A 57,671-nucleotide genomic window follows, 5' to 3' on the forward strand; every position below is an offset into this window, starting at 1 on the left:
AACAACTATAGTTGAAGTAACAGCCAGGGAAATACTTGACTCCCGGGGGAATCCCACAGTTGAAGTGGACGTACTGTTGGAAGATGGTACCCTGGGGCGGGCCGCGGTGCCGTCCGGGGCGTCAACCGGGGCTTATGAAGCGGTGGAATTGAGGGATGATGACGCCGCCAGGTATAAGGGCAAAGGCGTAACCAAGGCCGTGGATAATGTAAACAAAATAATTGCTGAGGAAATCATCGGCTTTGACGCTATTGATCAGGTTGGTATTGATCTGACCATGATTGACCTTGACGGTACTCCCAACAAGGGTAAGCTGGGCGCCAACGCGATTTTGGGCGTGTCTATGGCTGCCGCCCGCGCTGCCGCAAGGGCTCTTGAATTGCCTTTGTACCGCTATCTGGGCGGTACCGGAAGCAGGCTGCTGCCGGTGCCGATGATGAACATTTTAAATGGCGGAAAACATGCCGACAACAATGTGGATATCCAGGAATTTATGGTTATGCCGGTGGGGGCCGGGGACTTTGCCGGGGCGCTGCGCATGGGCGCGGAAGTTTTTCACACCTTAAAAGGAGTATTAAAGAAAAAGGGTATGAGCACCTCTGTTGGTGATGAAGGCGGGTTTGCTCCCAATTTGGGTTCCAATGAAGAGGCACTGGCTGTAATCGTTGAGGCTATTGAAAAAGCGGGCTACCGGCCGGGTGAAGACGTGGCGCTGGCCATTGACGCGGCTGCCACGGAATTCTATAAAGATGGCAAGTATCAATTGGAAGGTGAGGGGCTGTCCTACTCCTCCCGGGAGATGATTGAATTTTACGCCCGCCTGGCGGATAAATATCCTATTATTTCTATAGAGGACGGTTTGTCCGAGGATGATTGGGATGGCTGGAAGCTTTTGACTGATAAGATTGGCGGCAGGGTGCAGATTGTTGGCGACGATCTTTTTGTGACCAACACCGAGAGACTGTCCCGGGGCATTGAATCCGGGGTGGCCAACTCCATATTGATTAAACTGAATCAGATTGGGACCGTGACCGAGACCCTGGAGGCAATTGAAATGGCCCGGCAGGCCGGTTATACCGCAGTGGTTTCCCACCGTTCAGGTGAAACGGAAGACGCCTTTATTGCCGACCTGGTGGTTGCGGTAAATGCCGGGCAAATCAAGACCGGGGCTCCCTCCCGCACCGACCGGGTGGCCAAGTATAACCAGCTGTTGCGGATTGAGGAGGAGTTGGCCGGAACTGCGCTATTTAAAGGGCGCAGAGTGTTTTATAACCTGGGTTGTTGATTCATCGTCGTTCGATAAAGACATGCTTGCTTTCTCCTTTCGGGTGTATTAAAATGTCATTAATTGATAAGGAGGAATAAGTGGTGGTTGTACAAGTGATACTTACCGTTTTGCACGTTATTCTGTGTATTGGACTAATTGCTATTATCCTGCTGCAATCAGGAAAAAGCGCAGGTTTGTCGGGAGCCATTGCCGGCGGCGCTGAAACGTTCTTTGGCAAGAAAAAAGGTTTGGATGAGTTTTTGGGTAAGATAACCGTGTATGTGGCGGTTGCTTTTGCCGTTACATCGGTGGTGCTGGTGATAATAACAGGTTAATAAAAATTCCGGGCCAGCCCGGATTTTTTATTCGCCAAAATATAATAGATGCATAAATATTTACGCTTAAAGCATAGTATTATTTATGCAATTGTCAATTTTTACTCCCTATGCTATAATTTTTATGGACATGATGGGTTAAAGGAGGTGAGTTTTGCGACCCTGATAGCGTAGACGGAGTATTGAGTTGCTTGTGAAAAAATATTTATTATGGGGAAGAGGAGGGTAAATTTAAGTGGAAAATATGACCTTGGCTTATTATGCCGCTGGGGCAGGCGCTATAGCCTTGATTTTTGCTCTTTTTACCATGTCTCAGGTGCTTAAAGAAAGCATGGGTACCCCCAAAATGAAACAGCTTTCCGAGGCTGTTCAAGAGGGTGCTATGGCGTACATGAACCGTCAGTACAAAACACTTATTCCTTTCGCTATTGTAGTTTTCATTTTACTATGGGCTGCCCAATATTTTGTTCATGTTCCTGAGGGCGGACACTTGCCCGTTGGTCCCGCATCCGCCATTTCGTTCCTGGTTGGTGCTGTCTGCTCCGCTATCGCCGGTTACATCGGCATGAACAGTACTACCAAGTCCAATGCCCGTACTGCTGAAGCTGCACGCAGCTCCGGACTGGGCAAAGCTTTGCAGGTTTCCTTCCGCGCCGGCGCCGTTATGGGTCTGTCCGTGGCCGGTCTGGGCCTGCTGGGTGTTTCCTTGCTTTATATCATTTTCCAGAGCCCGCTGATTATCAACAGCTTTGCTTTCGGTGCTTCCATGATCGCGTTCTTCGCCAGGGTTGGCGGCGGTATCTACACCAAGGCTGCTGACGTAGGCGCCGACCTCGTGGGTAAAGTTGAAGCCGGTATTCCGGAAGACGACCCGCGTAACCCCGCTACCATCGCTGACAACGTTGGTGACAACGTTGGTGACACCGCCGGTATGGGCGCTGACTTGTTTGAATCCTACGGTGCTACCACCATCGCCGGTATGCTTATTGGTAACACTTTATTTGGTTTCCCGGGCGTTATCTTCCCGCTGTTAATAGGCGCCGTTGGTATTATCGCTGCTATTATCGGAACCTTTACCGTGCGCACCGGTGAGGGCGGCAACCCGCAGGCTGCTTTGAACGTAGGTCTGTGGACCACCAACGTGCTTACCGCTGTTGGCACCTGGTTTGTTGCCAAAGCAATTTTCCCGGCCGGACAAAATGTAATCATTAACGGTCAGGATACAGGCGTTGCTTTTGGTAATGTCTCTACAGGTATCTTTATGGCTGTTTTAGCCGGTCTTATCGTTAACGTTGCTGTGGGGTGGCTCACCGAGTATTATACAGCCAACAATAAGCCTCCTGTATTGAAAATTGCCGAAGCTTCCAAATCCGGCCCTGCTACCAACGTAATTCACGGTCTGGCGGTAGGTATGGAATCTACCTTTATTCCTATGCTGGTGTTTGCCGGCGCTATTTATTTCTCCTTCTGGGCTGTATTAACCACTTCTCCTGAAGGTCAGGCCGCTCTGTGGTCCATCTATGGTATTGCCATGGCTGCCATGGGTATGCTCTCCACCGCCGGTATGGTTGTGGCTATGGACTCCTTTGGTCCTGTTGCTGACAACGCCGGTGGTATTGCTGAAATGGCTGAGCTGCCGCCCGAAGTACGTGAGAAAACTGATAAACTGGATGCCGTGGGTAACACCACTGCCGCTATTGCTAAAGGTTTCGCCATTGGTTCCGCTGCTCTTACCGCGCTGGCTCTGTTCAGTGCTTTCGTTGATGGTGTTAAGCACAATCCCAACATGATTGAAGGCCTTCAAGCCACCGGCGGTAACTTTATCGTTAACCTGACCGACCCCATGGTTCTGGTTGGTGTATTTATCGGCGGTGCCGTGCCGTTCCTGATTGGCGCGCGTACCATGCGTGCCGTGGGTGAAGCTGCCTTCGGCATGGTTGAAGAAGTTCGCCGCCAGTTCCGTGAGATCCCCGGCATTATGGAAGGTACCGGTAAGCCTGACTACGCTCGTTGCGTGGACATCGCCACCAGGTCCGCTATCAGCAAGATGATCTTCCCCGGCATTGTAGCCGTTGTTGTTCCTCCCATCGTAGGTTTTGGCCTTGGTGCCATGGCTCTGGCCGGCTTCCTGGGCGGCCTGACCACCACCGGTGTGCTGCTGGCCCTGTTCCTCGCCAACGCCGGCGGTGCCTGGGACAATGCTAAGAAATACATTGAGGGTGGCGCTTTGGGCGGTAAGAAGAGCGAACCGCATAAGGCTGCCGTTATCGGTGACACCGTGGGTGACCCCTGTAAAGACACCTCCGGTCCTGCCATGAACCCGCTGATCAAGGTTGCTGGTACCATTTCCCTGATCCTTGGGCCACTGCTTACAAGACTCTAAAAACACACAAGCAATAAACAACGTAAAAAAAGCCGGGTGGAGCAACTCCACCCGGCTTTTTTACACATGCTTAAATTAACTGGATTTCCATGCTGAGTAGTTTCAAATGGAATATCATTGTCTGCCTAAGTTGGGAAAAAACATGGTTAGCAGCGCGGCGATAAGCAGAAGAGCCAGGGTTATTGTACGCCATATCTGCACGTTTTTACCTTTCTTTTTCATCTTGGCCATAGGGATCATGCTGGCTGCGAAAATAAAGGCCATAACGGCTACAATAAGCTGAATATGCTCCAAAAAATCCCCTCCCGTTGCTTTTTATCTGTTCTGTCTATCTTCGCACAGCATGTAAGACCCCGCCCTCTTAGGTCGGGGATTAACAGGCTGTAAGCTCGAAATAAGTGCGATTAGGGTTCAGATGGGGGCAAAACCCCACCTGAGCCAAGTCTTCTTTATTATAAACGGAACGTTGTGTTGAATCCAGTTAGTTTTAAACCTAAGATGCATATTATTGCCGCACCGGGGCATGATTTTATAATATTAAAGATCTTGGGGGGATAAACAAAATGGATTACAGCGATCCCGATCAGCGTTATAAAAAAGGTATGAATTACAATGAAAAAATAAATTTTTCATATGAATTGGAACGTGAAATTGTTCAAAATAAGGAAGAATTAGCTGAAATTAAGCACGGTTCAAGTGACTCGGACCGTGTCAAAGACCTGGAGGAAAGGATTATTAAAAGGGAGAAACTGCTCCAGCAGGTGCAAAATGATATTCATGGTATAGATTTATAAAGGCTCTGATAGGCTATGAAGGGTTAATAAATAATGGTTAATATAATTTATATAGATTTTAAACAGACCGGCAAATGTTGCCGGTTTTTTTAACTCTTAAAAGTATAATGGCCATTAGCGGCCAGGGGACATACCTCATCAGGTATCCTGGTAACTTGATGATTCAGCTAATTGGTAGGTAACGCTTGCCATATTGGGTTATAATATGTAAAAATAGATTTTGGGGGTGAATTTTCTGCTAAGTGCTATAAAAAGTGGTAATCATATGTGTTTTGGGTGTAGTGAAAGGAACCCCATTGGCCTGAAACTAAAATTTACCATGGACGGGGACAAATGCCGCACTGAATTTGTGGCTGGGGAAGAGCATCAGGGCTGGAACGGTTATATGCACGGGGGGCTGATTGCAGCATTAATGGATGAAACCATGGCCTGGTGGCTTTGGTTTAAAGATATATCAATAATGACGGCAGAAATGACCACAAGATATAGTTTGGGTGTCCCGGTGAATATAAAACTAACGGTAGAGTCATGGTGTGAAGAAGAAAAAAGGGACAGGCTATTTTTCATGGCGGCCAGAATAATTCTCCCCGATGGAAAGGTGCCTGTCACCGCAAAGGCTAAGTTCTTGCGCATAGATCCTGAAAAACTATAAACTTTGGAGGTTTCCAGATGACCAGGGATGAGGCATATCTACTTCTGAAACAGCATATGAAAACTAAAAATTTAATTAAACATTCATTGGCCGTTGAGGCTTGCATGCGGCGGCTGGCCCGTCATTTCGGAGAAGATGAGGAAAAATGGGGGCTGGCCGGGCTGCTGCACGATATTGATTATGATCGGACCAAGGACGCCCCGGACCGCCACAGCATTGAGGGGGCGGAATTGCTTGCAGAAATCGGGCTGCCGGAAGATGTGGTTTATGCTGTTAAAGTACACAATGAGGCGCATGGTTTCCCACGGATATCTTTGATGGACAGGTCTTTGTATTGTATCGACCCCCTAACGGGCTTAATTGTGGCTGCGGCGCTTATCAAGCCTGAGAAAAAATTAGCGGCTATAGATGTTGAATTTTTGTTTAAAAAGTTTGGGGAAAAATCATTTGCCAGAGGGGCAAACAGGGAGATAATAGCTGCCTGCTCGGAAATTGGTCTTGGCCTGGAAGAATTCCTTGGGCTCGGATTGGATGCCATGCAAGGGATTGCCGTGGAAATGGGCCTCTAAACCATTGACAAAAGCACAGCTAATGTTATAATTACATAGCAAGCAGATTAAGCTAGCAAAAAGCCCTCGCCTTAAACAGGTGGCAGGGCTTTGATTGTCATTTATCTAATTCGGGAGTTGTTTTGATAATGCCGGCCAGGACTATTGCCAACCGCAAGGCCCGCCATGAATATCATATAGAAGAAACTTACGAGGCGGGTATTGCCTTGAAGGGCACGGAGATAAAATCCATCCGGGCCGGCAAGGCCAACCTGCAGGACAGCTTTGCGCGAGTTGAAAACGGTGAATTGGTGCTATATAATATGCATATCAGCCCGTATGAACAAGGTAACCGGTTCAATCACGAGCCCAAGCGTCCACGTAAGCTGCTGATGCACAAGCGCGAGATTATGCGGTTATTTGGACAGACCAGGGAAAAAGGTCTTTCGCTGATTCCTTTGAAGGCTTACTTTAAGGAAAACGGCAAGGTAAAAATTGAGCTTGCCCTGGCCCGGGGCAAAAAGAAATACGATAAACGTGAAGATATCGCTGCCCGTGACGCCAAGCGGGAAATGGACCGGGCCTTGAAGAATAAGAATATGTAAATGTATATTAAGTAAAAATATAATTATGGGGGCGAAATGGTTTCGACGGGGGAAGTTAGTGGCAGGATAAGCGAGCCGGGGTCCCATCAGCCCGTTAAACGATGGACAGTTAATTATAACTGCCAACGATAATAATTACGCTCTAGCTGCTTAATTACAGCTAGCATCCCGCCCGGGCTTGCCTGTGGCCCGGAACCGGGGTGTCAAATTAGCAGGCTTGCTCTTTAGCCAATTCTCGGAGGCTAACGGAGGACACTCATCGAGATAGCGACAGCGGAGCCTGGTTGTGGGCGCCAACGGAGCGAAATCTAAAACACAGCCTACGCTCGTAGAAGGTCTTGTGGCTCTTCTTTCGGACGGTGGGTTCAACTCCCCCCGCCTCCACCAGTTGTTACCACAGACACCTTGAAGAATACATCAATGGTGTCTGGTTTAATTATAATGCGGTCTACTAGTTTCTCGATGGCCTGTTTAACGTTGTTTGGGTTGTCTAAATCCTCCAGGCAGCGGCGATAATAATTCAGGTGGTCAGTAATTGTTTCTAACGAAATTAAATCTTTTTGCTGCTTAACAAGCCATTCCTGGTATCTATACTCCAGGGTGGCTTTTTGTGTTTCCAGGTTTTTTAGTTGATCAGTTAAAACCTTCAGAGAGGCACCGCCAATTGTAATTGCCTCCACAACATTGGCAATCTGCTTGTCCACCCGGGCTATATCCTGTAGCAGATAGTCTCCTTCACCGGATGATTCCAGCTTTTCACTTTGATAAACAGCATATAAATCCTGGGCCAGTTTGGGTATGGCTTGATTATTGAGTACATCGGATTTTAATTTATTCAGCACATATTCTTCGGCTTTATCCTTGTTAATCTTTTCGTTCCGGCACTCTTTGGTACGTTTGGCGTAATTGCACTCATAATAATATAGCTTACGGCGCTCCTGCGATACTCTGGTTTTGTAGCTGGACGAGGTACCGATCATGCGCTTGCCGCACCCACCGCACCAGATAACCCCGGAAAGCAGGTACACTACGTTGGCCCTGTATCTGCCTGCAGCATATTGCCTTTTGTTATGAACCATCTTTTTTTGCACCTTCCAGAATAGTTCATCAGGTACAATGGCTGGAATTGCCCCCGGTATTTCGATTACATCTTCCATTCCTTTGGACTAGTGGTTATTGCGCCTGCCTGTAGCGTTTTTGCTTGTTGAACGGTTAAAGACATAAATGCCGGCATATTTTTTATTCTTCAGGATTTCATGCAGGCTGTTTTTGCCAAAGGGCTTGCCGGCCTTAGTTTTATAATTTGTTTCGTTCAGGGTCGTAATAATGTTGCCGTAACCGTGGCCGGCTGCATACATATTGAAAATGATCCGGACCGCCCGGGCCTCTGTTTCATTGATAATGTATTTCTTATCCGGGCCAACGTTATAGCCAAGCGGCGGGGTGCCGCCGCAGTGCTTGGCCTGCAGGGCAGTTTCGCGCATACCCTTCATTACCTCTCTGGCCAAGTTTTTGGAATAGTACTCAGCGATCCCTTCGATCAGAGATTCAAGCAGCACAGCCTCTGGACTGTCATCGAGGCGCTCTGTCACCGATTCCAGCCTTACCCCGGCTTGTCGCAGCTCCCGCCGGTAAAAAGCGCTGTCGTAACGGTTGCGGGCAAAGCGGTCCAGTTTATGCACCAGCACTAAATCAGCTTTAACTTTAAAGTTTTTTATTTCATCGATCATGCGAAGAAACCCTGGCCGGTTATCGGTCAGGGCGGAGCGGGCCTCATCGGTATAAGTTTGGATAATTGTATAGCCCCGTTTGTCGGCATAATCAGTGCATGCCCTAATCTGGGCTGTGAGTGATTCTTCTCGCTGGTTGTCAGATGAAAAACGAGCATAGATGACGGCCTTCATAGTGCCTCCTACTTAATTAAAGTAAAATATTAACAAATATTAAGATATTAGGTCTATGCTTTGCCTAACATCTTTTGCAGCATGCCCCATTGCACTTCCATCATATTCCTCACTTGCTCCGGTTTAATACCGTAGCTGATAGCATCTTCAATAACCTGGTTCCACTCCTGGTTATGCCCTTCCTTGAGGTAAATAAATTCCCGGTAGGCATTAACCGGCGGCGGGTCTTTCAATACCTTAATCACAACTCCCTGGATTTGGTCCTCTGCCTTTAGCTCAATATCATCATAATTGGGGTTAGCCGCCCGCAAAATAGTCCGGTCATTTTCCTTAATGAAATATTTAAGCGTGGTTTCGTTATGATTGACCAGCGCTGTAACAATCTGGCCGGACTGTGCATTTCTTTCTGGTCCGAGGCCTCCGCTCGTGTACTTCGCTCCACTGCGCCTCCAGTCACTACGCTTGGCCATCGGCATCTCTGGGGTCTAACTTCCAGGTCAGCCGCAAGCCCCGCTTTGTTCCCTTCGGCTTCGTTTCACTACGTACACCAGATCCGGCTTATCGGGGTCATCCTTTAGGGGGCGTGGCCGCACCCTGCCGGGAATTCCTTTGTAGCAACTTCTGGGGTCGTAAATTCCCGGCAGCGTGCTCACCGGACTTTGAGGGTCCATGATATAAACTCCCCACTGTGTTAGTTATTATTTGAGTTTTATCATGTATATCAATACCGGTATGCATTAAACCAGTAGACCGCTGCTGCGGTCTGGCATGTGGGGCGCGGTTGCGCCCTCAATGGAACTGAGACAATTATGTCAGCGAACTGGTCATGTCACACCACAGCTGATGCAGAAGCGTTGATCGCCAGGCATTTAATTAAACTTATCCTCCCTATCAGCAGACGGGCATAATGTACGGTTCTGACTTACAATTTATTGCTAATTAACATGGTATAAGTTAGAATACAGAAAATAATACTGATATAAAAGTAATTGTCTTTAAGGATTGAATATAAACCTAACGTAAGTTTTTAGGCATTGATAAACTTTTCTTTTTAGGAAATATTATAAGGTGGTTTGTTATGCTAACCGACGAATTGCTGGAATTAATTGAAGAGTTAAAGCTGGGTAGAGTAGAAACCCAAAAAATAGAGTGTAAAGAAGCACGCAGAAATATCCCGCGTAGCCTTTCGGAAACATTATCAGCATTTAGTAATACCCACGGCGGTGGAATTATTTTATTGGGAGTGGGGGATGCACCTACCTTTCCTATTTTAGGGGTTGAAAATATTGAGAGTTTACAAACTGCTGTAGCAAATATGTGCGCCCAGGAACTCGACCCTCCAGTACGTCCCCAATTTTCTCTGCACAATATATCAGGGAGATCCTTACTGATAATAGAGGTACCTGAAGCAGGTACCTCGGAAAAACCTATTCATATCAGAGCTCGCGGTATATATCATGGTTCTTTTATACGTCAAGCTGATGGTGACCACCAACTTACTGAATATGAAGTGTTAAAATTGCTGGAAAACAGAGGGCAGCCAAGACATGACATGGAAGTGGTTGATGTAGATTATGATGCGGTTTTAGACAGTAAAGTTTTAGAATCTTTTGTTAATAGGGTAAGAGAACGCTCGCATGGCCCTATTGCTGATGCAGATAATTTTACCATCTTACGATCTACTCATGTTTTAGCTGAAAGAGAAGGTAAATTGGTACCTACTGTATCCGGACTATTAATGTTTGGTAAAGTGCCCCAATTTTTTTTCCCAAACTTACGTGTCGTGTTCCTGGTTTATCCTAATAGTGATCCTAACCAGCCTGGTCCCAACGGAGAACGTTATTTGGTTAATGAACCGGTGGAAGGTAATATTCCGGCTATGTTACACAGAATAATTATATTATTAGGAAGACACTTGCAGAAGAGAACTGTGATTACTGGTTCTATCGAACGCGAAGAATCCTGGGAATACCCCCGGGAAGCATTACGGGAAGCATTGGCAAATGCACTTTTGCACAGGGATTATTCACCACAAGCCAGGGGAAGTCAGATTCAGGTTGCCTTATATCCTGACCGGTTAACTATTTCAAATCCGGGTGGTCTTTTTGGAACAGTTACCCTGGATAATATTGACCAACCTGATGTTCAACAGGCAAGGAATTCGGCTTTAATGCGTATTGCAGAGGATTTAGGAATCGTTGAAAACCGTGGCGGAGGTGTCGGTGCAATAATTTCAGCTATGCGTAAGTATAATTTATCCCTACCATTATTTAAGAACACTTTGAGCCGGTTTGGCTTAACATTTAAGAATCATAATTTGCTTGGGCATGATACCCTTATGTGGCTTGAAACTACTAATATAGGTCATTTAAATAGTAACCAAAGGCTAGCCCTGGTATATGCAAGAAATGAGGGGCGTATAACAAACAGGGAGTATCAACGGCTATGCGGTGTTGATACAATAATTGCCACACGCGAGCTAGGGGAAATGGTTCACGCTGGAGCGCTGAGTATGACGGGAACGCGCCGGTGGGCTTTTTATGAGCTTTCTCCAAAGTTATCAGGGCTCGAGGAAGATATGAAGTTTAAGAATCTTCCTGCTGATTCGAAGTTGATTTGGAAATATATAAAAGATAACCAACCGGTAGCACGGAAAGACATTATAAAAGGTCTCAAAAATACATTCTCTCCTAACCAAATTGATTACAGGCTAGAAAAAATGGTAGAGGCGAAGCTTATAGTTCCGACAAACACTCGGGAAAAGGCTAGTAACAGAAAATATATAATAATATAATAAATTATTTGAGCTTAATGAACTTCGGAAAGACTTCGGAATTTATTTTCCGAAGTTTATATAAAATACTTCCTTTCAAAATAGGCCCTTGAAGGTGGGGCGGAGTTGCCGCCCCGAGGCAAGGGCCGCGACTGCGGCCCTACGCGCGCTACCGCGCGCCCTTCCGCCAGGCTGCGAAAGCTTATTGAACATACTGACGACTACCACAAAACAATAGGGAACTGGTTGTTTAAGGGCGTGGATCGCTATAAAATATTGATAAATGAGGATTTGGGTTGTCTGTGGTTACAGTTGGGTACGGCCCGCCTCCGCCAAAATATGGAAAATATAAAAGTATCTGTATAACACTTGAAAGAAAAAAACAGTTTAAAGTGTGCTTACGTTAATACTGCCCTTGGTGGCAGTTATTTATTTTGTGGGTGGATTTCCTTCGTTATTACTATAGATTGCCATTTTTACGTAAGGGGCATGGAAATTGCCTGTCAGTTATTTTCCCCCAGGGGAACAACCTCACCATCTCCATCGGATTTCTCCAGAAGGTGGCTATGCCCCACACCACATCTTCCCCTCTTATTGGCCTCGCCCTCTTTCGTCTAATGACCTACTGCCTGCACTGTGTCCGGATCTCATGTAATCCTGTTTGATACAGTTTGCCTTGAAAAATGTTGGTTAGTATATGTAACAGTTATCTTAGGGGTTATATTCCTGGTAATAACTACAGCACTGAAAGATATTGGAGGAATAAATGTCTAGTGTGTGGAACAAGTAAAATAATTTAATACCGTATCAATTTCTGTCATAAAAATACGTTCAAAGGCTGCGTGTATTAATTAGTAATTTTAAAATGTTTAAAGAATGCCCAATAAGTATATGACAAACGGATTCTAAATAAAGAGATGATGCTTTATGACTAAGGATGAATTATTAAATCTTATATATGAAGTTCAATCCTTCCAAAGCGAACAAGATAACATAGAAGTTAAATCAGCTGCTAAAGGTGCGCCTAAAATCTATGACAGTCTCTCTTCCTTGAGTAACCGGCCAGGAGGCGGTGTCATAATCTTTGGATTAGATGAGGAAAAGGGTTTTGAGCCAGTAGGGGTTTATAACCTTAATGATTTGAGGAAAAAAGTTGGGGAAGCGGCAGTACAAATGGAGCCTCCTATACGGCTTACTTTCTCCTCCGTAAAATATAAAGACGCTATAATTTTAGCGACTGAGGTGCCGCAATGCCCGGTGGAATTTAAGCCCTGCTATTATAAACCCGCGGGATTGCATGGTGGTTCTTACATAAGAGTTTCTGACGGCGACCGCAAAATGACTGATTATGAAATATATATGTATAAAAGCGGTAGGAGCCAGGCGACGGACGATGTGCAGCCATTTGCAGAGCCAAGCTGGAGGATTTGGACGATAGGGCAATAGAGAGGTATATTAATAAGCTCCAGGAAAAAAGGCCGGGTTCTCGGCTGCTATCCCTACCCCGGGAACAATTACTAAAAACTTTAAATATACTAACCGAATATGAAGGGAAGCTTGTACCGACATTGGCCGGCATGCTGATGTTCGGCACTTTCCCGCAGCAGTTTTTCCCTTCCTTGTTTGTGGCTTTTTTGTTGTATGCAGGAACTAGCCAGGACGAAAAAGGTCCCCGGGGAGAAAGGTTTTTGGATAATCGCAGGTTAGATGGCACCATTCCCGAAATTATTGCCGAAGCCGAAAAGGCGATTGTTTATAACATGCGGCGTAGTACGGTGGTCAGCGGTTTGTGGCGTAATGATATCGATGAGTATCCACGCATAGCCCTAAGAGAGGCTTTAATTAATGCCCTGGGACACAGAGATTATAGCCATTATGCCTTGGGGACGCACATTCAAATTCGTATGTTTACGGACCGGTTGGAGATTGAAAATCAAGGCGGTCTTTATGGCCATTTGTCTGAAGACACTATTGGTATTGAAGCGCCAACAACAAGAAATGCGGCGCTAATGCGTATGATGGAAGATATGGATTTGGTGGAAAACCGTGGATCAGGCATTAGGGCAATGATAGAGTCGGTGCGAGCAGCTCACTTGGCACCGCCTAAATTTACGAACAATCATACTTCCTTTAAAGTAACGTTTTATAATCATACTTTATTGGATAAAGAAACGGTTGAGTGGCTAAACAAATTTAGTTTGATTGATCTAAATGATAACCAACGCTTTGCCCTAGCCTATTTAAAAAGGAACCCTTTTACACCTAAATTAACCAATCGGGATTACCAACGTATTAATAGTGTGGAAAGTGTTCAGGCAACAAGAGAGCTGGGGGACATGGTTAAGCGGGCCGGAGTGCTACTGCAGCACGGAACTCGTGGAGGAGCATATTATACCCTCAGTGACTGGGTTTTGGATAAAAACCAACAATTGCCGACACTTGAACCAACTTTATCGGATAAAGAGGCGGAAATATTGGATTATGTAAAAGCTCATGGTTTTATTACCAATTCTCTATGCCGGGAATTGCTAAAAATTGACGTTAATGCGGCTAACTACCTTTTAACAAGTATGAATAGAAAATATTTATTAAAACGAACTGGAAAAGGTAGATGGACAAAATATACTTTGTGATTAGTATTCTTACAGCTAAGCTATTTTATCCAAATTATTGACGGTCCAAACTGCAAAAGCTTTATTGATGAACTAAAATGTCCATTTTTTAAAGAAAAAAGGTTGACGGAATGATTTTGCCATTCTGTCTATTACTCGGACATAGACGGGCTAACTTGCCGTAAGGGACTATAGTCTTCGGAATGCAAGACCAAACACGCTCATCGATTATAACATCGTTGAATGCACTAGAAGGAAAGTGAGAACCGATAGACAATTTGTATTGTACATCTTGCCTGTCTAATCTTAGGCAGTTTGTCGTGTCAATGTGCAGATATCGTGGAGTGGTAAAAGTATAGTATAAGGTTGACCATATTCTGAATCTATTCTGAATCTATTCTGAATTTGAATGCAAGTATTCCGAAAATAAAATCCTAACGTCCAGATCACGGTTTTTTTATTATCGATTTATATTAAAATATCAGATTGGACGAAGACATCCCACGCATGGTACTGCTTTACTGGCCATTAGGCAGGAAAATTATTTAACACTAACATAGCATTGAACTCTAGTCTTTTTGAAACCATAATGACATAATTGCTAGCACAGATGGTGAATACTTACAATAAATCGGGTTAAAGATGTAATAGATTCTTATCTAGAAGATAATGCAACTAAAAATCCAACCAATATTGCAAGTCTATATAATAAATTAATAACCAGTTTAAAGAATCTGAATATACCATCAGCAATGACACAAATATTACTTAGTGTAATAGCTCTATTTGACCGCCTATATTCAAGCCTTGCGTCTGGCAAAAATACGGATCGAGCAAAATATCTCCCGGGTTTTCAAGAACCCGCCCTGATAATACCGCCGGAATATTGATTTTGGAAGATGGGTTGAGCAGCCGCAGTTCCCCGTTGGGCAGTTTGACGTCGTACTGCCGGTAAGCCTCTATCAGCGCGCCGGATTCGCCCTCCAACGCCGCGATATCCTCAATGGGCTTGTCTGTCGAAAATGTCAGGTCTTCCTGCCTGTATTCTTTGGCAAACCCGACGACCAGTTTTTCGAGGTTATTCGCCACGCCTGTAGCCGCGATGAAATAAAAGCTTCCTAAAAGAATCAGAATAACGATACCGATATACCGCCCTTTGTTCTCCTTTATAATACGCCATACGCGTTTTCGCAGCGCCATTACCATTCCGTGGTCAGGAACACCGTTGTGCCGCCTCCGGCAAGCTCTTTGACCGTCTTCCATACCTCGATGCGTCCTTCGGGGTCAAGCCCGGTGGTCGGCTCGTCGAGAAAGATAAGCTGCGGTTTTCCTACCAGGCTCATGGCAATGTCGAGTCTGCGGCGCATACCGCCCGAATAGGTGGAAACCCTGCGGTCGGCGGCGTCGGTCAGACCGAAGCGTTTAAGCAGATCGTCAGCAACCTGACGCGGATTTGTGAGGTGCCGCAGCTTGGCGATCATGATGAGATTTTCCCGCCCGGTCAATATCTCGTCCACGGCGGCGAACTGCCCGGTCAGGCTGATGGATTGCCGCACCTTGTCAGGCTGCGAAGCTACGTCAAAACCGTTCACTGTCGCGTTTCCCACGTCGGATTTCAGAAGTGTCGAAAGGATGTTGATGGTCGTGGTTTTACCCGCACCGTTGGAGCCGAGTAGGGCGAAAATCCCACCTTGCTTCACTTCAAAATCGACGCCCTTTAGGACTTCTGTGTCCTTGGAAGACTTTCGCAGACCTTTCACTTCAATTCAATTGCTTTTTCCATCCCGATATCCCTCTTTTACTTTGTTTTATCCGTAACCTTTTTCATGGCCTTGTTAACTTTTTGGTCAACAGATTCTTGATAGATGTCAGCGTAAGTTTTTGAATCTTTGATTAGATCGTCGCAGAAAGACGCTACGTCACTGCCCGTCACTTTGAGCACGCCTTTCCCCAAGGCCGCGCCCTCTTCAAAAAGATCGATAATCCCCGAGAGTAAACCCGTTCCGTCGGTTAGCTCAACAGGGCCGACCTTAAAGAGATATTTTTGAATCTCTTTATAAACAATCTGATAATCTTGCGGGAGTGCTTTGACACGCGCCACGTGCGCTCGCCACTCTTTTTTGCCTTCGATGATATCTTGTATTCTCATTTTATCCTCCTATTTACCTAATTTTTTAGCGATATTATTGTTGAGTTGCTCGCGCCACTTGTCGCGAAAAGACTTTGCCCCTTCTTCGCCGGCCAGCGCTGAACAGAAGCCTTTAATATCGTCACCCAAAACCTCTTGGACACTCTGACCGTCCGCCGCCGTTTCTTCGAGCAGGCCAAGCACACCGTCAAGAATTGGCATGAGGTTGCGACCGGTGAAATCTGAGTGCGGCCAAAGATTGGCATTAATTTTTTCCCATGCCGCTTGATAATCAGCCGGCAGCTTTTTGGCTCGCGATTCAAAAGTTTTCAATTCTTTAGTCATGTCGCTGCCTGTGATTTTTTTCCAAAAATTCATTATTTTTTCTCCTTTAACTCGTTAATTTTTGATGATACGAACTCCCATTTTTCCCAGAACTTTCGTAGTTCCTTGCGCCCCGCGTCGTTGAGCGCGAAAAACTTGCGCGGCGGTCCCATATCGGATGGTTTTTTTTCTATGTCCACGAGTTTATTCTTCTCAAGCCGCACCAAAATAGTGTACACCGTTCCATCCACAACATCTGTGAAGCCGAGGGCGTTCAGCCGTCGCGTGATTTCGTAGCCGTAGGTTTCTTTGCGGCTTATAATTTCAAGGACGCAGCCCTCAAGCACGCCTTTGAGCATTTCCGTTAGGTTTTCCAGCATAATCCCCCCTTTGCTATTTTGTATGACTGGTATGTCGTGACACTCACTACTGCTATATAGTAACACGTAATAGATGGTTTGTCAATAGCGGTTCATTCAGGGCTTTAAGCTGGCGTGGATGCTGTCAAACCAATTAAACAGCTACAGAGGGTTTCCCTGTCCTTGAAAGAACATTTTTCAAACCCCTTTCGGAAAAGCTCCAGATAGATTTTCGTGAAAACAGCGTGCTCCACATTGACAGAGGAAGCCGGATCGAGCGACCACTCCTCGCCGTCAAGCTCTTCTTTCGGACGGTGGGTTCAACTCCCCGCGCCTTCATTATAATTTGGTAAACATAGGTAAAGAAGTTATGATGTGGACAATTGGGGTGGCCGCAAACTCTTAGAGATTAAGGGTTTGCGGCTTTGTGTTTATGTCAAGTACGACCGAGTAGCACCGAATTAGCTGGATTAAGCATTAACAAACTTGTTTCCGGAAGTTACAATTTCGAGCACAGCGGAACTTAATAATTTCTCAGTTTGGTAAATTTTTATTTCCAGTTTGACGTAGTGAACCATTGACGATGAGGGCAAGCATGGTAGGCCTTCTAGGGGCGTTGTCATAAAGAATTTACCCCTTCGCCCCTGACATTGAACCATGCTTGCAGAGGCTCGCCGTCAATGGCAAATTGGAAATAAAACTGGAAGAAAAACGGAAGCTAAGCTCCACACTTTTATATTGCCAAACACATCAACTGGTGTGAAAATTGCATTCCGGGTTATAATTGGGGTAGGGAATTACTTAGGGTGATTAATAATGCCAAAATCGTTTCTGCTTCCCTACCGCTACCTACTTGAGGTCTCACTAATTTAATCTGTATATTTGTTTTTTGACAAGTTAAGCAATTGGATATCTGAAATCACTGAAGATTCAAATCTTTAAGACAAGTATGCACAGCTAAAGGGAAAACCTGATTGATAACAAATAAAGGATATAGTCTCGCCATAAAACTTCCAATAAGTTCATAGAGTTGACCCAATTAGTCATAGCAAGGGTAATCGGTGCTACAGGAGGAATAGACCAATGAGACAGGATCTTGAAATTACTTTTAAAGCCATGATAAATTCTATCGGTGATGGGATTTATATGACTGACTCTGAAGGTTACTGCATAGCTTACAACGAAGCTTTTCTACGCATCACAGGGATTACCAACGAGATAATGGGCCAGCATGTCAGTACGCTGTTGGTGGCTAACTTAATTTCAGATTCGGTGACCATTGAAACAATTCGTTCTAGGCAGCGTGTGTCAAAAGTGATCATTTATCCCAGCGGGTGTGAGGCCCTAGTGACCGGTAATCCAGTGTTTGATGAACATGGCAACCTGGTAAACGTGGTGTGTGTGGTGCGAGACTTGAGCGAGCTTAATGCCCTGAAGGATGAGTTGAAACTTACTAAGAAACTTAACAAACAATATCAGGAGATCTTGAAAAATTTTAGCCCTATTTTAAACGTGACACAAGAAAAAATAATTGTGCGCGACCCTAAGATGCAGAGCATCCTTGATATGATTCCCCGGATTGCTGCTTCAGATGCTACCGTTCTGGTTTATGGTGAGTCTGGGGTGGGTAAAGGGTTAATTGCATCCCTGATTCACGAACATAGCGGCAGGGCTGAAAAGGGTCAATTTATCAAAGTTGATTGCGCAGCTATTCCGTCATCTTTGTTGGAGTCAGAGTTATTCGGTTACGATCGGGGCGCTTTCACCGGAGCCAGGCGGGAAGGCAAGCCGGGGTTATTGGAGATGGCCAATAATGGTACTGTTTTCCTGGACGAGATCGGAGAGCTGCCTCTGTTTATGCAGGTAAAACTGCTTAATGTTCTGCAAGATAGAAAAATCCAGCACGTTGGTGGCACACACCCGGTGCCGGTGGATATTAGAATTGTTTCAGCCACCAACCGTGATTTGGAAAGAATGGTTGACGAGGGGATATTTCGGCAGGATCTTTTTTATAGGCTAAACGTTGTTCCGGTAGTGATTCCGCCTTTACGAGACAGGAAAGAGGATATTTTAGTTTTGGCACTATCCTTTTGGGACAAGTTTTGTCAAAAGTATCAACGCACTCTAAGTTTGTCCCCGAAAGCGATGGACTGTTTATGTGATTTTTCCTGGCCGGGAAATGTGCGCGAGCTGGAGAATACCATAGAACGGCTAGTGGTGCTTGGTTCTACCGGTTTGATCAAAAAGGAGGATTTACCGGAAAAAATCCGTCAAACATTCCCAATAGCGCTTGTGAATAACCCGTTCCGGCCTGTCGATTCGGGGATGCTTCCTCTTAAAGCAGCTATAGCCGTCACGGAGCGACAGTTGATTGAGAGGGCTCTACTGCATAACGACAGACTGGGTCCTGCTGCGGAGTCTTTGGGCATCGACATCTCAACTCTTTTGCGAAAATGTAAAAAACTCGGCATTAAACGTGCCAAAACATAGGCAAAAATGCCATGAATGCGCAGGAATGCCTAGGCAAAGTTGCCAACACCTTTACGACTGGCAATTTCAAATGGCCTATATGCTTTATATAATAGGTATTACGATATATTTTCAGATAATTCACTAATGGGGCACAATTCTTGCTTATTTAAAGATTTAGAAAGCGGGAAGGGGGTGCCACATTTTTTGTATTTTGAGGAAATAAAGGTTTAATTGTGAAGGAGGGTTATGTTCATGGAAAACAAAGGAAGGTTGCGTTGGTTTATCCTTGCCTGGTTGTTTATATTAACTTTGGTATCATATATGGATCGGGTTAACCTATCAATGGCGGTTCCGCTTATAATGGAGGATTTTCATCTTAATGCCGCCCAAATCGGTGTGGTAATTAGCGGCCTTACTATTGGTTATACGATTGTAAACTTTCCCGGTGGCTTCTTAGCAGACCGCTTTTCCCCGAAGACTATTTTAATAGTTTCCCTTACCTTCTGGTCTTTGTTTACAATCACTACAGGAATGGTTGGAGGGTTAACTGCCATGATAGTAGTGCGAATCTTGTTTGGGGCTTCGGAGGGACCGCTTGGTCCGTCTAACACAAAGATTGTCTCAAATTGGATGTTACCTCGGGAGCGAGGCATGGCCTCTGGTATATGGCTTTCTGCCATGACTTTGGGAGTAGTGGTTGGTGCCCCTCTTGCTGGACTGATCATCGAAAACATGGGCTGGCGAAGCGTTTTTTACGTATTTGGTGGAGGCAGTCTGGTCCTTGTTGCTTTTACCGCTTACCTTATCACTGCTAAACCAGAAGAGCACCGTTGGATTAGCAAAACTGAATTGGACCTTATTAAGAGTCATAGTGATCCACCCAAGTCCACTAAAGAACCTTTTTCTGATGTAATGAAAGAAATCTTGACCAATCCAATTACTTGGCTGTTAGCTTTTATTTATTTTGGCCTTACTGCCCTCTATTGGGCTAACATGGGTTGGCTACCAACTTACTTTGTTAAAGCCAGGGGTTCAAGTATTCTCGGTTCCGGTCTATACTCAGCCATACCAAATATTAGTGCCTCTTTCGGTGCGATCCTTGTCGGCATCATATCTGACCGTCTGGTTAAAGGCTGGCGTACACCTCTACTAATTATTACTTCTATCATAACGCTGCCGGCAACTGTCATTGCCGTTAATACGCCATCGATTCAAATATCTCTATTGGCTTTTAGTATTGCGGGCTTCTGTGACTTTGCGGCCATCGCTCTAATGTGGGCTATCCCGATGGAATTGGTACGCAAGGAACGGGTGGCGGCAAGCAGCGGATTCATGCTAGCATGGGGTTCCTTTGCCGGGGTTTTATCTCCAATTATTATGGGCGCTATCCTTGACAAAACATCTAGCTTTAACAGTGCTTACTATATGTTTGCTTCGGCGGCCTTGATCAGCGCAATATTGGCTATTCCGCTATATTTGAAAGAAAAGGCGGCAAGGAACGCAAGCTCCCAGATCTCAGGTGCTTTAACCCAATAGGACTCATGCGAAGTACGTACATTAACAACTGGACCACAAAAAAACAGGGGTACTTCGTTGACCCCACTAGGTATCCGCAACGGCGGAGAGGAGGTATATAAATATGCAATATAAAAACATCCGAGAAGTTTTGGAAAGGGCAGTGGACCGCAGTCCTGACAAGGTGTATTTGCTGTTTGAAGAACAAAAAATAACCTATAGTGAGATGAACAGATTAATTAACCAGACTGCTAATATGTTTCTTGAATTAGGTATTCATAAAGGGGACCGGGTAGCCCTGATGATGCCGAACTGCCCAGAGTTTATTTACTTGTGGTTTGGCTTAGTTAAAATAGGAGCTTCGATGGTGCCTATCAATACCTTTTTCCGGGGAAAGGAAACGGCCTACATCTTGCAGCATTCCGAAGCCAAAGCGGTGGTGGCCACTCCAGAATACTGGGAAATCGTCCAAAACGCCATAGAGACTGAAAATATTCAGATTAGCCGCCGAGTGTCAGTTCGGGGGGATTTTGACGGCACTACGGCTTACGAACGGATTCTGCCACAATTTCCTGGTGTACTTGCCGATATATCGATTAGCGTCACCGATGAAGCGGCCATCTTATACACTTCCGGCACTACCGGCAACCCTAAGGGCTGCCTTGAGAGCCAGAAATATTACCTGGTGGCTGGTAACCGTTATTCTGAGCACTTGAGTCTGACTGCTAACGACCGGGTCTTGACGCCATTACCGTTCTTTCATATGAATCCTCAGATCCTCTCTACCATGGGGACATTGTTTGTTGGGGGCAGTCTGGCTATGGTTGACCGCTTCCATCCAAGAAGCTGGTGGCAGGAAGTACGGGCCAAGGAGGCAACTCATTTTCACTATTTGGGTGTAATGCCAGCGATGCTTATGGGCATGCCCGAGCAACCGGACGATGGCGACCACCGGCCCTGGATTGGAATAGGGGCTGGTGTACCGAAGACCATTCACCAGCCATTTGAAGAGCGGTTTAATGTAAAACTTCTGGAAGTGTTCGGCATGACGGAAACCGGTCTAAATTTCTGTTGTCTGCCGCAGCCTGACCGAAATGTAGGCACGGCCTGTTTCTACAAGCCGTTCGTGGAGTATGAGGCTATGGTAGTAGATGATTACGATCAAGAGGTACTACATGGCACTGTCGGGGAGATGGTCCTGAGAGGTAGTGAGCCGGAAAACCGGCAGCGGGGCTTTATGTCCGGCTACTACAAAGATCCGCTTGCTACTGAAAAGGCTTGGCAAAACGGCTGGTTCCATACCGGTGACTATGTGCAACGGGATGACAAGGGCCGCTACTATTTCGTGGACCGTAAGAAAGATATAGTACGCCGTAGCGGTGAGAATATCTCGGCGTCCGAAGTGGAAGGGGCGATCCATCTTCACCCGGCCGTAATGGAGGTCGCGGTGATTCCGGTGCCAGATCCCATCAGGGAACAAGAAGTGAAAGCTTATGTGGTGTTAAAAGAGGATTACTCAACCGATTCCAAAAATCTGTTGGACGAGTTAATAGCCTGGGCGGTAGAGAATTTGGCCTATTTCAAGGTGCCCCGCTATTGGGAATTCAGGAAAAGTTTGCCCGTAACACAGACTGGTAAGCTCCAGAAGCAGAAGTTAAAGACGGAGAAAGAGAATCTAGCTGCTGGTTCTTTTGACCGATTGGAAAACAGATGGGTAAGCTGATAGAAAACACCCACTTACGATGATAGACTCTTCCGAGGCTTTGACATTGTCAAAGCACGTTTTTTCCTACACCGTTGCTAATTATAGGAGAGAGAGGTTTTACATGTTCGACAAATATTTCGATGAGTTAAATATTGGTGAGCGCTGGGTTTCCAGGGGACGAACTATCACGGAGGCCGACCTCGTCTTGTTCTCCGCCTTTAGCGGTGATTGGTATCCCTTGCATACCGACAAGGAGTGGGCGGCGCAGACTTCCTTTGGACAGCGCATTGCTCATGGAATGCTGGTTCTTTCTGTTGCCATGGGGCTGCTTGATATGGTTCCCGGCCCGATAGTAGCCTTTTATGGCATAGAGCGGGTGCGTTTTATTGGCCCTACTTATATTGGGGACACTCTTTACGCTGAGGTGGAAGTAACCGGTAAGGAAGAGAAGGATGCCGAACGGGGCGTGGCCGGTTTTAAAATTAAGGTTATAAGCAAAGCAAATGAAATTAAGGCGATTATGGACATAAAAATTTTAATGAAAAAAACTCAAAGTGATTGAAATTATTATATTTTTGGAAGTACAGCACAGACCTCAAAACATGAAGGAGGGCATGGCATCTTGGAGGAGATCAATAACAAAACCATAAGCGAAGAGCATAAGGAAAAAGAATCAGTAATTAAGAAGGGCGGGGCAGGAAATACCACGAAAGCAACGCCAAAAAGGGCAATCTCTTTGCCAGGGAAAGGATCGAGCTTTTATTGGATCCCGGGTCAATCATGGTGGAAGACGGCTTGTATGCCAATAACCTGGCAGGCGGCCGTGAATGCTGTTTATGAAAATAAGATTATGGCTCTGCCGCCGGAGGAAAGGCCTGCCTTTGTCCAGCAAAAACGTGAGGAATATGCCAAAGATGTAGATAACTACCGACTGGCTTCAGAACTGGTTGTGGATCATATGGTAAGCGGAACCGAATTGCGTGATGAATTAATTCGCAGATTTGCTCTCTATGAGTCCAAAGATAAACAGTTTGCCGAGCGTAAGCACCCTGTGTACCCGGTTTAAAGGAGAGGGGATACACCTTTAGAACCTTTAGTATGCCAATAAGCAAAGGGGCTACACCTTTTTATAAGGGCGGACGACTCATGTCCGCCCGGACCAGAGGAATGGGGATACATATAGGATTGTACTATTTAACTGATGTGCCAAACTTAAATATATCCGCAATTTATGCCCCGACTTATAGAAGGGATGTGCTAATAATGGAATTTGAAAATATTAAACTAACCAGGGATGGGCATATTGCTGTGATGGCGTTTAACCGCCCCGAGGCCATGAATGCCATCAGCACCCAAACAGCCCGGGAGATCTTGGCGGCGTTAGAAGAGCTAGAACAGGACGACGAAGTTTTTGCCGCTGTTTTTACTGCTGAAGGAGATAGAGCCTTCTGTGTGGGAGCTGATTTAAAGGAACGAAAGACCATGACGCGTGAGGAAATGAAAAAGCAGAGGGCTTTATTTGTTAAGGCTTTTACAGCTGTAGCTGAGTTTTCCAAACCAATAATAGCTGCCGTTAACGGGTTTGCCCTGGGCGGGGGCTGTGAATTTGCCCTCTGCTGTGATTTTATCATTGCCTCGGAACAGGCTGCTTTCGGGCTGCCGGAAGTGGGCTTGGCAATAATACCGGGCGGCGGCGGCACCCAACTGATGCCCCGGGTAATTGGACGCAACAAAGCCAAAGAATTAATCTATACCGGCCGGCGCATTAGTGCCAGAGATGCTTATGAGATTGGCTTGGTCAACCATGTTGTCCCGGCTGACAAGCAGATGGAAAAAACCATGGAAATTATGCGGGAAATCACCAAGAACGGGCCGGTGGCGCTGCGGCAGGCCAAACGGTCAATTAACCTGGGTGTTGAACTGGATCTGCATACAGCGCTGGCGCTTGAGGCTGAATGCTATAACGTTTGCTTAACCACTGAGGATCGCGACGAGGGCCTGCTGGCATTCAATGAAAAGCGCAAGCCGGTGTACAAAGGCAGGTAACTCCTAAAATATTGTGTTTGGAGTTGGTGTTCAATCTCAAGGGGCGGGCTAACAGTGTCGCCCTATCCCTATAAACTTTTAAAAACATCGTAAGGAGGCATGTGTATGTTTCAATTAAAATATCCCAATAAAGTTAGAATTGGCGAAATTACCGTCAGGGACGGTTTCCAACATGAGGATTTTACTATCCCTACCCGGGCCAAGTTGTGGGTTTTAGAAGAGCTGATTCTGGCCGGCTTTAAAGAAATCGAAGTTACCAATTTAGGTAACCCCAGGGGGATGCCCCAGTTTGCAGATGCTGATGAACTCTTTAAAATGCTGTATAACTCCAGAAGGGTTAAGGAAAAACTGCCGGAAGTAGAACTTACAGCTATAACCATCAGGGAAAAAGCTGTGGACCGCGCCATTGAATTAAAGCAAAAAGGCTATGGCCCAACTCGTATTTTGCAAATGGTGTCAACTTCAGCCTCACACATGTATAAAAACTCAGGGTTGGATCACAAGGGCTACTGGAAGATGACCGAAGAATCTATCAAGAAGGCTCATGACGCGGGGATTAAGGTAAATGGCACCGTTAGTACCATCTGGGGCTGCCCTATTGAAGGGCCGACAGAATTGAAAAAAGCTGTGGAATTCACTAAAAGGTACCTGGATTTGGGCGCTGACGATATAGAACATGCTGATCACGACGGCTCTGCACCGCCCAATAAAGTATATGAATATTTCTCAATGATTCTTGATGCTATGCCCGACCCCAACTTACACGTAGCTCACTTTCATGTAACCAGGGGTTGGGGACTGGCCAATTTGCTGGCTGCGCTTCAAGCCGGGATTACCCGCTTTGAAAGCACGATGGGCGGCACTGGCGGCCAGCCGGCTAACTTTGTTGACGGGGCTCCTGTTGCCGGAACCGGTGCTTATTACTACCAGGACCCCAATATTGTCGGGCTGGTGTCCACCGAGGACATGGTGGTAATGATGGATGAAATGGGTATTGAAACAGGGGTTGACGTTGATAGGATATTAGAAATAGGACGGATGATGGAAAAAATTCTTAACCGCAGGCTACGCAGTGAGTGTATTAAAACTGGCCGTATTCCCAAGGAGGCCACCGGGTTTTAGCCTAAATAGTGATTATGCAAGAAAGATGTGTCACCTATTAAATAATAAGAGTGAAATTATCGACTATTGTAACTCAAAAGAAATAGCTACAGCGACATCGGCAGTATTGACGTCGTCTGGTGCGATCAAGGAGGAGTTAGGGTGAATAATTTGCTTTGGTCACCGTCTGAAAAACAAGTAAGCGAAGCCAACATAACCGCTTTTATTAGATTTGTCAATGAGAAGTATGGAAAAAATTTTAATTCCTATAGCGAACTATATGACTGGTCAATTACCGACATCCCCGACTTCTGGGCCACTATGTGGGAATTCTGTGGGATCAGGTTTTCCAAGCCTTACTTCCAGGTGGTGGATAACCTGGATAATATGTTGGAAGCTAAATGGTTTGCCGGGGCTAAGCTGAATTTTGCGAAAAACCTGCTGCGCTACCGGGATGATCAAACTGCTTTAATTTTTAAAAGCGAAGCTTTGGAACCTGTGAGGATTACCTATACCCAACTGTATGACCGTGTTGCCCGCCTGGCCCGCTCGTTGCGGGATATGGGTATTAAGACGGGCGATCGGGTTGCAGGCTTTATGCCCAACATGATCGAAACGGTTATTGCCATGCTGGCCACCACCAGCATTGGTGCCATCTGGTCGTCCTGCTCCCCTGATTTTGGTATCAAGGGAGTATTGGATCGTTTTGGCCAAATCGGACCCCGAGTTCTTTTTACCGCCAACGGCTATTACTATAATGGAAAGGCCCATGATTCACTGACCCGTATTCCCGGAGTTCTTAAAGACATCTCTTCAATTCAAAAAGTGGTGGTGGTTCCTTACACTGAAGAAAAACCTAATATTAGCCATGTTCCCAACTCGGTGTACTTCGACAACTTTATTTCAAAAGAATCTGGCCTTGAAATTGAGTTTGAACAACTACCATTTGATCACCCGCTATATATTATGTATTCCTCCGGGACAACCGGTATCCCCAAGTGTATCATGCACAGTGCCGGCGGCACTCTGATGCAGCATCTAAAAGAGCTGTTGCTGCACACCAACCTAAAAAGAGAGGACAAAATGTTCTACTTCACAACGTGTGGCTGGATGATGTGGAACTGGCTGGTAAGTTCCCTGGCAGTTGGGGCAACCATCCTTCTCTTTGACGGCTCGCCCTTTTACCCGGACTCCGGAACACTGTTTAAACTTGCTCAGGACGAAAAAATTACCGTATTCGGGACCAGCGCAAAGTATCTGGCCGCTGTTGAAAAGAATGGTATTAAACCCGGCAGGGAATACGACCTAAGTAACCTTAGGGCATTCCTCTCCACCGGTTCCCCCCTTTCCATTGAAAGCTTTGAATTTGTCTACAAGGATATTAAGAAGGATCTTCGACTTTCTTCCATCTCCGGAGGCACGGATATTATTTCCTGTTTTGCACTGGGCAACCCAATCGGGTCGGTCTACGCCGGTGAGTTGCAATGCCGCGGTCTGGGCATGAAGGTGGAAGCATTTGACCTGAATGGTAAGCATGTTTTTAACCAGAAGGGCGAGTTGGTCTGTACTGCTCCATTCCCCTCGCAGCCTATTGGTTTCTGGGATGACCCTGATCAGAAAAAATATAAGAGTGCGTACTTTGATGTTTACGATAATGTGTGGCATCATGGCGATTATATTGAAATCAACGACAAAACAGGCGGCGTGGTCATTTATGGCCGTTCCGACGCAACCCTTAACCCCGGAGGCGTCAGAATCGGTACCGCGGAAATCTATCGGCAAGTAGAAACCTTGCCTGAAGTGCTTGATAGCTTGGTGGTAGGACAGGAATGGGACAACGATGTTAGAGTTGTCCTGTACGTTAAACTAGCCGAAAGCGTGGAGTTAACGGATGAACTGATGAAAAAAATCAAAACTGTTATCCGCGTAAACACTACGCCTCGACATGTTCCGGCCAAAATTGTAAGCATTAAGGATATCCCATATACCATTAGCGGCAAGAAAGTGGAACTTGCAGTCAGAAACCTGATTCACGGTCAGCCCGTACTGAATAAGGACGCGTTGGCCAACCCCGAGGCACTTGAATACTACAAGGATATTCCCGAGCTACAGAACTAAATATGAAACAAACAAATCCCGAGTGTGATTAACAAGCGGTGGAATTATTTTATTGGGAGTGGGGGATGCACCTATTTCCTATTTTAGGGGTTGAAAATTGAGTTGCTGGCCCAGCCGGTCTTCAGTGAGGCCCTGCTGGACGTAGCCAAACAAAACGGTCTCGATGTGGCGCTGGATACGAGCGGATTTGGCGACGGCGACTTGCTTCAGCGTCTGGCGCGGAAAGCGGACCACATCCTCTATGATCTTAAGGCGATGCAAGACGAGGCACACCAGGCTTATACCGGCGTGAGTAACCGCCTCATTCTCAGCAATCTGCGGCAGCTGGCAGCGGCCGGTCTGCAGCGCAAGGTTATCATTCGCCTGCCACTGATCTCCGGCGTCAATGACGGGGACGGGAACATCAGTGCCGTAGGTCAATTGATGCGAGAATTCTCTTTGACCGCCGCCACCCTGCTGCCTTATCACGGCCTTGGTTTGAGCAAGAGCCGGGGCATCGGACGGGAGCAGGAAATCTTTGCGCCGCCAAGCAGTGAGCGGCTGGAACAGATTGCGCAATTGTTGCACGGATACGGCGTGACCGTGCGGGTCAGAGAATGAAAGTGAGGATGCGCTATGGCCAAACGCAATCAGGGCAAAATAATAGCCCTTTCGAAAGGGCTTACTCTGGATTTCTGTTTGTTCTTAAATGGTGATATCGTTTATTCATCTTCTAGTAATCTAATCCAGTGTTTCATCTTCTACGTCATACTCATAACTTTCCAGCAAATGTGCATCTTTATCATACAAGTAGATGTTAATCATCGCTGGTTCAGCGCCAGCAGCGTCTTGAAATGATTCTGCAATTTCTTCACAGATGATTTCCACCTCATTCTCAACGTCACTGCTGTTCAGGTCATCCCATTGACTAGTGGAAACATCTTCCTGCGCCTCTAAATCGACCTTGATTTTATCATCTTCGTTATAACTAATCGAAGTAATCTCGAATTCGATGTTGACTATATCAAATTCATCACCTTTTAGGTCATCCTCCACATCCTTCACATCGTCGCCATTATAACTTAAGGAAAGGTCATCATTCCCGTCCTTGCTAAATCTAACCAGCGTGTCATCATTATCATTGTTAATAATTTTGCCACTAACTATGGTATCCCCGGAGAGTTCATCCTGGATATCGCCCACAAGGTTTTCCAACCAGTCTTTGATATCACTTTTACCTAAATCGGACCACTCGTCTTTGTAGTTAGCCAGGTTAACCTCTACCTCAACGTCAACTTCATCCTTGCCGCCTTCCAGCTTGATGCTATCTACGGGCACATCTTTAATTTCGTCGTAATCGCCTGACAGATCGCTTTCCAGTGCGGAAAGATCAACTTCATCTTCCTCGCTACCATCTGCTTTATAGTCGGCCAGGATCCTTTCCATGATGACAGCCATTTCAGCCCTAGTTATGCCATTTTCGGGCAAGAAGTAATTACCCGGTGCACCTTTGATATAACCTGCCTGGTACATGGCTAGAATGTATCCAAGATCATCTTTTTCAATCAGTGAATTATCAGCAAAATTCACGTCAACATTATTGATCGGATCTAAATGTAACGCTTTGGCAAATGCCACACATGTTTGAGCCCGGGAAGCCTGCTGGTCAGAATGGAACCGGTTGAGGTTCATTATGTTTAATTTTACGGCTTTTGCAACCGACTCTCTGGCCCAGCCAGGAATTTGATTAAGTTTTTCACTGTAAATTGCATCGCTTACGCTATTTTCGTCTTCATCATCATTGTTATCGGCGTCCACTAATCTCATCAGCAGAGCAATCATCTCTGCCTGGCTCATGTTATTGTTGGGCTTAAAAGTGCCGTCATCGTAACCAGCGAACAACTCCATATCCACCATCCGTTGTATTGAAGCGCTGGCCCAGTGATTTGCAGTGTCATTAAACTTATTGCCCTTAGCCGAAATTTCATGGTTAACCATGGATTTGTACTGGGTCTTGTACATCTGCATTGCGTTTACTTTGGTCTGAGCCTCTTCCTTTTTAGCATTGTCTGTCTTAGCCCAAGCTACACCGGCTGACAGGGACATTACTAACAGCCCTGTCAGCATTAAAATCAGGATCCTTTTCAAACGTTATACCTCCTTTTGTTCTTTCCTAATTAATCCGCAGGCAGGTATTTTTTTCAGGGGGAATATGATTAGATTGGAACATCTTATAACATTTAATTAATAACCGCTGGGTCAGGCTTGAAGCTTTTAATGATCTGTACCGGGCCATTAAGAAAAAGTTAAATATCAATGGTGGAGCTATAATCATTAGTCACCCGAACACCCCAGTGGAGCCCCTTTAAAAAATCTCTAATCTTTGCTATATATGTCGCATTTTGACTTAATTTTTTGAAAGTTATCGATAAAAAAATAAAGGAAATAAAAAGATAAAATTGAATATTTTTAAAGTAATTTTCTGGCTAATTTGGTAAGTAAGTCTTTAGCACAATTATCTTCGTAATATTGTAAAAGTAAAAGGAGAAAAAATGTTAACATACGGATATGACTATTCTTTTGGCGTAAAAATAGAGAAAATAAATGATATCCTCAAAAACAACCTCGCCGGTACGGATATCACGCTGGAGTATCAGGATAAAGATAAGGAGACCGGTTCAGAGATCACCATTAAAGCCCAAATGGCACCCTGGCAAATCATTAAAGGTGGGAGCAATACACTGTTGCGTTTCTCCCTCCCTATTTTGCAAGGTACGATGACGGTCGAAGGTGCGGCAATTTCGGGACATTATGACCTGGCGGGCGTGAATGCCGCAGTTGAAGTATCCCTGGCCTGGGTTGGACCGGGCAGCGGGCAGCAGTTGGAGGGAAGCGGTGATAAGACAGAGCTTGTATTTGCGCCTGAGAATACCACTTTGCCTGATAATCCCGGTTATATATCCGTTGTGTCAATAAATGATCCGGCCGGCAAACTTGATACCGTGGGCAAGGGTCTGTTCAGGGTCTACCTGGCAGATACGCTGATTAAGAATAAAACCAAAATCAGTTATATCTTCGCCAAAATCTTTCCCGATAATTCAAGTATGGCCGGCTGGTTGAAACCTTTCAAGTGGACCTATTTTTACAGCAGCAGCAAGGACCAGGAAGCCCTCTGCTTTCTTTGCATGTTGTCTGACAAGGAGTGGCCTTCAGAATCGGCTTTTGAATCGGCCGCGTTTTCCAGTTCAGCCAATGCTGTCATTCTAATCTCACAGCAAGTGTTCTTCACTGAAGTCATTCTTCCAGCAATCAAGAAATCCTTTCCGGACGGTGAATTCCAAGTTGATGTTGCAAATGAAAAATGTACGCTGAAAAATTCAGGAAAATTCAGTGTCAAGACATCGAAAGGATCCATTGCTGCCAGCTCATTTGTTTTAACTGAAAGTGACAGTGGCAATGGCCTGGTCACCCATGCCTCCGGCAGCGGCCCGCTTAAATTCCTTTTTGGGCTGGCTGACCTTCCCGGTGCCACTTACAGTTGGAGTTGCCAAACAAGCAATCCGCTAAACTTCAGCAACAACAAAGTAACCTTTCTGGATGACCAAAACCCGACTATCGACCATAACCAGACAATTAATTGGTATGACTGGGTGCTGCTGGCGGTGGTGGGCATAACCACCCTGCCGGGGCTTATTTCATTGATCGTAGACAGCATCAATAATTTTTCCGATCAAGTCAGCAAAATAGGCATGGGCAACATCAATGATGAGTTTGAAAAATCGGTTGGCGGTTCGGTGGTGAACCTGGCTTCTTTTGTCAGATGGCATACCGGCAACCAGGAATTTAGCCCTGCCAATGCCAGGCTCGAAGGTGCATTCTATGTCACGGGCAATGTATCGTGATTTTGTCTTTTGAGCAGGGCTTGGGATAGCCGATGTGAAGAAGAACAGAAGCAGAATTTTTTAGCAGCTAAAGCTTGAGTTGATGCATCTGCCTTAGTTAAAATAACGAATTGTAAATTAAGGAGGAGACTTATGACCACTACTCTTAAAACCACCCCCCCAACCCTGCCTGTTCCAGATGTCGTGGCAGAGATCGTTAACCACAATGATGCGGATACCTATGGTTGGGATACCGTGTTCAGCATCCGATTTAACGATGCCAATACCGCCATTGCTGATAACTGGTCGTCGGTCAGTGACAAAGTTAAGAACTTTTCGCAGGCCGCCTCGGATGCCCCGAGCTACAATGCAAAGGGTATACTGGGTCCGTGGCAATTGACTGTTGGGGGTGACGGTAAAAATATTCGCATGGTCTGTCCGTTCATTGAGGGAACATATGAAGCTGGTGGAACCAGGTATAACTTAAAAGACTACAAAGTGGTTATTGAGGTGGGCATGGAATGGGTTCCGGATCCCGACCAGTTTGCCTTTACTGTTGCCGGCAACGACAAAGTCAATCAAATAGTCTCTGCCCTTGACAAAAGCACAATCAGCCAGATACTGAAGGATGAGTTTGCTGCTCAGCAGAATCAACTTTCGGATAGCGCCACAGTAACAGTGATCAAAAATAATCTGGAATGGATGATTGCCGACGGCAAATCAAATTATTATATTTTTTTCAATATTGACAAGTACCAGGATCAGTTTCTCCATATTTATATGTTTGAAGATGCTTGGAGAAACAATCTGAAATTCCTTCAGGATGAAGTCAGTAAAGAGCAGCCCGCGGTTGTAATTGTAACCATCGAAAACAATAAAACCAGTGGGATTGCGGCTGCTGTACTGCCCGAACTGATGAGCGAATGGTTTAATGCCAATATTGGTGATTTTAACTACGTTTTCTCAGTTCTCGACTTAAGCCCGCAATTATCCAAGTCAGATAAATACCACTGGATCAAACCCACATCCACAAGCTATGCCGTTACCGATAACGGTACTCTGGACAACAGTGTTTTTGGGGTGCTGACCATGACGCAAAACCGGACTGCCGCTTCGAACCACCAGGTTTCAAATAATGCCATCCCGATGGGTACCGGTTCCAACAGCGCCAATGCCGGTTTTCTAATTAACGGTACTGTCTTTCTGCAAAATATGATGCTTAGCGGCGCCCGGGCAATCTTCTGTGATGCCGAAGAGAATGACTTTACAGTGACCAATGACGGTCTGACCATTCAGAACAATGCCAAACTGACTTGGGGCCGCTTCAAAAAAGACGATTCGCCGGTACGCAGTATCTCTGCCAAGTTTACCGCCGACCTTGATGCCGGCAATCTAACGTCAGACTTGCAGTATGCCTTCGGGCACTGGGAATCAATGGGCGAACAAGCGGTTTTTATCGGTATTGATGTTTCCGGTTATGCCATCGAAGTAACCGAAAAAGGCAAGAGCTGGTTTCTCTCCAAGGGTGAAAGCTCGCCGGAATACCTGCTTGAAAAGGATGGCGAAAACATCAATGCGTATACCGCGCTAGTGGTGACCATCGAAAAGAATCAATTCAAAATGAGCCTTATCCACAGCTACCTGGAGCTTGAATTCATAGATCTGAAGTACCCCGAAAGCTGGGAGTATGATGTGCACATCAACTTTACTGAACAGGTTCAGTTGAGTCTCAAAGAGATTGACGGGCGACAGATCTTTTGGTATGACCAGATTGCGCGTAATATGACGGTGAATGTGACCAAAACCAAAGCCGCCGTTACTGTTGGTATCGTCGAGGATGTCATTATGACTGTTCTCGGCTTGGCGGCGGTAGCGGCTCCGCTTATAGACGGACTCCGGGGAGCCATCGCTGTCGGTGAAGTAACTGAAGATGCGGGTTCGGCCATGGTTACGGCAAGAGGGTTCCAAGAAGCGTATAGACTTGTGGAAGACGATTGGGTTTTGCTTGATGAAGTGGATGCCGGCACCAGTGCTGCCAGACAGGTCCGCGGTGGCTGGACCGGATTCAAGAATGCCTTTACCGCCACCCGCTGGAAAGTTCTCGGCGGAATTGCCGGTGCGGTTGGTGCCATTGTAGGCGGTGAGCAACTGATCTATGAAATTATTGAGAATTGTGCCAAAGGCGACTGGGAAAAGGTTCCCGCCTTTGATGAGTTTGCCAATGAAGTCGTCGTGCCCTACAACTGGCCGGGCGTTTCCGGTTATGACCTGAAGTGTTCCTGGCTGGCTTCCTCACTGCAAATAGGCTTAAAAGCCAGATAAGCTCAAAATTCCTGTCAGCACCATGCAACTGTCGCTGTCAGCGGCAAATAGCACGCACTTTGGCAGGAAAAACAGATTACTCTCGTCGGGTAAAGTTAGGAGGCTGTTATGGCCGCTTTATATACTTACGGTTGGGATACTGCATTTGGAATTCCGGTCCCCCTGGTTAACCAGGCGATTGTAGACAAAAAATCATCCCCGCCCGGTTTCAGTTATGCCGAAGATGCCTTTAAAGTAACCGGTGATTTTGGCGACTGGCAGATAACTCAGGGCGGTGACGGCAAAAATGTTCGCTTTCACATTCCGCTTAAGCATATCATCCTGACCTATACCAATACGGGTAAACAAATTCAGTGCCCGGACGGAACTGCGGTAATCGAGGTGAACCTGCACTATGTACCGCATACCGCTGCAAACGGTGACTATAAAGGCACGCCGCATGCGCTGGTGGTCAAGCACACATCCGATTCGCCCGGCCAGCCTGCATTTGTCTTGATCTCCCTGGAGCTTAGCACAGATGTTGGAACCATATCCAATGCCCTCATTCAGGAAGGGCTGAAGAATTGGGGCAATGAGCATCTGAATGAGTTTAACCACATCTTCAACGTGGTCGATCTAAACCGGATGATTGACAAGGACCAGTGGGGATTTGTCACTCCGAACTACATCAGCTATGCCTATCTGGATGGGGAAACTCCGGAAACCAGCACCTTGGGCGTATTGTGCATGACCGGGGACAGAACCGGTACAAACCTGGCTGAACAAATCTCCGAAAATATTATTCCCAAAGGAAGTAGCGCCGGATTTGCAATTTCTCAAAAGCGCACCCTTGCGGACCTCGTGCGGCCGGCCATTTGCCATGCCTACAAGGGACTGAACGTCGATAATTTTGTGATGAACCAAGAGGGGGACGAATTGTATCTTAAAGGCGGGGTTAGTATTGATCTGGGGCCGGTGGAACACAATGGTTCAACTTATTACCCCAAACTGGTGCGGCTAAACTTGAAGTCAAACGGCAAACTCTTTACCCTTACCAGCTTCACGGAAACTGAGGTTTCACCCGGTATTACCGCCACCTGTCAGGCGACCAACTGGTATACCATTGAACTGGGAAACTCTAAAAACGGCCAGACTTTGGTCTTTAAGGAAGCCCAAAAGGGGGATATCGAACATACCATCCACCACTCGGTGGGCATTATCATTACTGAAATTGTCGTCTCAATCGTTGCCGCCATTGCACTGATTATACTGACGGTGGTAACCGAAGGCGCCGCGCTGATTGTGGGTGGTCTGGTTATTGGTCTTATTATGGGCGCGGTTATGTTGACACCGGATATTATAGATGTGTTGAATACGGATGATGCGCCGGTTATTGATCTACTGACGGTCAATGCGGTGGACCCGATTAAGTGGACTGGAAGTTCCGATTTTAACTTGAATTATGCCTGTCAAAATGTATCCATGCAGCTGGGGGGAACCCCTCTGTTTGTGTAGAAACGGCCAGCTGACTATGACTGTAAAAGGAGAACCGGGTGATATGAAGAATAAGAATTATCGTACAGTTAAACTCAAGCATGCACTGGTTTTACCTCTGGACTACGGAGCAAAAAACCATGTGTTTACCGTGTCGTTCAAATCCTATGATCAAGGCCTCCTCCCAAAAGCAGAAAATTTTGGGATTACCGATCCGGTTAAAACAGAAAAGTTCAATCAAATTATCAAAATGCTGATATCCTACGATGAGCCGTTTTTCCAGTGGCTTGAAGCTGATGCGGAAAATACGATATTGTTTACTGAGGATCCGGTTTCCGCACTAAAAAGTGCCTTCCCGGAATTATCGGCCAGCCTGTTTGCCAGCGTTTAGAAATTTGTTGAGTAAATATTGTTTAACCTAGCTATATGCTCTGCTACGGGGAAAAGGTAGATTAGCAAAAGCAATATTTTGATGAAGGCCGTGGATCGGAGGCATGTAAAAAACAAAAAGAACAGATAGGGATCTATTCTGTGTATGGATGATGAATTATATTTTTGCTAAAGGGGGGAAGCTTTATCATTAAAGAGTCGGTTCGTTATGCGTAGCAAAGGCTATCGCATGGCGTCAAAAATTTGATATATGTATAGCCTTTGCTCATTCCTAAAAAATCAGATTAGGAGGAGTATAATGAGCTATATCAGAGCGATAGATGTATTGCCAGAAGAATTAATAGACAAGGTTCAAAACTATGTTGATGGTGAATACATTTATATTCCACGAAAAGTAAGCAATAGAAAGGCCTGGGGTGAAAAAAATAAAAGTAAAGAAGAATTTACTGTTAGAAATATGGAGATATACAAAAAATATATAGCAGGAATGTCTATAACTTCTCTTTCAGAAATTTATTATTTATCACCAAAAAGTCTACAAAAAATTATTGCAAAAATAAAATTGGAAAACCAATAATAAGGTGCGCCGTGAAGCGAGAGCTACATGGCGCATTTTTGTCTCTGAAAAGTGCTTGCGGTTGTAGCCCTAAAAAACGTGATTATAATATTTGCATAAATAGTAAGCAGGGAGGCGCTAAAATATGAAACAATGGTATGAAGCATTATTTGAAAATTATGGAGAGAAATACGGCAATGAAAATTTTACTCAGGGAACAATTGGCGAATGTGATTTTATCGAAGCGGAAATCAATTATAAAAAGTCGTTAAAAATACTAGATATCGGGTGCGGCACAGGAAGGCATTCCCTTGAGTTAACAAAAAGAGGCTATAACGTAATAGGGATAGATTTATCCGATTCTATGCTTGAGAAAGCAAGAGAAACGGCCAAAAAGCAAAACCTGAAGATTGATTTCAAAAAGCATGACGCAAGAGATTTACCGTTTATGAATGAATTTGATGTAGCAATCATGCTTTGTGAAGGGGCATTTCCTTTAATGGAGACAGACGAGATGAATTTTGAGATTCTTAAAAATGCAACCAAAGCACTTAAAGAGAACGGAAAAATAATATTTACTACATTTAACGGTTTGTTTCCTTTATACCATTCAGTTGAACAATTTCATGCTTCAACATCGGAGGAAGGCAATGCAACCTATGGCAGCAATACGTTCGATTTAATGACATTTCGCGATCACAATATTACAACAGTTGTCGATGATTTGGGTAATAAAAAAGAATTAGAGTGTAATGAAAGATATTATGTGCCCTGCGAGATTACTTGGTTACTGAAAACTCTTGGATACAAAAAGGTTGATATCTTCGGTGCAAAGCTTGGAGCTTTTTCCAGGGATGACAAACTTACAACAGAGGATTTTGAAATGTTGGTGATTGCAGAAAAATAGAGCAAGCTTGTAAAACATTTGATCACCACGGTTCATTCGGATATGAACGACATTTTTGAAGTGCTGATGCCATCTACTTATACCCGCAATGCACCTACTCCGTCCTGCCGGTAAAGTCACGGATGCCCACTGGTGTATTGGGGATGTTCCTTTTCGCCGTAATAAATGAAATTAGGGTCGGTTTTCAGGTTCACGTCATCCAGCAAAAACCCCACGATACGGCCTGGGGTAGGCACGTCTGTATAGAGGAAAAAGTCCGCCGCAGCGTTCATCCCAGACACCACGATCACCAATTTCTTGGTTATGCTGATATCAGGCAGCTCGGGGTAGTAGGGCGGGGGCGGCACACGCATAAGGGATGGGGGGCTGACAAATTCGTCACCCTGGTCTGTGTTAACGGAACCGTCCCGGTCAAGCACTTTGTAACCCGCCGGTGGTCCCACCTCCACGATATATGTGCCGGGAGGCAGCGGTTTTTCTGTGGCCTCAGGGTGTCCGTAATAAGGGTCCCAATTAACTTTCCAGGGCATAGCCGCCGTCGAACACGCCGGGCCTAATCTGGTTGGAAATATTGGGCATAACTCATTTCGAAGCTCAATCACTTTCAGGCCTACTACCTGAAACTGTCTACGCTTAACCGATAAAATTACTTCTACAGGTTCAAGACTCGCTATTGGCGATTGGTTCTAATGTTACCAAGAACTCGGAATTATTTACACAATGGAACTTTTAAAATTATTTATCTATCTTAGAATACACCTATAATATGCCACCAACCCAGGCCTACAGTCATAATCGTTAAAAAGCTAAAGGCCATCTTACCACCGAATGCTTTCATAAAATCTTTAATATTTAAATATCCGTAAGAGAACACTAACAATACTAAAATGTACTCATAAGGCATTAATACCTGCTCTAATCCCTGCAGGAAAGCCCATAGCCCGACATCAGCATTTAAGCCAACAGATTTGGCAACTTCCACAACCGGCACAGAAAGTGATGCAGTCCTGGCAAGTGGTGTTAATACAAAGTTCACCAGCACTCCAAATACCCACAGCATGCCTAAAGTATATATTTCGGAACCGGCAAGTATTGGGTAGAATAAGTCCGCCAGGTATTTACCGCCGCCTGTAAAGTTACCAGCCGCTCCGATAGCCATACATCCGGCTACGAACAGGAATAACGGGTAGTTTACTTGCTTTAACTTTTCTGCTTGACCAATTTTCAGCGCTGGGATATAGAACAATGAACCAGCAACTACAAATATCCAGCCGGCTTTGTTGGTATCTTGAGAACTAGCATACAAAGCCCCTACTATAACTGCCAGCGCAAAAACTTCCTGCCAGGTGAATTTACCTAAATCCTTTAACTTGGTTCTAAAGTATTCTTTACCTTCAAAGGCTTGCTCAGGTTTAAAGAAGGATAGCACTATCAGTGTGGTAGCAAAAAAATAAATTGCGTTTGGCAGGAAAAAGTATAATGCATATTCATTAAATCCTAATGACGATTTAGCAATACCAAAACCAAAGTATGCTTGGTTAAGATAGTGGTTTAATGATGAGTTCAGGGCGGCAAATGAGGCAGTGACCATTAAACCGGCACCTAATTTGGTGCCTTTTTGAATATCCAATGACTTGCATAACCCATATACAAATGTTACAACTACGATTGCCCGGGTGGCTATGTCAGTAATCATGAAACTTAAGATAAAACCGATTAACATAATGCCAAAAATTAATCCTGCATAACTTTTACCGGTTACTGATAGAATACCATAGGAAATTCTTTTTAACAGTTTTGTTTCTTCCAAAGCCAGCGCTAACATCATGCCACCAATGATAACGTATGGAATATGCGCTGTAAATGGCCCCAAAGCCGCTTCAGCCGGGACTTTGGCCACGAAGATATAAAACAGCGGGAACGCTAGCGCGTAAACCGTCATCGGTACAAGTTCAAATGCTGCCAACAGTATGGGAAATAATGTACAAACAAAAAACAACTTTATCTGTGGAGTGAATCCTGTTTCAGAAGTTGGGAGCAGGTAAACTAATAACGGTAACATAATTGTTATCGCCCATTGTATTTTCTTGTTCATGATACTCCTCCTAATACTGTCTTGTTATGACCTGTTTACCAATATAATTACTTTCTATCTGGCCAATTGGGCATTTAATATCTTTATATCCATTGAACAATCTAATTGTTTGATAACGGCACCTTTATCCAAAACAACACCGGCAGGTGCTGCTTTAATACCATATTTTTCTGCTAGCGTTTTCTTTCTGGAAATATCCGCCTTAACTATTTTATACCTGTCACCGCTTTCACTAACCGCTTTTTCCAAAACAGTATTAAATGACAGACTTTCTTCTACCATGGGATTAAAGAAAGATAGTATAATAGATTTTTCACTTTCTAATACGTTCGCCTTGAAATCATTTATTTCTTCTACATACCTTTCCGCTGCAACCGCCGCAGTTGCACCATCACCGGCAGCTGATACAACCTGCCTTAAATATTTAACTCTGTTGTCGCCAACGGCATAAACACCTTCAACGTTAGTTTCCATTAACTCATTAACCGGAATATATCCTCTTTGGTCCATCTCCACGCCGCTGTCCTGCAGGAAACCGGTAGATGGAATCATGCCGACAAAAAAGAATACACCCTGACAAGCCAGTTCACTGCTTTCTCCCGTCTTAATGTTCTTAATTTTAATTCCTTCGACATTGGTTTTACCCAATACTTCTTCAACGGTTGAGTTCCATATGAATGACATTTTTTCATTGGCAAATGCCTTTTCAGCGCTAAGCTTATTGCAATCAAGTGCCCCTTCATCATGTAAAACGATAGTTGTAACTTTATTAGCAAATTTAGTAATATACATGCCTTCTTCAATAGCCTGATCGCCGCTGCCGATGACAACTACATCTTCGCCTTCAAAGAATTCAGCATCACAAGTAGCACAATATGCCACACCGCTGCCTCTTAATTTTGTTTCACCGGGAATGTTCAACAGCCTTGGTTTGGAGCCACAGGCTAAGATCACTGCTTTGGAGGTAAATTCTTTTCCTTTTTTGGTTTTAATTATTTTTTCTTCTTGGGAAAAATCCACTAACACAACTTCATCTTTGATAAATTCCGCTCCAAAATCTTCGGCATGTTTTTTGAAATCTTTCATCAACTTGGGGCCGGTTGTTTGGCCATATCCGGGGTAGTTTACTATCTCTCTGGTGGTATGAGCCAGCCCACCGATAGGCCCTTTATTAATTACCAAAGTTTTTAATCTCGCTCTGGCTCCATATATAGCGGCAGTTAAACCTGCCGGTCCCCCACCGATGATTACGATATCGTATTTGCCCATTATTAAGCACCTCTTATATTAGGTCATCAATTTTTTCTACAATGTCTTCTTCCTCAACATCGCCTGCCAGCTTGCCATGAAACTCTCCATCTTTAAAAAAAAGCAGTTGAGGAACACCTTTAAGGGAGAAGCTTTTAAATAAATCCTTTTCCTGCTCAACATCCATAGCATAAAAAGATAGTTTACCTTGATACTTTGCCGCAACTTCTTCCAACCTGGGCACAACTTCTTTACAAACGTGACAATCTTGTCTGGTAAAAGCAACTATGCAGGCCTCATTGTTATCATAAATTGCTTTATTAAAAAGGCCGGCATTAATTTTTTTCAGTACCATTTTTAGACCTCCCTAATTACTAACCGATTGGGTTCTTCCGTAACTCCAACCCGGAAGAACCCTTTTTAAAACATTACATTTACGTCTGATTATAGTTTGATTGATGTTTTGGTATCGTATCTCAGGTTATCGATATTCAAATAAATCTCGAATTCGCCTGACAAACCATCCCTACTCACATAGTATTGAACATCATTTTCTTTTTGTTCTTCAAAAGATACACATGCCGCTGTGATGTCATGAACTTCTGTGGGCACTGAATAGAACTTGGAACCATCCGCGTCTTTCAGTTCCAGGAGCACCTGGGACCCTTCAACAAATGTGCCGCGCAGCGCCAATCTATCTTCTTCAAGCACTAAAGAGACAGCATATATCTCCGGCAGTTCCACCCCGGCATCTTTAAAATTGACTTTTAAACCAAATTCCTGGTTAACTCCAAAACCACCCAACAATTTACCTTTACCCAGTTCCAAGTTGGTACTTTCATCGTATAAGGCAACTCTTCTCGCTCTGTAGTAATTGCCGCCTTTTACATTTAATTCATACTTAACTTCGTTATTTAACAATTCAACAGTAATTGATTCCAAACTTAGATGAATATGCTCATCTTTATGTTTGTTTAACTTCATGGCCCCTAAATCATCGGTATGGTTTCCCCTAAATGTTGAAATGCCGCCGGAGTGTACCATGTAGTGTCCTTCACTATAGTAATCTACGTTGCAGATATATGGAGAATAGAATTCCGCGCCTCTTTCTTTGCCATACTGCCAGATCTGTTCTATTTCCATTTTGTTAGTATCGATTCTGTAAATAACGCCTCTGGAGAAATTCTCATTGGGCGGCACTCTGTTTTCCGTAGTTTTGGATCTATAGGTTCCGTTATCAAATAGGAACACATCACCATTGGGTAAGATTCTTGCGGCATGCTGCTCATACTGCCAGTCAAAATCGCCTTTAGTTACATTTTTGAAGAAATATTTTTGCCACTCTTCTCCCCAGCCTTCAGGGTCGCCAAGAATCCAGTTTAAGTTGCCTGTATCATAGTCGAAATTAATTACCGCATCCTGGTGCCGGCCGGACATGGTGATGGAATTTGTTGCTTTGTCATACCAAACCGAGTTATTATGAAACCAGTCATGGTGATTCCAGTCTCCCGCTTTACCTTGTTCTCTCGGTAATATCTTAAGCAGGTCCCAGGTTTTAACTATTGCCCCGGTTTCTCTGTCAATTTCAACAACATAATCTTCCACGGATTCGTCAAAATCATTATCCGAAGCAGCTAATAAGTTGCCGTTTTCCAATTCTACGGCATCATGGTGATATCCACCCGGCAGCCTGTATTCAACGTAGATTTTGCCGCAAAAGTCCATTTCCATCAGTCCCACAGTATAATATGGCTTTTGCATTGACCGGTAAGAAGTTACTAGAAGTCTTCCGTTAGCTAATTTCTTGATATCCCAGCTTGCTTTTTCAGTCATTGCCCATCTTAAATCACCGGCATAATCAAAACCGCAAGTTCTGGCGGAATCAATTAGAGGGGTAGTAGTTGATATAATCATGATATCTTTATCAAAGTAATCATATGTGGTATGGCAATAGAATGCTTTATTAATATTTAATTCTTCAACTTCAATTTTAACTTCAGCTGTTTTACCATTTCCCAGTGTTAAAACAACGGTATTCTCATAATTATCATATAAGCCATAAATGGGTAATACATGTTCCCTGGCGGCACTAAAAGCATGTTTTAAATCACCTTCTACCGCTTTGCCTTTTACAAGTACTTCTACAGTAGTTTCTTCTTCAGTGTTAAAACAAATGACCGCCGCAAGCGGGTTGATCAAATATGGGTTTTTATATACGTAGGGGTTTTCCAAAGTGTGATTTCCTGCTCTAAATTCGGATAGAAACTTCTCTTCAGATTCATGCTGCAAAGTAATTAGATGTCTTTGAGTTTCTAGATATTCCCTCATATTCTCTCCCCTTTACTATTTTTGGTATTGTTGATTTAATTCTTTATATTAATACCACATAAATTTTTCATATTACACAAATTATTAAAAGCACAAAACAAAAAAGATGTGTTTATGCAAATAACAGCAGAAGCAACTCTGTCTTTGCAGCACCTTTATTCCATTTCTAGCAATCTTTTTGTTAATTCCCCACCCTTCTATTATCTTAACTAATAGCATTTATAATATAACATTATATTTATTAAACCTTTTTAGGACTGTAGTCTATGCTACAAAGCAATTTTTTTTCGCTGCAAATCAGTTATTTGTAGCCGTCATACAAACGGTTTTGAGCATTCTAATGTAATATATATAAAACCAAAGGTGTTTAAAGTTATTAATTAGGTTTCCTACAAATCAAGATACATTTTAGCCAAACATGTAGTTGTATGAGGGGAGACATAGGTATGGGTAACAACGACATGGAAAAAATGCTCATCAGGAAGGCAGGCTCAATAGTACATTATCCCAGGGGGTATTGGTATATGATATTTGCCACAGGTGATACTTCCGAACGGGTATACTTGATTGAAAGCGGGTGGGTTAAGATATACAGGCTCTCAGCTGAAGGAAGAAAAGTTACGGTGGGCAGTATCCGTAACCCGGGAGAAATGATGGGCTTGGCGGAAACAATATTAGGAGTAGATCGGACTTGTTTTGACAATATGGTGAACGTCCCGGCAAACGGTTACTTCGTTCCTTAACATCTTCAAGCAGGAGAAGAGCATCGCAGGGCGATACGGATTATTTACCCTGACAAACTGGTTAAATGGGTAGTATAAAGACCGGTAGCGAATACCGGTTTTTTTTGGCAGCATGCAAAAAGGGAAACCTTGTAATACCTTATCGCGCCTATTCAAAAGCTATCATTTTCAATCTGTTCTTATCTTTTATAATTATTTTTTCATATCTATAATCTAAAATACCCTGCTTCTTGAGTTTAGCAAGGTTATTTGTTACAGTTACACGATGGGAAGCCAGCATATTAGCTATATCCTGATGAGATAATCTTAATACAATAGTGTCCTCGGTCCTTCCTTTTTTTTCTTCAATGCAACAAAAAGTATATAAGATTCTGCACACTTTTTGCAAGTTATTACGAAGACTCATATCTTCAACTTGAACAGCAAGCATTCTTGACTTAATGGCAAGTGTTTTCATTATAAATAAACATATTTCAAAATCATTCTTCATTATATTATAGATAGTATCTTTGCTAAAAAAATACAGCTCTGCATCTTCTACCACTAATCCATCAAACAGACCTGGCTGTCTATGAAATATAAACTGTTCCCCATACAAGCATCCTTCACCAGTAACTAAGAATAACTTTACGATGCCGTCTCTGCCCAAAAAAATACTTTCAATTTTACCTTTTTTTGTTAAATAAAACCCATCTAAACAATCGCCTATTCTAAGTAAATAAGCTCCCTTTTCTACTATACTCTTGTATCCCAAATACAGATATTTATCCCATACACTCGAGGATAGGCCTTCACTACCTAAAATGGTTTCATCAAATAAAAGAGATGTTGTAATATGTTCAATAAGTTCCTTTGTATTTTTATCCATATTATCACCTTTATTCTGGACTAAGCCCAGCATTTATATTGTTAAACAGCACACTTTTGTCGCCCAAATTCGCCAGTACCACCGGCACATTCAACAATGGAGCTTTGCGCGTTGTTTAGCACGGCATGGAACAGATTTGTTACCTATTATAACTCATATTTTTAGGTTTTGAAGACTTTAACGAAGCTAAAACTGTGTAAAAAAATAACCGACAGATTAGAAACAGGATAAGTGGGCTGTCGTGATGCGAAGGCTTTTGCTTTTTGATATAATTAAAAAGATAAAACAAAACCAAGAGTAAGACATGAGCTTGACAGCGTCTATAGTGAAATTACCGAGAACACGTTAACTAATAGTTGTGGCAACTTTGGAGGTTCAGGTAATGTGTGCGAAGAGTAAAAGCATTTATAACGTTTTGACACGCTGGCGGGACTTTCGCTTAAAACTTCTTTTTGAAGGAATTTTAATCGGACTGCTGTCAGGAATACTTGTCGTAATGTTTAGGTTGCTGTTAGAAAAGGCCGAGTTATTGCGGGAAAAACTATATGCCTTGATGCACGTAACCAGCCCGTTGCTTACTGTTATGTGGTTTATAGCCCTGGTTCTTATTTCCTATATTCTTTCATTTATCGTACGAAAGGAGCCAATGGCAGGCGGCAGTGGCATTCCACAGGTAAAAGGTATTCTCATGGGCAAGCTTAAAATGAACTGGCTCAGAGTGATCATTGGCAAATTTATCGGTGGAGTCATGGCCATCGGTGCCGGTCTTTCATTGGGACGCGAGGGACCATCAGTACAACTTGGTGCTGCTGTGGGACAGGGGGTTAGCCGTTTACTAGGCCGGTTACGCATAGAGGAAAAATACCTGATCACCTGTGGGTCCAGTGCCGGGTTAGCTGCTGCTTTCAATGCTCCATTAGCAGGTGCTATATTTGCACTGGAAGAACTGCACAAGAATTTTTCCCCGGTTGTACTTACTTCGGCTGTGGCAGCATCCCTCACGGCTGATTTAGTTACCCAGCAATTTTTTGGTCAAAAGCCTATTTTTGACTTTTCTATTCTACCTACCTTGCCAATAAAATATTATTTCTACCTGATTAGTCTAGGTGTAATAATTGGTATTCTTGGAGTTGTTTTTAATTGGTTTCTGATCAGGACCCTGCAAATTTATAGCAAATTAACCTGGTTACCTGACCAATTAAAACCGGCTATACCACTTCTAGCCGGTGGTATTTTGGGATTTGTCCTACCGGAAGCATTAGGTGGGGGAAACAATCTTATCAATGCCCTTGGTCAGGTGCGCTATAGTCTGCTAATGCTGGTATTATTGTTGGTGGTTAAATTCTTGTTTACAATGGTTAGTTACGGTTCGGGCGTCCCTGGTGGAATTTTTTTACCCATGCTTGTTATCGGGGCATTAGCCGGTGATATTTATGGCAATGTTGTTGTTCAATATTTGCATATGAACCCCCAGTATATCGGCAATTTCGTAGTTTTTGCCATGGCTGCATATTTTACCTCCGTGGTCAAGGCCCCGGTTACGGGTAGTATTTTAATTATGGAAATGACCGGTTCTTTTAGCCACTTATTTGCACTAGTAACTGTTTCTATGACCGCATATATTGTCAGCGATGTACTAAAATCAAAACCGGTTTATGATATCTTATTGGAGCGTTCTCTCAAACGCCGGAAAATGGCGGTTGATTTGCCGGAAGATAGTAATAAGTGTATTTCAGAAATATCAGTATGCGTAGGTTCTACACTTAGTGGAAAAAGGATAAGAGATATTGAATGGCCACCTCATTGTCTGCTGGTGGGTATTAGACGAGGTGAAGCAGAGCTTATTCCCAGAGGTGATACTAGGATTTACTCGGGAGACTGCTTAATCGTATTGTCCGATGACTCCCATGTTATGCAAATAAGAAGTACGTTGTATTTAATAACCGGTAATGTAACTATTTAGCTCTGGGAAGATTAAATTATCATATACGTAGTTGACAGAACTGGGAAATCGGGTTATATTTTAACAAAATGCATATGTTGTTTTACAGGTGCCAACAATTGGTTGGAGAATAGGGAACCGGGTGACATTCCCGGACGGACCCGCCACTGTATTGGGGAGCAATTGTCATTACCACTCCTTTGGGGGGAAGGGACAAAGTTGCAATGAACCTGAGTCAGGAGACCTGCCTGTAAGCATACGTTGTCAGCTTTGCGAATAAGCCGGCAGTAGTGAGGATGATGGTAAAATCCGCACCCATTTGGGTTGCGGATTTTTTGTTTTATTCTATTATGGCACGGTCCATGTTCTATTTCTCCTACCATTATTAAAATTTTGAAAGGAGTGAAATAATGTATTTATCTTTGGAAGAAGTATTATCCGGCATCCGGCCGGTGGAGCAGGCCTGGCGGGTAAAAGCCAGGAAACGGCTGGATGACCTAGCTATTCCGCACAATAGCCTGGGCTATTTGCTGGACTTGGCGGAGCAACTGGTTGCCATAAACGAAAGCATGACGCCATCTGTTGCGAAGAAAATGGTGGTGACCATGGCCGGGGATCATGGCGTTGTAGCTGAAGGTGTAAGCGCATTTCCCCCGGCGGTTACCAGGCAGATGGTAAATAATTTTGTCGCCGGTGGCGCGGCTATCAATGTCCTGGCAGAGGCGGCAGGCGCCGGTGTAACCGTGGTGGATATGGGAGTTGCAGCGGATCTCGGCACTTTGGTGGAGCAAAAAAAGATACTTTCATACAAAGTCGCTTATGGCACGCGGAATATGGCCAAGGGCCCGGCAATGACCCGGGATCAGGCGGTGCAGGGGTTGGAAGCCGGTATCGAAGTCGCCGGCTTACTGGTAAAAAGCGGCATAGAGTTGTTGGGTACAGGAGACATGGGGATCGGCAATACGACGCCCAGCAGTGCAATTCTGGCGGTGTTTTCCGGCCGACCGCCCCGGCAGGTAACCGGCCGGGGCACCGGAATCAATGACAGTGCTTGGGACAACAAAGTGAAGGTTATCGAAGAGGCTATTGCTTTAAATAAACCGGATATCAAAGATGCTTTGGATGTGCTGTCCAAGGTGGGCGGTTTCGAAATTGCCGGGATAGCCGGGTTGGTTCTGGGTGCGGCTTACTATCGCATACCGGTGGTAATAGACGGATTGATATCATCCGCCGGAGCCTTGGTAGCAAAAAACCTGGTGCCCCATGCCGTTGACTATATGATTGCAGCCCATCAATCCATGGAACCGGGACATCAATATATGCTGGAGGAATTGGGCATCAAACCGATTCTGGATTTAAACTTGCGTCTAGGTGAGGGTACCGGTGCGGCTTTGGCCATGCCTATCGTGGAAACAGCTTCCCGGGTTATTTATAAAATGCTGACTTTTACGGATGCGGGGGTTGCGGGACCGGAGAATCCCGGGGGCACGGCTTATGCATGATCCGCAGGATATGAATCCTCAATACCTGGAAGACCTGGCTACAGGCTATTGGTATTCGGAGGTTCTTTTTACCGCTGTGGAGCAGGGATTCTTTACCCGGCTGGAGCCCGGTGGAAAACCCGTGACTGAACTGGCCAGGGAATTAAAATATGATTTTGAAAGTTTAAAACGCTATATTCATGTCCTGTCTACCTTGGGACTGGTCTTTGAAGCCGACGGGTATTGCACCAATACCAAGCTCTCCCGAAAATACCTGATTCAGGGTGCTGAAGCTTATCAGGGCGACTCCATCCTTTGGCGCAAATACTTGGCTGAGCATTGGAAAAGCCTGCAGCAATGCCTGGAAAAAGGCACTCGGGTGCTTCTTCCGCCAGTGGATGAGCCGGAAGAAGTCGTCAAACAACGTTTTCGCCGTTATTGCCGGGCGATGGACTGTATCGTAAAAAATAAAATCGAACAGATATTGCCGGTTTTCTCTCAGCTAAAGCTGCAAGGAGACATGCTGGATGTGGGTTCGGGCCTGGGCGCCTTTTCTACCGGATTTTTACAGCGGTTTCCGGAGCTAAAGACTACGCTGCTGGATATGGCGCAAGTTCTGGAATACGCGGCGGAAACCCATGCCGGCCGGGTCTATGCAGATCGCATTCAATACCGGCCCACCAATATATTGGAGCCCTGGGAACTACAAAAAAAGCAATTCAGCCTGATTATTCTATCCAATATCGTTCATGCTTTCGCTGAGGCGGAAACCGGGCATGTGCTTTCTGAAGCGGCTGCTTACCTGGCGGAGGATGGACTGCTGCTCGTTCATGATTTTTTCATGGAGCATGACCCGGACAAGGCGGCTTTGTCGGATCTAAATATGCTGGTGAACACTTATAACGGCAAGGTCTATACGGCTGCCTGGGTGCGGCGGCAGCTGAGGGATGCGGGCTTTACAGCAACGGAGTGGATTCCTTTAAAATCAGATACAGCTGTTTTGGTGGCGGCAAAGCAGCCGGAAAAACTGGCGGATTTATGCATTAGTGCTATGCAGCAATTGTCGGTACAGATACAGAACTTGGGCTTTCAAGTGGTTAAGCCGGTTGAGGTGGATGCAATCCACGTACCGGAGTGGGTGGGGCTCAAATGTGAATTTGGCTGTGACGGTTTCAATCTTCCCCACTGCCCCCCCAATTGCATCAAACCGGAAAAAACACGGGCGCTGCTGAAGGATTATACCAAGTGCCTGCTGCTGCAAGGCGTGCCGCCAACCCGTGATTTTCAAAGAATGGTGCTGCAAGCGGAGCATACAGCCTTTAAAGCGGGCTATTATAAAGCATTTTCCCTTTGGGCCGGTCCCTGCAGTATTTGCCCGGAATGCGGCGGCAAAGGGAATTGCCGGAACCATAAAAATGCGCGGCCTTCCATGGAAGCCTCCGGCATTGATGTTTTTGAAACTATTCGCAGAGCCGGGCTTTCCCTGGCAACACTACCGGAAAAAGATGATTATGTAAAATATTTCGCCATATTGTTATTGGAGTGACGCAAGTGAAAATATTATTGGTCCAGACGCCATCCGTTGAAAGTAAAACTTCCGAGCGCGTATATCCCATCGGCATTGTAACCCTGGGCACCCATCTCATCCGTGCGGGGCACCAGGTGGTATTGTTGGACATGAACCTGGAGGCCGATGCCTACGGGGCTTTAAAGGATAAGCTGCTGACGGAGCAACCGGACGCCGTGGGATTGTCTTTAAGAAATATTGATCCTTTGGCTAATAAGACCAGCTCGCTGATACCGCCTTTTGCCATTACCACGCGCCTGGTGCACGTGGTTTTACCCAATGCCTCCATTGTGGCGGGTGGAACCGGTTTTTCGCTGTTTCCCCGGCGCATTATGGAGGAACTGCCGGAAATCCGGTATGGCATAAAGGGGGAAGCGGAATATAGTTTTCCCAAGCTGTTAAAGGATTTTGAACAACCGGGTGAGCTTGCGGGCTTATGTTACCGGAAAAATGGTCAAGTAATGATTAATCCGGCAGTCCTGGATTTTACCTTTGAAGACTATCTGGTACCCGACAGGGACTTGCTGCCCCCGGACTTGTACCGGGATATCAATGACTATGTGCCGGCTTTTGGCCTGGAAACCAAGCGAGGCTGTCCCTTAAACTGTGCTTACTGTGTTTACCCCGGGCTTCAGGGTAAGATCATGCGCTGCCGCAAGCCCGCGGAAGTGGTAGACGAGATGGAAATGCTTCAAGCCAGGTACGGCCTGCGGGATTTTCATTTCAATGATCCCGTGGTCAATTTGCCCGTTGGTCATCTGGAGGAAATCTGTGAAGAAATCCTGAGGAGGAAATTACAGGTTACCTGGACCGGTTTTTTTCGGGAGAATGTGCTGGATTTGGAGAAGGTGAAGCTCTATGAAAAATCCGGCTGCAGTTGTTTTTCCTTCTCACCGGACGGCTTTTGCCAAGCCTCACTGGAGGTGCTGCGGAAGAACCTGAAGGTATCCGATATCATCAAGGCCGCGGAGCTGACGGCACAAACCGGGGTGATCGTCATCTATCATTTTATGACTAATGTGCCGGGTGAAAATACCGGGACGATTGAACAGGCGAAATCATTGATTGACCAATTGTATGAGATTCATACACCGAAGAGAAATCTGGGTGCCATTGTGTTGAATAATATCAGGATTATGCCGGGAACGCCCATTGAAGCCATTGCCAGAAGCGATGGAGAGATTGATGCGGATACGGACCTGCTGTACCCAGTTTATTATAACCCTAAAAAGCATGAAACATTAAGGTATGCATTGGAGACCTATCATATGACGAAGAATGTTTTTATGTGGCAAAAGGTGGAGGTTTAAGATGAAGGTTTTTCTGTTGGAGCATCCCCGGCAAATTGCGCCGGACAGATGCAATGACATTGCCAATACTCCTTTGGCTTCCAGTTTGATTACAGGCTGTATCGCCGGCCTGCTGAACAGCATGGGGCACGGCATCAGAATTGCGGAAGGATTTTTAGACAAGCTGACCTACGAGGATATTTATCAGCAGGTCACTACCTTTGCCCCGCCGGTGCTGGGTGTCCATTTAATCTATAACTGGGAAAACAACCGGCAATTGTTTTCTTTTCTCAAACAGCTGAAGTCAGAGGGCTTGGTAAGGAAAATTGTGGGCTATGGCTATTATCCCACCTTTGCTTATCAGGAAATTTTTAAGTTGTGCCCTGAATTTGACGGGCTGATAATCGGCGAGCCGGAACAAACCTTTGCCGAATGGTTGGAAACCGGGGTACCGGTACCGGGTATGGCGTGGGTGGATGCAGCCGGGCAGGTACAAATGCGGTGCCGTGAAGTAAACCGTAATCTGGATGCGCTGCCGGATCCCATCCGCTCCGAGGCGATGATGCGCATGGGAGAAGTTAATATTGAAGGCAGCCGGGGTTGCTACGGGAGCTGCACCTTTTGCTATATCAACCCCTATTACGGAGCGGGTTCCTGCTGGCGGGCCAAGAGCCCGGAGCGGGTGATGCAGGAAATCGACCGGCTCATTGCCCGGCATGGACCCATGAAATTCTATTTTACGGATCCCAATTTCTTTGGCCCCGGCAAGCAGGGGCAGGAGCGTGCCTTGAAACTGGCGGCTATGCTCAAACAGAGGAAAATCCGCTTTGGCATTGAAGCCCGGGTTAACGATATTCACCGGGATACCATTGCCGCTCTTGTGGATGCCGGCCTGGAAGATTTGCTGATCGGCCTGGAAAGCGGTCGTGATGATTCCCTGCAGCGGCTGAATAAAATGACTACGGTGGAGCAGAACGAAAAAGCCTTGAGCATTCTACGCGTCAACGGCATTGAGCCCAATATTGGGTTTATTATGTTCGAGCCGGATTCCACCCTGGCGGATATTCGTACTAATTTTGAATTTCTCAAGCGCAATGCTTTGCTGAACAATATCTTTATCACAGCCAATGTACTGTACCATCCACAGATTATCCTCCAGGGCACCAAGGCCTACCGGGATTTGCAGCAGGAGGGACGGCTCACCCTGAAAGGCAGCACCTATGAAGGCATGACGGCTTTCAGGGTTCCGGAAGTGGCGTGCCTGGCAGAAATAATCGGACAGATAACTAATTACTTTTTCGTCAGCATGGATGAGGTCTGGCAGGGCAAGCTTCAGGAGCCCTTGAATGCAGTAAGCCTTTATGCAGCTGTCAATCAGCTGTTGGTCAACTGTTTTGAGGAAAACTTAAGCCGGCTGGAAGGGGGAGAATCCATTGATGAAGCGGCGGCGCAAGTGCTTATTGATGAAGTCAAAATGAAAATCAAGTCGGTTTTTGATCAATTTCCTAAAACGCCGGGAAGCAAATGCGGATTGTCTTTTAATCAAGACAAAGGCTGTAAGTAAAATCATATAAATATTGATGATTGAGCTATAGGAGGGAAAATATGTCACTTTTAAAGGATGCGCAAAAAGGAATTACAGCAGAGCAGATAGAAGCCGCTGCAGCCGCTGAAGGGGTTGCCGCGGAAGTAATCAGGCAAGGAGTGGCCGACGGCACTATCGTGGTTCCCTGCAACCCTGCTCACAAAGGACTAAAGCCTATGGCCATCGGTAAGGGTCTCCGGACAAAAGTAAGTGCCAGCATCGGGCTGGACAGCAAGGAGAGCACTGTGGCTTATGAACTGGAAAAGCTGCAGACGGCTCTGGCCGCGGGAACTCATGCGATCATGGATCTCAGCGTTACCGGAGATATGGATGGGGCTCGCAGGGCTATTTTGTCGGCATCGCCGGTGCCTGTAGGTACCTTACCTCTGTATCAGACGATCGCCGAAGCCGGCCGGAAATACGGCTCGGCATTGAAAATGACGCCGGAGCAGATGCTTGAGGTCATCGAACGTCAAGCAGCTGATGGCGTAGATTTTATGGCGCTGCATTGCGCAACTACCTTTGAAACCATAGAGCGCGCCAAAAACGAAGGGCGTATAGACCCTTTGGTCAGCTATGGCGGTTCGCATATCATTGGCTGGATGGTCCATCATAAAAGGGAAAATCCCCTCTATGAGAACTATGACCGCATTCTGGAGATTGCGAAGAAATATAGTGTGACCCTTAGCCTGGCGGACGGCATGCGCCCGGGCTGTCTGGCGGATTCACTGGATGGAGCCCAGGTGCAGGAGCTGATCATGCTGGGTGAACTGGTGGACCGGGCCCGCCAAGCCGGTGTGCAGATTATGATCAAAGGGCCCGGCCATATGCCGCTCAATCATATCAAGAATACCATGACCTTGCAGAAAAGCCTTTGCCAGGGAGCCCCCTACTTTGTTTTCGGTCCTTTATTGACTGACCTGGCTGTCGGCTATGATCACATCAATGCAGCCATCGGCGGGGCTATCAGCAGTTGGTATGGCGCGGAATTCCTGTGTTATGTTACGCCTGCCGAGCATATTGGTAATCCCGATGTTGTACAGGTGCGCCAGGGCGTCATTGCCGCCCGTATTGCCGCGCAAGCAGGGGATTTGGCCAAGGGCTTGCCGGAGGCAGTCCGGTGGGATCTGGATATGTCCAATGCCCGCAGGGATTTGAAATGGACGGAACAAATCAAACTGGCCATTGATCCCGAACATGCCGAATATATCCGGAAAACCAGAAATGAGGGCGAGATTTCCACCTGTGCCATGTGCGGTAAATTCTGTGCCATGAAAATTATCGCCGAGCACATGCATATTGAAAAACACTCCTGTTAATGTTTTGGAAAAAGGAAGGGTGATAATATGACACAAGTATTAAAGGCCCGTGCCGGAAAAATAACGGAAGAAATGGAAGCCGTTGCGTTATATGAACAAGTCGATGTGGAATTTGTCAGAAGCGGGGTGGCGGAGGGTCGCATAGTCATTCCCAGGAATATTAACCGCAAGCCCTTTAGATATTGCGGTATCGGGGAAGGTATGCGGGTTAAGGTCAACGCCCTGATCGGCACCTCCAGCAACCGTGACGATATGGCTATGGAAGCCAGAAAATTGCAAGCCGCACAGGATGCCGGCTGTGACACCTTCATGGATCTGAGTACCGGCTCCGGTATTGATGCCATGCGCAGGCAAACCTTGGACATGGCCGGTGTAGCCGTAGGTTGTACCACCATTTATCAGGCGGGACAGGATGCCATTGAGAAATATGGCAGCGTGGTGGAAATGCGTACCAAGGATATTCTGGATAATATCGAAAAACAGGCAGCAGAAGGTATGGATTTTATGGCGATCCACAGTGCCTTCAATAATTATGTGTTGAAGGTGATGCAAAAAACAGGTCGTGTAACCTGGGTAGTCAGCCGCGGCGGTGCCTTCATCACCGGCTGGATGCTGCACAACAAAAAGGAAAATCCCCTGTTTGAGCATTATGATCGTATTCTGGAGATTTTAAAAGCCTATGACGTCACCCTGAGCCTGGGCGATGCCATTCGTCCCGGTGCGACGGCAGACTCCCTGGATGGCGCTCAGATACAGGGACTGCTGGTGCAGGGCGATCTGACCAAACGTGCTCAGGCCGCCGGCGTTCAGGTTATGGTAGAAGGCCCGGGACATGTGCCCCTTAATCATGTAGAAGCTACTATGAAGCTGCAAAAAAGACTATGCAATAACGCACCGTATTTTATCCTGGGCACACTGGCGACGGATGTTGCCCCGGGCTACGACAACATAACCGGGGCCATTGGAGGTGCCTTCGCCGGTGCCTGCGGCGCGGACTTCCTCTGCTACCTGACACCGGCGGAGCATTTGGGACTGCCTTTGGAGGAAGATGTGCGCACCGGCGTCATCACCACCAAAATGGCGGCACAAATTGCCGATGTAGCCAGAGGTCACAAGCAGGCCATTGCCAGAGAAAATGAAATGGCCCGCGCCCGTGTAACCATGGATATTGACCGGCAGATCAAAGCGGCTCTGGCGCCGGATAAATTGATTGCCGCCAAGGAAAAGGGCTGCGGGCAGCACCTGTGCGCGGTCTGCGTTGAAGGCTGCGCTGTTCAGGAAGCTGCCAGATATTTCGGTATCGCGTAGTCAGCTGGACAAAGTGATGGCGCCAACCTGGTTAACCGGATATAAGTATAACGGAGTAAAAGGCTTATCCTTTTTGGGACTGGATAAGCCTTTTCAGTATAGTATAGAAATGTTAGAAAAACCTGTAAAACCAATAGATCCCTAAAGCTGCGGCTATTGGTGTCAATCCGGGTAAAATTAGAGACTTGTAACAACGCATAAAATTTGCTTTAAAATAATCTATTGTTAATATAAGGCAGAGATGTATTGGTGAAATCATTACGCCTACCGTGCCGGCTACATATGCAAGCATGGCATAACCGGCAGAAGGTTCAACAATAGATACCAATAGTGGGAAAGAGATACCGGCACATGCTTGAACCATACCGGTTAACATACCGGTTATTAATGGCAAAACAATTAATAATACCAAAACCGGTACTTTTAAAACAGCTATCGAATTGCTAACTTGAACAACAGCTCCTGATAATTCAAGGACATCTTTAAAAGCCATAATACCCCAGGTGAGAAGAACAATTCTTATTGTTAAAGGCTCTATTAATGTTTGCCAAATTCGAAGTAAAGGATAGCGCTTCTGTAGTATCAGGCAGCATAAAACTAAAATTAACGCCCAGAGGATGGGTATAAAAAGTGCAAGTATAACAGTAGCCCACAATGGCCAGGTATTATTTATAAATACTTTTAAAAACGCCCTGATTTCTTTGTCGGAATTAGTGTTTGTATTGTGGTTGTGGTTCTCACAGTTCTTCGCCGAAAGAACGGTTTCCTGCCGGCGTTCGTGGTAATTATGTTTAAAAACCAACCAGTAACCCAAGAGAGCCCATAGCATAGAAACAGGCCACAAACCAAGGAACATAGTACCTATGGGAATACCGGCTATATGGGATGCTAAAATCAACCCGGGATATAACGGAAGAGAGAATTCCCAAATATGCCTAAACCAGTAATTGATAAAAACTTTATCCTCCGCTTTATATAAAGTATTGGCAGTTGCTTGTGCCACTAATGGCGCAGTAAATCTGGCTCCCCCCGCAGAAGGAAGAAATCCAACAATTGCCGGAATGATAGCTACCTGGATGCCATGGTTCAAAGGGAGATGCGATAATGAATTGGTCATTGTTTCAAGCATGCCGGTGTGTCGCATGATGGATTCCAATATCATAATTAAAACTAATATAAATATTAGTGATAGCGTGTCGGCATCTATAAATGTTAACCCAAACTGTTTAATCAACAGCAATATATTTAGGCCAAAAATGATGCCTAACATACCCGTTGATATCATCATGGTTGTTCCAATACTAAGATTCTTACGTAGCATAAGGATCATTAAAATGAATACAAAAAGTAGTTTCACTAAAGGCCACACAATTTTCACCTTATTTCCTTGATCGTTTATTTAAGTTCTAAAATTTGCCGGGTTTTTAATAAACCGATATTTACCTGTGTAAAATAGAAACTTTTCACCCCCCTAATTAATTAATCACTGATAATTGCACATCCTAGCGCTTAAAAGTTGAAAAAAAATTTTGCTACCTATGAAGGATATTTGCAAATTTTTAGAGAATAAGAATTTTTAGAGAATAAGAAATTAAGAAATCCCACAATTTTTATGAAATTGCTAACAACCAGTAGGTAAAATCTTTTTAGAAGGTAGCTTCGCTTGGTTGACTTTTTGTTTTTTATTATGCATAATTGTATACAAAAATACAAGTATATTTTAATTCAGAATTTAAGCATACAAAAAAGTTAACAATAGTAAAAAAATTTTAGGGGGAGCTATTTTGCCTCAAGGAAATCGCGGTCTTTTACCGGTTCGCAATAGAACATTATTAACGGAACAAGTATACTTATCCCTGAAATCTGCAATCATCGACGGTACTTTTCCTACGGGAGAAAGATTAAAAGAAGAAGAACTGGCTAAAAAGATGGGAGTCAGTAGAACGCCTGTTAGAGAGGCTATTAATCAGCTTAAACAGGAAGGGCTGGTTACATCGCTGGTTGGTGGCGGGGTTAAAGTAACAGAAATTTCAATCGAAGAGATTAATGATATTTTCGATGTCAGGGATCTGCTGGAAACCCATGCGGCGATAAAAGCTGTGGACAACATTAGTGACGAACAATTAAAAAAATTAGAGGAAATAGTATTTATGAGTAGAGTTGCTCAGCAAAAAGGGTTAATAGAAAAGATTATTGAGTTAAATACAGATTTTCATAATGAAATAGTCATTGCCAGCGGCAACAAAAAAATTTATGAGATTATATGCAGCATGCGCGATTATTTACAAGCCTACCGCAGGGTTAGCCTACGCCACGCACAAGAACCGGAAGCATCTCTATCGGGGCATGAACAGATATACGAGGCGATAAAACTGCGTGATAAAGAAAAAGCTTGCAACTGCATGAAAGAGCATCTCATGGTAGCACGACGGTTAATGCTGGAAAAAGTTCAATTGTAATGATGTGAAGACGTTGATTTTCCCAACTTGGAGAATGGCACAATATAATATAAAAAGGTTGGCAGGTGATGTTATTGATAAATATGACGATTTTATGATAAACAGTCCGGTTTTTTGGTCGTATTATTGTATACAAAAATACGAGCATTCAGGTATGCGATTAATTGAACAGCAGCGGAGGACGATGAAGCCAATTTATTTTTATTGATCTCAGAAAAAAGCCGTTTTTTTGAAGTTTGGGAATCTTTTTAAAAGGGATAATGAAGCAAAAAGCTTCTTTAACCAAAAAT

The 57,671-nt window shown here is 45.0% G+C and carries 50 protein-coding genes, 1 other RNA gene, 3 pseudogenes and 1 riboswitch (1 of these 55 only partly in view); of the genes and pseudogenes, 36 read left to right on the forward strand and 18 right to left on the reverse strand.

Features of this window, described 5'->3' with window-relative positions:
- From eno to BM056_RS10660, 3 genes are all read left to right on the forward strand, one after another.
- Positions 1 to 1,285: the 3' portion of a phosphopyruvate hydratase gene (gene eno, locus BM056_RS10650; RefSeq protein WP_092471397.1), read on the forward strand. Its footprint begins 5 nt before the window's first position; the window shows 1,285 of its 1,290 coding nt (coding positions 6-1,290); its start codon lies beyond the left edge, outside the window; its stop codon occupies positions 1,283 to 1,285.
- 80 nt (positions 1,286 to 1,365) lie between these two features.
- Complete coding sequence (secG, locus tag BM056_RS10655) at positions 1,366 to 1,602, forward strand: preprotein translocase subunit SecG (RefSeq protein WP_092471398.1); 237 nt, start codon at positions 1,366 to 1,368, stop codon at positions 1,600 to 1,602.
- Positions 1,603 to 1,846: 244 nt separating this feature from the next.
- Entirely contained in the window at positions 1,847 to 3,985 is a 2,139-nt protein-coding gene (locus tag BM056_RS10660) for a sodium-translocating pyrophosphatase (protein WP_435050961.1), read from the forward strand.
- A 114-nt stretch (positions 3,986 to 4,099) separates the two neighbouring features.
- Here BM056_RS10660 and BM056_RS10665 read toward each other — a convergent pair whose 3' ends face one another.
- Positions 4,100 to 4,279 carry a hypothetical protein gene (locus BM056_RS10665; RefSeq protein ID WP_092471400.1) on the reverse strand — a complete coding sequence of 60 codons (180 nt, stop codon included), beginning with the start codon at positions 4,277 to 4,279 and terminating at the stop codon, positions 4,100 to 4,102.
- Between the two features lie 269 nt (positions 4,280 to 4,548).
- Here BM056_RS10665 and BM056_RS10670 point away from each other — a divergent pair, with 269 nt between their 5' ends.
- The 5 genes from BM056_RS10670 (at position 4,549) to ssrA (ending at position 6,971) form a co-directional block, all read left to right on the forward strand.
- Positions 4,549 to 4,779, forward strand: a complete 231-nt coding sequence (locus BM056_RS10670) for a hypothetical protein (protein ID WP_092471401.1) — start codon at positions 4,549 to 4,551, stop codon at positions 4,777 to 4,779.
- Positions 4,780 to 5,044: 265 nt separating this feature from the next.
- The gene (locus BM056_RS10675) at positions 5,045 to 5,431 is read left to right on the forward strand and encodes a PaaI family thioesterase (RefSeq protein ID WP_165613472.1); all 387 of its coding nucleotides are present in this window, start codon (positions 5,045 to 5,047) and stop codon (positions 5,429 to 5,431) included.
- A 17-nt stretch (positions 5,432 to 5,448) separates the two neighbouring features.
- Positions 5,449 to 6,000 carry an HDIG domain-containing metalloprotein gene (locus BM056_RS10680; protein ID WP_092471402.1) on the forward strand — a complete coding sequence of 184 codons (552 nt, stop codon included), beginning with the start codon at positions 5,449 to 5,451 and terminating at the stop codon, positions 5,998 to 6,000.
- 128 nt (positions 6,001 to 6,128) lie between these two features.
- Positions 6,129 to 6,584: an SsrA-binding protein SmpB gene (gene smpB / locus BM056_RS10685; protein ID WP_092471403.1), complete on the forward strand. Its 456-nt coding sequence runs from the start codon at positions 6,129 to 6,131 to the stop codon at positions 6,582 to 6,584.
- A gap of 27 nt (positions 6,585 to 6,611) precedes the next feature.
- Positions 6,612 to 6,971: a transfer-messenger RNA gene (gene ssrA / locus BM056_RS10690) on the forward strand.
- Here the strand turns inward: ssrA and BM056_RS26855 are convergent.
- From BM056_RS26855 to BM056_RS26200, 4 genes are read right to left on the reverse strand one after another with little or no spacing between them, the layout of a single operon-like run.
- Entirely contained in the window at positions 6,950 to 7,741 is a 792-nt protein-coding gene (locus tag BM056_RS26855) for a recombinase zinc ribbon domain-containing protein (protein WP_238456414.1), read from the reverse strand. The two genes, ssrA and BM056_RS26855, sit on opposite strands and share 22 nt — an antisense overlap.
- Positions 7,742 to 7,750: 9 nt before the next feature.
- Entirely contained in the window at positions 7,751 to 8,488 is a 738-nt protein-coding gene (locus BM056_RS26860) for a recombinase family protein (RefSeq protein WP_238456415.1), read from the reverse strand.
- Between the two features lie 53 nt (positions 8,489 to 8,541).
- Positions 8,542 to 8,958: a LexA family protein gene (locus tag BM056_RS10700; protein ID WP_165613473.1), complete on the reverse strand. Its 417-nt coding sequence runs from the start codon at positions 8,956 to 8,958 to the stop codon at positions 8,542 to 8,544.
- A gap of 27 nt (positions 8,959 to 8,985) precedes the next feature.
- Positions 8,986 to 9,159 carry a hypothetical protein gene (locus tag BM056_RS26200; protein WP_165613474.1) on the reverse strand — a complete coding sequence of 58 codons (174 nt, stop codon included), beginning with the start codon at positions 9,157 to 9,159 and terminating at the stop codon, positions 8,986 to 8,988.
- Positions 9,160 to 9,566: 407 nt separating this feature from the next.
- On the opposite strand from BM056_RS26200, the gene BM056_RS10705 reads away from it, so the two are divergent.
- The 4 genes and pseudogenes from BM056_RS10705 (at position 9,567) to BM056_RS10720 (ending at position 13,894) form a co-directional block, all read left to right on the forward strand.
- Positions 9,567 to 11,282, forward strand: a complete 1,716-nt coding sequence (locus BM056_RS10705; protein WP_092471405.1) for an ATP-binding protein — start codon at positions 9,567 to 9,569, stop codon at positions 11,280 to 11,282.
- Between the two features lie 906 nt (positions 11,283 to 12,188).
- Positions 12,189 to 12,707, forward strand: coding sequence for an AlbA family DNA-binding domain-containing protein (locus tag BM056_RS10715; RefSeq protein WP_092471407.1), 519 nt, complete (start codon positions 12,189 to 12,191; stop codon positions 12,705 to 12,707).
- Positions 12,689 to 12,805: pseudogene (locus BM056_RS27865) on the forward strand (hypothetical protein); the annotation flags it as partial. The gene BM056_RS10715 and the pseudogene BM056_RS27865, both read left to right, overlap by 19 nt.
- Before the next feature lie 33 nt (positions 12,806 to 12,838).
- Complete coding sequence (locus BM056_RS10720) at positions 12,839 to 13,894, forward strand: ATP-binding protein (protein ID WP_238456428.1); 1,056 nt, start codon at positions 12,839 to 12,841, stop codon at positions 13,892 to 13,894.
- 747 nt (positions 13,895 to 14,641) lie between these two features.
- Here the strand turns inward: BM056_RS10720 and BM056_RS10725 are convergent.
- The 5 genes and pseudogenes from BM056_RS10725 to BM056_RS10745 all read right to left on the reverse strand — a co-directional run bounded on the left by BM056_RS10725 (position 14,642) and on the right by BM056_RS10745 (position 16,705).
- Positions 14,642 to 15,073: a hypothetical protein gene (locus tag BM056_RS10725; RefSeq protein ID WP_165613475.1), complete on the reverse strand. Its 432-nt coding sequence runs from the start codon at positions 15,071 to 15,073 to the stop codon at positions 14,642 to 14,644.
- 2 nt (positions 15,074 to 15,075) lie between these two features.
- A pseudogene (locus BM056_RS10730) lies at positions 15,076 to 15,639 on the reverse strand (ABC transporter ATP-binding protein); the annotation flags it as partial.
- A pseudogene (locus tag BM056_RS10735) lies at positions 15,640 to 16,022 on the reverse strand (DUF1048 domain-containing protein). It abuts the pseudogene before it with no gap.
- A 9-nt stretch (positions 16,023 to 16,031) separates the two neighbouring features.
- Entirely contained in the window at positions 16,032 to 16,379 is a 348-nt protein-coding gene (locus BM056_RS10740; protein WP_092471412.1) for a DUF1048 domain-containing protein, read from the reverse strand.
- A complete protein-coding gene (locus tag BM056_RS10745) occupies positions 16,379 to 16,705 on the reverse strand; it encodes a PadR family transcriptional regulator (RefSeq protein ID WP_092471413.1) in 327 nt (108 codons plus the stop codon). The genes BM056_RS10740 and BM056_RS10745 overlap by 1 nt, the downstream gene beginning before the upstream one ends.
- A gap of 1,062 nt (positions 16,706 to 17,767) precedes the next feature.
- Here BM056_RS10745 and BM056_RS10750 point away from each other — a divergent pair.
- The 9 genes from BM056_RS10750 (at position 17,768) to BM056_RS10790 (ending at position 28,241) form a co-directional block, all read left to right on the forward strand.
- Positions 17,768 to 19,174: a sigma-54 interaction domain-containing protein gene (locus BM056_RS10750; RefSeq protein WP_092471414.1), complete on the forward strand. Its 1,407-nt coding sequence runs from the start codon at positions 17,768 to 17,770 to the stop codon at positions 19,172 to 19,174.
- A gap of 234 nt (positions 19,175 to 19,408) precedes the next feature.
- Positions 19,409 to 20,692 (forward strand): MFS transporter, encoded by a 1,284-nt coding sequence (locus BM056_RS10755; RefSeq protein WP_165613476.1) that lies wholly within the window; start codon positions 19,409 to 19,411, stop codon positions 20,690 to 20,692.
- A 103-nt stretch (positions 20,693 to 20,795) separates the two neighbouring features.
- Entirely contained in the window at positions 20,796 to 22,394 is a 1,599-nt protein-coding gene (locus BM056_RS10760; RefSeq protein ID WP_092471416.1) for an ATP-dependent acyl-CoA ligase, read from the forward strand.
- A 103-nt stretch (positions 22,395 to 22,497) separates the two neighbouring features.
- Positions 22,498 to 22,938, forward strand: a complete 441-nt coding sequence (locus BM056_RS10765) for a MaoC/PaaZ C-terminal domain-containing protein (RefSeq protein ID WP_092471417.1) — start codon at positions 22,498 to 22,500, stop codon at positions 22,936 to 22,938.
- Positions 22,939 to 22,998: 60 nt separating this feature from the next.
- Positions 22,999 to 23,442 carry a carboxyl transferase domain-containing protein gene (locus BM056_RS26865; RefSeq protein WP_238456416.1) on the forward strand — a complete coding sequence of 148 codons (444 nt, stop codon included), beginning with the start codon at positions 22,999 to 23,001 and terminating at the stop codon, positions 23,440 to 23,442.
- A gap of 197 nt (positions 23,443 to 23,639) precedes the next feature.
- On the forward strand, positions 23,640 to 24,422 hold the full coding sequence (locus BM056_RS10775) for an enoyl-CoA hydratase-related protein (protein WP_092471557.1): 783 nt from the start codon (positions 23,640 to 23,642) through the stop codon (positions 24,420 to 24,422).
- 105 nt (positions 24,423 to 24,527) lie between these two features.
- On the forward strand, positions 24,528 to 25,544 hold the full coding sequence (locus BM056_RS10780) for a hydroxymethylglutaryl-CoA lyase-like TIM-barrel protein (protein ID WP_092471418.1): 1,017 nt from the start codon (positions 24,528 to 24,530) through the stop codon (positions 25,542 to 25,544).
- A 141-nt stretch (positions 25,545 to 25,685) separates the two neighbouring features.
- A complete protein-coding gene (locus tag BM056_RS10785; RefSeq protein WP_092471419.1) occupies positions 25,686 to 27,641 on the forward strand; it encodes an acetoacetate--CoA ligase in 1,956 nt (651 codons plus the stop codon).
- Between the two features lie 90 nt (positions 27,642 to 27,731).
- On the forward strand, positions 27,732 to 28,241 hold the full coding sequence (locus tag BM056_RS10790) for a radical SAM protein (RefSeq protein WP_092471420.1): 510 nt from the start codon (positions 27,732 to 27,734) through the stop codon (positions 28,239 to 28,241).
- A 120-nt stretch (positions 28,242 to 28,361) separates the two neighbouring features.
- Here BM056_RS10790 and BM056_RS10795 read toward each other — a convergent pair whose 3' ends face one another.
- Positions 28,362 to 29,768 carry an S-layer homology domain-containing protein gene (locus BM056_RS10795; RefSeq protein ID WP_092471421.1) on the reverse strand — a complete coding sequence of 469 codons (1,407 nt, stop codon included), beginning with the start codon at positions 29,766 to 29,768 and terminating at the stop codon, positions 28,362 to 28,364.
- A gap of 404 nt (positions 29,769 to 30,172) precedes the next feature.
- On the opposite strand from BM056_RS10795, the gene BM056_RS10800 reads away from it, so the two are divergent.
- The 6 genes from BM056_RS10800 (at position 30,173) to BM056_RS10825 (ending at position 37,149) form a co-directional block, all read left to right on the forward strand.
- The gene (locus tag BM056_RS10800; RefSeq protein ID WP_092471422.1) at positions 30,173 to 31,522 is read left to right on the forward strand and encodes a TULIP family P47-like protein; all 1,350 of its coding nucleotides are present in this window, start codon (positions 30,173 to 30,175) and stop codon (positions 31,520 to 31,522) included.
- A gap of 132 nt (positions 31,523 to 31,654) precedes the next feature.
- A complete protein-coding gene (locus tag BM056_RS10805; RefSeq protein WP_092471423.1) occupies positions 31,655 to 33,823 on the forward strand; it encodes a TULIP family P47-like protein in 2,169 nt (722 codons plus the stop codon).
- 108 nt (positions 33,824 to 33,931) lie between these two features.
- A complete protein-coding gene (locus BM056_RS10810) occupies positions 33,932 to 35,317 on the forward strand; it encodes a TULIP family P47-like protein (protein WP_092471424.1) in 1,386 nt (461 codons plus the stop codon).
- Entirely contained in the window at positions 35,310 to 35,687 is a 378-nt protein-coding gene (locus tag BM056_RS10815) for a hypothetical protein (RefSeq protein ID WP_092471425.1), read from the forward strand. Before BM056_RS10810 ends, BM056_RS10815 begins: the two co-directional genes overlap by 8 nt.
- Before the next feature lie 297 nt (positions 35,688 to 35,984).
- Positions 35,985 to 36,263 carry a CD3324 family protein gene (locus BM056_RS10820; RefSeq protein WP_092471426.1) on the forward strand — a complete coding sequence of 93 codons (279 nt, stop codon included), beginning with the start codon at positions 35,985 to 35,987 and terminating at the stop codon, positions 36,261 to 36,263.
- 124 nt (positions 36,264 to 36,387) lie between these two features.
- Positions 36,388 to 37,149 (forward strand): class I SAM-dependent methyltransferase, encoded by a 762-nt coding sequence (locus BM056_RS10825; RefSeq protein ID WP_092471427.1) that lies wholly within the window; start codon positions 36,388 to 36,390, stop codon positions 37,147 to 37,149.
- Positions 37,150 to 37,265: 116 nt separating this feature from the next.
- Here the strand turns inward: BM056_RS10825 and BM056_RS10830 are convergent, their stop codons facing one another.
- The 5 genes from BM056_RS10830 to BM056_RS10850 form a co-directional block, all read right to left on the reverse strand.
- The gene (locus BM056_RS10830) at positions 37,266 to 37,751 is read right to left on the reverse strand and encodes a hypothetical protein (protein ID WP_207648174.1); all 486 of its coding nucleotides are present in this window, start codon (positions 37,749 to 37,751) and stop codon (positions 37,266 to 37,268) included.
- Between the two features lie 146 nt (positions 37,752 to 37,897).
- Positions 37,898 to 39,244, reverse strand: a complete 1,347-nt coding sequence (locus tag BM056_RS10835) for an SLC13 family permease (RefSeq protein WP_092471428.1) — start codon at positions 39,242 to 39,244, stop codon at positions 37,898 to 37,900.
- Positions 39,245 to 39,298: 54 nt separating this feature from the next.
- Positions 39,299 to 40,513 carry a thioredoxin-disulfide reductase gene (trxB, locus tag BM056_RS10840; protein WP_092471429.1) on the reverse strand — a complete coding sequence of 405 codons (1,215 nt, stop codon included), beginning with the start codon at positions 40,511 to 40,513 and terminating at the stop codon, positions 39,299 to 39,301.
- A 13-nt stretch (positions 40,514 to 40,526) separates the two neighbouring features.
- Positions 40,527 to 40,847, reverse strand: coding sequence for a thioredoxin family protein (locus BM056_RS10845; protein WP_092471430.1), 321 nt, complete (start codon positions 40,845 to 40,847; stop codon positions 40,527 to 40,529).
- Positions 40,848 to 40,936: 89 nt separating this feature from the next.
- Positions 40,937 to 42,820, reverse strand: a complete 1,884-nt coding sequence (locus BM056_RS10850; protein ID WP_092471431.1) for an aryl-sulfate sulfotransferase — start codon at positions 42,818 to 42,820, stop codon at positions 40,937 to 40,939.
- Positions 42,821 to 43,266: 446 nt separating this feature from the next.
- On the opposite strand from BM056_RS10850, the gene BM056_RS10855 reads away from it, so the two are divergent.
- Complete coding sequence (locus BM056_RS10855; protein ID WP_238456417.1) at positions 43,267 to 43,563, forward strand: Crp/Fnr family transcriptional regulator; 297 nt, start codon at positions 43,267 to 43,269, stop codon at positions 43,561 to 43,563.
- 148 nt (positions 43,564 to 43,711) lie between these two features.
- Here BM056_RS10855 and BM056_RS10860 read toward each other — a convergent pair whose 3' ends face one another.
- Positions 43,712 to 44,464: a Crp/Fnr family transcriptional regulator gene (locus tag BM056_RS10860; RefSeq protein ID WP_092471433.1), complete on the reverse strand. Its 753-nt coding sequence runs from the start codon at positions 44,462 to 44,464 to the stop codon at positions 43,712 to 43,714.
- Between the two features lie 349 nt (positions 44,465 to 44,813).
- On the opposite strand from BM056_RS10860, the gene BM056_RS10865 reads away from it, so the two are divergent.
- From BM056_RS10865 to bzaB, 7 genes are all read left to right on the forward strand, one after another.
- Positions 44,814 to 46,394, forward strand: a complete 1,581-nt coding sequence (locus BM056_RS10865; protein ID WP_092471434.1) for a ClC family H(+)/Cl(-) exchange transporter — start codon at positions 44,814 to 44,816, stop codon at positions 46,392 to 46,394.
- Between the two features lie 69 nt (positions 46,395 to 46,463).
- A riboswitch (cobalamin riboswitch) is annotated at positions 46,464 to 46,639 on the forward strand.
- Positions 46,640 to 46,783: 144 nt separating this feature from the next.
- Positions 46,784 to 47,875 (forward strand): nicotinate-nucleotide--dimethylbenzimidazole phosphoribosyltransferase, encoded by a 1,092-nt coding sequence (cobT, locus tag BM056_RS10870; RefSeq protein ID WP_092471435.1) that lies wholly within the window; start codon positions 46,784 to 46,786, stop codon positions 47,873 to 47,875.
- A complete protein-coding gene (locus tag BM056_RS10875) occupies positions 47,868 to 49,400 on the forward strand; it encodes a DUF2284 domain-containing protein (RefSeq protein WP_092471436.1) in 1,533 nt (510 codons plus the stop codon). Before cobT ends, BM056_RS10875 begins: the two co-directional genes overlap by 8 nt.
- A 5-nt stretch (positions 49,401 to 49,405) precedes the next feature.
- Complete coding sequence (bzaD, locus tag BM056_RS10880) at positions 49,406 to 50,731, forward strand: B12 lower ligand biosynthesis radical SAM protein BzaD (RefSeq protein ID WP_092471437.1); 1,326 nt, start codon at positions 49,406 to 49,408, stop codon at positions 50,729 to 50,731.
- 1 nt (position 50,732) lies between these two features.
- Positions 50,733 to 52,274, forward strand: coding sequence for a B12-binding domain-containing radical SAM protein (locus BM056_RS10885; protein WP_092471438.1), 1,542 nt, complete (start codon positions 50,733 to 50,735; stop codon positions 52,272 to 52,274).
- Between the two features lie 41 nt (positions 52,275 to 52,315).
- Positions 52,316 to 53,614, forward strand: a complete 1,299-nt coding sequence (gene thiC, locus BM056_RS10890) for a phosphomethylpyrimidine synthase ThiC (RefSeq protein WP_092471439.1) — start codon at positions 52,316 to 52,318, stop codon at positions 53,612 to 53,614.
- A 27-nt stretch (positions 53,615 to 53,641) separates the two neighbouring features.
- Positions 53,642 to 54,922, forward strand: coding sequence for a B12 lower ligand biosynthesis ThiC-like protein BzaB (gene bzaB, locus BM056_RS10895; RefSeq protein WP_092471440.1), 1,281 nt, complete (start codon positions 53,642 to 53,644; stop codon positions 54,920 to 54,922).
- Positions 54,923 to 55,034: 112 nt separating this feature from the next.
- On the opposite strand, the gene BM056_RS10900 is transcribed toward bzaB, so the two are convergent.
- Positions 55,035 to 56,300 (reverse strand): DUF401 family protein, encoded by a 1,266-nt coding sequence (locus BM056_RS10900; RefSeq protein ID WP_238456418.1) that lies wholly within the window; start codon positions 56,298 to 56,300, stop codon positions 55,035 to 55,037.
- 406 nt (positions 56,301 to 56,706) lie between these two features.
- On the opposite strand from BM056_RS10900, the gene BM056_RS10905 reads away from it, so the two are divergent.
- Positions 56,707 to 57,381 (forward strand): GntR family transcriptional regulator, encoded by a 675-nt coding sequence (locus BM056_RS10905; protein WP_092471442.1) that lies wholly within the window; start codon positions 56,707 to 56,709, stop codon positions 57,379 to 57,381.
- Positions 57,382 to 57,671: the final 290 nt, after the last annotated feature.

This window comes from Desulfotruncus arcticus DSM 17038, from assembly GCF_900113335.1.
Classification (GTDB): Bacteria; Bacillota; Desulfotomaculia; order Desulfotomaculales; family Desulfallaceae; genus Desulfotruncus; species Desulfotruncus arcticus.

Coding starts and splice junctions, on each gene's coding strand:
- BM056_RS26200 (WP_165613474.1), bottom strand. CDS start 9,159: ATGGACCCTCAAAGTCCGGTGAGCACGCTGCCGGGAATTTACGACCCC.
- bzaB (WP_092471440.1), top strand. CDS start 53,642: ATGACACAAGTATTAAAGGCCCGTGCCGGAAAAATAACGGAAGAAATG.
- BM056_RS26860 (WP_238456415.1), bottom strand. CDS start 8,488: ATGAAGGCCGTCATCTATGCTCGTTTTTCATCTGACAACCAGCGAGAA.
- BM056_RS10750 (WP_092471414.1), top strand. CDS start 17,768: ATGAGACAGGATCTTGAAATTACTTTTAAAGCCATGATAAATTCTATC.
- BM056_RS10670 (WP_092471401.1), top strand. CDS start 4,549: ATGGATTACAGCGATCCCGATCAGCGTTATAAAAAAGGTATGAATTAC.
- trxB (WP_092471429.1), bottom strand. CDS start 40,513: ATGGGCAAATACGATATCGTAATCATCGGTGGGGGACCGGCAGGTTTA.
- BM056_RS10780 (WP_092471418.1), top strand. CDS start 24,528: ATGTTTCAATTAAAATATCCCAATAAAGTTAGAATTGGCGAAATTACC.
- BM056_RS10765 (WP_092471417.1), top strand. CDS start 22,498: ATGTTCGACAAATATTTCGATGAGTTAAATATTGGTGAGCGCTGGGTT.
- BM056_RS10775 (WP_092471557.1), top strand. CDS start 23,640: ATGGAATTTGAAAATATTAAACTAACCAGGGATGGGCATATTGCTGTG.
- BM056_RS10715 (WP_092471407.1), top strand. CDS start 12,189: ATGACTAAGGATGAATTATTAAATCTTATATATGAAGTTCAATCCTTC.
- thiC (WP_092471439.1), top strand. CDS start 52,316: ATGTCACTTTTAAAGGATGCGCAAAAAGGAATTACAGCAGAGCAGATA.
- BM056_RS10810 (WP_092471424.1), top strand. CDS start 33,932: ATGGCCGCTTTATATACTTACGGTTGGGATACTGCATTTGGAATTCCG.
- BM056_RS10875 (WP_092471436.1), top strand. CDS start 47,868: ATGCATGATCCGCAGGATATGAATCCTCAATACCTGGAAGACCTGGCT.
- BM056_RS10700 (WP_165613473.1), bottom strand. CDS start 8,958: ATGGCCAAGCGTAGTGACTGGAGGCGCAGTGGAGCGAAGTACACGAGC.
- BM056_RS10660 (WP_435050961.1), top strand. CDS start 1,847: ATGACCTTGGCTTATTATGCCGCTGGGGCAGGCGCTATAGCCTTGATT.
- BM056_RS10720 (WP_238456428.1), top strand. CDS start 12,839: ATGCTGATGTTCGGCACTTTCCCGCAGCAGTTTTTCCCTTCCTTGTTT.
- BM056_RS10725 (WP_165613475.1), bottom strand. CDS start 15,073: ATGGCGCTGCGAAAACGCGTATGGCGTATTATAAAGGAGAACAAAGGG.
- BM056_RS10850 (WP_092471431.1), bottom strand. CDS start 42,820: ATGAGGGAATATCTAGAAACTCAAAGACATCTAATTACTTTGCAGCAT.
- BM056_RS10805 (WP_092471423.1), top strand. CDS start 31,655: ATGACCACTACTCTTAAAACCACCCCCCCAACCCTGCCTGTTCCAGAT.
- BM056_RS10755 (WP_165613476.1), top strand. CDS start 19,409: ATGGAAAACAAAGGAAGGTTGCGTTGGTTTATCCTTGCCTGGTTGTTT.
- smpB (WP_092471403.1), top strand. CDS start 6,129: ATGCCGGCCAGGACTATTGCCAACCGCAAGGCCCGCCATGAATATCAT.
- BM056_RS10740 (WP_092471412.1), bottom strand. CDS start 16,379: ATGAATTTTTGGAAAAAAATCACAGGCAGCGACATGACTAAAGAATTG.
- BM056_RS10865 (WP_092471434.1), top strand. CDS start 44,814: ATGTGTGCGAAGAGTAAAAGCATTTATAACGTTTTGACACGCTGGCGG.
- BM056_RS10745 (WP_092471413.1), bottom strand. CDS start 16,705: ATGCTGGAAAACCTAACGGAAATGCTCAAAGGCGTGCTTGAGGGCTGC.
- BM056_RS10675 (WP_165613472.1), top strand. CDS start 5,045: ATGTGTTTTGGGTGTAGTGAAAGGAACCCCATTGGCCTGAAACTAAAA.
- BM056_RS10705 (WP_092471405.1), top strand. CDS start 9,567: ATGCTAACCGACGAATTGCTGGAATTAATTGAAGAGTTAAAGCTGGGT.
- BM056_RS26855 (WP_238456414.1), bottom strand. CDS start 7,741: ATGGAAGATGTAATCGAAATACCGGGGGCAATTCCAGCCATTGTACCT.
- cobT (WP_092471435.1), top strand. CDS start 46,784: ATGTATTTATCTTTGGAAGAAGTATTATCCGGCATCCGGCCGGTGGAG.
- BM056_RS10680 (WP_092471402.1), top strand. CDS start 5,449: ATGACCAGGGATGAGGCATATCTACTTCTGAAACAGCATATGAAAACT.
- BM056_RS10835 (WP_092471428.1), bottom strand. CDS start 39,244: ATGAACAAGAAAATACAATGGGCGATAACAATTATGTTACCGTTATTA.
- BM056_RS10800 (WP_092471422.1), top strand. CDS start 30,173: ATGTTAACATACGGATATGACTATTCTTTTGGCGTAAAAATAGAGAAA.
- BM056_RS10845 (WP_092471430.1), bottom strand. CDS start 40,847: ATGGTACTGAAAAAAATTAATGCCGGCCTTTTTAATAAAGCAATTTAT.
- BM056_RS10760 (WP_092471416.1), top strand. CDS start 20,796: ATGCAATATAAAAACATCCGAGAAGTTTTGGAAAGGGCAGTGGACCGC.
- BM056_RS10825 (WP_092471427.1), top strand. CDS start 36,388: ATGAAACAATGGTATGAAGCATTATTTGAAAATTATGGAGAGAAATAC.
- BM056_RS10860 (WP_092471433.1), bottom strand. CDS start 44,464: ATGCTGGGCTTAGTCCAGAATAAAGGTGATAATATGGATAAAAATACA.
- BM056_RS10855 (WP_238456417.1), top strand. CDS start 43,267: ATGGGTAACAACGACATGGAAAAAATGCTCATCAGGAAGGCAGGCTCA.
- BM056_RS10885 (WP_092471438.1), top strand. CDS start 50,733: ATGAAGGTTTTTCTGTTGGAGCATCCCCGGCAAATTGCGCCGGACAGA.
- BM056_RS10820 (WP_092471426.1), top strand. CDS start 35,985: ATGAGCTATATCAGAGCGATAGATGTATTGCCAGAAGAATTAATAGAC.